This window comes from Chromobacterium sp., assembly GCF_041912965.1.
Taxonomy (GTDB): Bacteria; Pseudomonadota; Gammaproteobacteria; order Burkholderiales; family Chromobacteriaceae; genus Chromobacterium; species Chromobacterium aquaticum.
Window position 1 is genome coordinate 56,610 of the sequence record NZ_JAYSGF010000011.1, and the last position, 56,023, is coordinate 112,632.

Below are 56,023 nucleotides of genomic sequence, written 5' to 3' on the forward strand. Positions count from 1 at the left end.
GCTTCAGATAACTTTCCGGCTTGCCGAACAGACGCAGATCCGCGCCCGGCACTTGCAAGGCCTGGTCCACGCCATCGAAAACGATGCCGGCCTCGTCCAGACCGCCATAAATCACCGCAGACGCGCCGGCGCTGTGCATGCCAGCCTCCACCGGCAGGCCCAGGATGGCGCGTGCGTGCAGCTCGAATTCGGACCAGCGCTGGGTGGCCAGCGTCACCAGGCCGGTATCGTGCGGCCGCGGGCTGACTTCGGAGAACCAGACCTGATCGCCCTTGATGAACAGCTCTACGCCGAACAGGCCGCGGCCGCCCAGCGCGTCGGTCACCGATTTGGCCACTTCACGCGCGCGCAGCAAGGCCAGTTCGCTCATCGGCTGCGGCTGCCAGCTTTCGACATAATCGCCGCTGCGCTGCAAATGACCTACCGGCGCGCAGAAATGCGTGGCGATGCCGCCGACGCCATCCGACGCGCGCACCGTCAACTGCGTAATCTCGTAATCGAAGTCGATAAAGCCCTCGACGATCACCCGCCCCATGTCCACCCGGCCGCTGCTGGCCGCGTACCGCCAGGCCTCGGCCACGTCTTCCGGCCCGCGCAGCAGCGACTGGCCCTTGCCGCTGGACGACATCACCGGCTTCACCAGGCAGGGATAGCCGATGCCGTCGTCGATGGCGGCCTGCAACTCCTGCTGGCTGGACGCGAACGCATAGGGCGAGGTGGGCAGGCCCAACTCCTCCGCCGCCAGCCTGCGTATGCCTTCGCGGTTCATCGTCAGATGGGCGGCGCGCGCGGTGGGAATCACCTCGGCCACGCCGTCCGCCTCGATGCGCAGCAATTCGTCGGTGGCGATGGCCTCGATCTCCGGCACGATCAGATGCGGGCGCACCTGCTCCACCAGCCGGCGCAAGGCCGCGGCGTCCGACATATCGATTACATGGCTGGCGTGAGCGACCTGCATCGCCGGCGCGCCGGCGTAGCGGTCCACCGCTATGGTTTCCACCCCCAGCCGCTGCAAGGCGATCACCACCTCCTTGCCCAGCTCTCCACTGCCCAACAACATCACCCTGACGGCACTGCGACTTTGCGGCGTTCCGATGCGCATGACGATCTTCCTTGGAAATGAATGGCCAGGCCCGCCATCGGCGGGCCTTTGGGAATCCGAATCGGCGCGATTTTACCATGCGCCGGGCATCGGCTCGCTTCAGTTGAACCTATCGCTCAAGCGCGGCAGAACGCGAAATCCAGCGCTGGCGTTTCGCCGCTGATGATGTCCGCCAGCGCGCGCCCGGAACCGGCGCCCTCGGTCCAACCCAGGGTGCCGTGACCAGTGTTCAGATATAGACGCCGCAGCCTGCTGGGACCGATCAGCGGCACATTGCCCGGCGTGGCCGGGCGCAGGCCGCTCCAGAAGCGCACGCGCTCCCAGTCGCAGGCATCGCCGAACAAGGCGCGGCCGCGCTGCAGCAACAAGTCGCAACGCCGCGGCTCCAGATGGGTGGAATAGCCGGACAGCTCGGCGGTGCCGGCAATGCGCAGCTCATCGCCCAGCCGCGACACCACCACCTTGTGAGCTTCGTCGGTAATGCTGACTCGCGGTGCTGCGGCGGCGTCGACAATGGGCAACGTGGCGGAATAGCCCTTGGCCGGGTATACCGGCAAGCGCAAGCCGGCCCGCGCCGCCAGCAGAGGAGAATAAGACCCCAGCGCCAACACATAGGCATCGGCGTCGATGCGCTCGTAAGCGCCGTCGGCGCCAGTGATGGACACCCCGCTCACCGCGCCGTCCACACACTCCAGCGCATTGATCCGGGTCTGGAAACGAAACTCCACGCCGCGCAGCGCGCAGGCCTGGGCCAGCGCGACGGTGAACAGATGAACATTGCCGGACTCATCGTCCGGGCTCCAGCAAGCGCCGCGCAACTGCGGCAGGATGCGCGCCAAGGCCGGCTCCCGTTCCAGCGCCTGGGCCGGCGTCAGCAAGCTTTTCTCCACGCCCAGCTTTTGCAGCTGCGCGCAGCCGGCGCGGGCCTGGGTCAGCTCGGCTTCGGAAAACAGCAAGGTCAGGATGCCCTGTTGCAACTGCTGATAATCGATGCCCAACTCCCGGCGCAGCATGCGCAGCGTATCTCGGCTGTGCAGGCCCAGCGCCACCATCTGGCGCATATTGCGCGCGCTGCGTCCCGGCAGGCATTCACGCAGGAAATCCAGGCCCCAGCGCCATTGCTGCGCGTCCAGCCGCGGCCGGAACAGCAACGGCGCGTCATCGCGCAACAGCCAGCGCAATACCCGCCACGGCGCGCGCGGATTGGCCCAAGGCTCGGACTGGCTGACCGAGATCTGGCCGCCGTTGGCGAAGCTGGTTTCTCTCGCCGCGCCGCTGGCGCGGTCCACCACCACCACTTGGTGGCCCTTCTCCGCCAAGAACCAGGCGGTGGACACGCCGATGACGCCGGCGCCCAATACCACTACTCGCATCGATTCTCCACAAACGCCAATGGGCAAGACTCGCTTGCCCATTGGCCGTGCCAGCCGCGATCTGCCGTTACGGCTTCTTCGCGTGCTCGTAAACCGTCTTGCCGCGCAGATGGAAATAATCCGACGCGAAATAGAAATTCTCGGAATGGCCGACGAAGAGCAGGCCATCCGGCTTCAACAACGGCGCAAAGCGCTTGAGCACGCCGAACTGGGTGTCGCGGTCGAAATAAATCATCACATTGCGGCAGAAGATGGCATCGAACTGGCGCTTGACCGACCAATTGCTCTCCACCAGGTTCAGCCGCTGGAAGGTAATCATATTGCGCAGTTGGGACTTGGCCTGAAAACTGCCGTCCGGCTGCTTGTCGAAATACTTGGCGGCGTAGCCCGGCGGCAGGCGCGCCACCTTGTCCGCGGCGTAAATGCCCTTGCGTCCGGTTTCCAGCACGCTAGTGTCCAGATCCGTGGCCAGCACGCTGATGCGCGCGCCCGGCACCGCCTCCAGCGCGGTGATCGCCAGCGAATACGGCTCCTCGCCGGTGGAGGAGGCCGCGCACCAGATCGCCAGTTCGCCGGAAGCGGCGGCCTTTTTCTTCAAGTGTTCCGCCAGCAAGGGGAAGTGATGTTCTTCGCGGAAGAAGAAGGTCAGATTGGTGGTCAGCGCGTTGACGAATTGTTCGAACTCGCGCTTGCCGCTGATGGACTCCAGGAAATCGACATAGGCGGCGAAGCCGGGCAGCTTCAACTCGCGAATGCGGCGCACCAGGCGACCGTAAACCATGTCTTTCTTCGACGGGTTCAACGAAATGCCCGCTTCCTTGTAGATCAGCTTGCGAATGCGCTCGAAGTCGGCATCGCTAAACGCGAATTCACGGGTGAATTCGATCTTAGGCAAGACGACGGGTGGCAGCTTATTCATTTTGTTGTCCCCATAAAAAAGGCCCGGGCAATAGCCCGAGCCTGTATTCTACCGCGTCCGGATCACACCGAGAACGACGAACCACAACCGCAGGTGGTGGTGGCGTTCGGATTGCGGATCACGAACTGGGAGCCCTCCAGGCTTTCCTGGTAATCGATCTCGGCGCCAACCAGATATTGGTAGCTCATCGGATCCACCAGAAAGGTCACGCCTTGTCTCTCTATAGCGGTATCGTCTTCATTTGCGATTTCGTCAAATGTGAAACCGTATTGAAAACCGGAGCAGCCGCCGCCGGTAACGAAAACGCGTAGTTTCAGATCGGGGTTGCCTTCCTCGGCAATCAGCTCCTGCACCTTGGCACAAGCGCTTGCGCTGAAGTTGATCGGGGACGGCATTTCAGTTGCTGCTGTAGTCATGTCAAACCTCGCAATTCAGTTCCGGAACCTCGAAGACCCGCTGCGCGGACCGGCTTTGTGCCCTATGCGGCACGGCGCCCGAAGCTCCTTCTAAAGCCGGCAGAGCGGCATTCACCCACTATTTTAGTCGGATATTGGGGCCGATGGCGAGTCTTCAAGCGAACTAGTTCTTTCCGCGCATGCGCCAATGTCTCAAGGCAGCAAGGGAACGATGTCGAGACCGGCCCGTTCCGGCTGAGCGAACATCAGGTTCATGTTCTGCACCGCCTGGCCGGCGGCGCCCTTGACCAGATTGTCTATCACCGACAACACCACCACGGTATCGCCGCCTTGCGGCCGATGGACCGCGATGCGACACACATTGGCGCCGCGCACCGAGCGCGTCTCCGGATGGCTGCCCGCCGGCAGCACATCGACGAAATGCTCACCCTCGTAGCGCTGCTCGAATAGCGCCTGCACGTCTACCTCGGTCTTCAGCCGCGCATACAGCGTGGCATGGATGCCGCGTATCATCGGCGTCAGATGCGGCACGAAGGTCAAGCCCACCGGCTGCCCGGCCGCGCGGCCCAGGCCCTGGCGGATTTCCGGCAGATGGCGATGGCCGGCCACGCCGTAAGCCTTGAAGGAATCGCCGGCCTCGGCCAGCAGCGCGCCCACTTCCGCCTTGCGTCCAGCGCCGGACACGCCGGACTTGCAGTCAGCGATCAGATTGGACAAATCCACCGCGCCGGCTTCGATCAAGGGCAGGAAGCCCAATTGCACCGCAGTGGGATAGCAGCCCGGATTCGCCACCAGCCGCGCGCCGCGAATGACCTCGCGGTTGACCTCGGGCAGGCCGTATACCGCCTGCGCCACCAGATCCGGCGAGCCATGCTCCATGCCATACCATTTCGCCCATTCGGCGACGTCCTGGATCCGGTAATCGGCGGCCAGATCCACCACCCGCACGCCGGCGGCCAGCAGTTCGCGCGCCTCGTTCATCGCGATGCCGTTGGGTGTGGCGAAAAATACCACATCGCAATCCTGCAAGCGTGCTTCATCGGGCGTGGAGAAGGCCAGGTCGATGCGGCCTCGCAAGCTGGGGAACAGGTCGGCCACCTTCATGCCGGCCTCCTTGCGCGAGGTGACCGCGGTCACGCGCGCCGACGGATGGCCCGCCAGCAAGCGCAGCAGTTCGACACCCGTGTAGCCGGTGCCCCCGACGATTCCCACCTTGATCATGCCCATTCCTTTGTATAAAAGCGCGTCGCAAAAACGACAGTGTAGGCACTGCGATGCTGCCTTGCAATATCGATGGAATGGAAGCCAAGAAACGACAGGCAAGAAAAAACCGCCTGGCAAACGCAGGCGGTTTTCTTGGAAACAGAATTCGGCGAATTAACGCTTGGAGAACTGCTTGGCGCGGCGAGCTTTGCGCAGGCCGACTTTTTTACGCTCAACTTCACGAGCGTCGCGGGTCACATAACCAGCAGCGGACAGAGCCGGCTTCAACGCGGTGTCGAAGTCGATCAGCGCGCGGGTGATGCCGTGACGGATCGCGCCGGCTTGGCCGGTTTCGCCGCCGCCGACAACGTTCACCTTGATGTCGAAGGACTCGAGGTTTTCGGTCAGCGCCAGCGGCTGGCGGATTACCATGCGACCGGTTTCACGAGCGAAATATTCATCAACCGGCTTGCCGTTGACGATGATCTGGCCCGAGCCCTTTTGCATGAACACGCGAGCTACGGAGCTCTTGCGACGGCCGGTGCCGTAGTAGTATTTACCGTTCATTTCTACGCCTTAAAATCAGATTTCCAGCACTTTCGGCTGTTGAGCAGTGTGCGGATGCTCGGAACCGGAGTACACCTTGAGTTTCTTGATCATGGCGTAGCCCAGCGGACCCTTCGGCAGCATGCCTTTTACGGCTTTTTCCAGAACGCGCTCAGGGAACTTGTCCTGCAGTTCGGTGAAGCTGCGCTCATAGATACCACCCGGGTAGCCGGAGTGACGGTAGTACTTCTTGTCTTGTGCCTTGGCACCGGTAACGCGCAGCTTCTCGACGTTGACCACGACGATGAAATCGCCGGTATCTACGTGCGGGGTGTATTCCGGCTTGTGCTTGCCGCGCAGGCGACGGGCGATCTCAGCAGCGAGGCGGCCCAAAACCTTGTCGTTGGCATCGACCACAAACCAGTCGCGTTTAACCTCATGCGGCTTGGCAGAAAAGGTCTTCATGGAACTCTTCCATCGTAATTCTTGAAAGTTACGGATTCTATTACAGCGCTTATCCGGCTGTCAAACCCTTGTGCGACAACAGAAATCCGACACTCCGACGATGGAGGCGCAAGCAGGAGGAAAATGCCGTTGAAATAAGGAAATAATGCCGATAGGCAAAAAAAAAGCGCAACATCTAGCTTTGTTGCGCCAAGTTCCACCTAAAGAAGGAGGATGGAGGAGACAACACCAAAACGCACACTTTGCATGCCACGTCCTGATGCAGGTTTCATTATCGGCACACTTTTGCTGCATTGCAAGATTTTTGTGCATCGCACCATAAACCGTCACCGTTTTTGCCACACCAGAAAGTAAACCCTTGTACAACAATGGATAAACACCAAATTGCAACGCAGCAAGCACTAGCGAGAAAGCTGGTTTATCCTGGGGCGGACAGCAAAACGGGGCGCCGCGCGCCCCGTCACATTGTCAGACAATGGCCTGACAAAACCTCAACGCTTACAACTTGACCGCCGCCGCCAGCGCCACTTCCATCATGTCGCGGAACGTGGTCTGCCGCTCTTCCGCGCTGGTCGCCTCGCCGGTGGGGATGATGTCGGACACAGTCAGGATGCCCACCGCGCGCGCGCCGTACTGCGCGGCCACGCTGTAGATGCCGGCCAGTTCCATCTCGATCACCTTGACCTGCATCTTGTCCAGCACTTCCAGCATATTGGGCTGCACGCCGTAGAACAGGTCGGCGGAGAACACATTGCCCACCGTCACCGGCTTGCCCTGCTCTTCCGCGGTGTCCACCACTGTGCGCAGCAGGCCGTAATCGGCAATCGCGGCATAGTCGTGATCATTGAAGCGCATGCGGTTGACCTTGCTGTCGGTGGACGCGCCCATGGCGACGAACAACTCGCGCAGCTTGATGTCCGGCGTCACCGCGCCGCAGGAGCCGATGCGGATGATGTTCTTGACGCCGTAATCCTTGATCAGCTCGGTGGTGTAGATGCTGGCGGACGGAATGCCCATGCCGTGCGCCATCACCGACAGGCGCTTGCCCTGGTAGGTGCCGGTGTAGCCGAACACATTGCGCACCGTGGTCACCAGCTTGGCGTCTTCCAGGAAGGTTTCCGCGATCATCTTGGCGCGCAGCGGATCGCCGGGCATCAATACGGTTTCGGCGAAGTCGCCCGCTTGGGCATTGATATGCGGAGTTGCCATAATGTATTCCTCTAGATTCAAAAAACCCCGGTGCCAGGGCGCCGGGGCGTATGTCATTCAGCCGCGCCTCACAGGAAGGACTGGCCGTAATCCATCGCGTTCAGGCCCAGGTGGGCCGCCACGGTCTGACCGATATCAGCGAAGGTTGCCCGCTCGCCGATAGGCCCCGCCGGCACGCGCTTACCGTAGCACAGCACCGGGATATGTTCGCGAGTATGGTCCGTGCCTTCCCAGGTGGGATCACAACCATGGTCGGCGGACAGGATCAGGATATCGTCGTCGCCCAACGCCGCCATCACTTCCGGCAGCCGCGCGTCGAACTCCTCCAGCGCGCGGGCGTAGCCGGCGGTGTCGCGACGGTGGCCATAGCTGGAGTCGAAATCGACGAAGTTGGCCATGATGATGGCCGGACGTTCGCCATGGTCGCGCATCGCGCCCAGGGTGGCGTCCCACAGCTGGTCGAAGCCGGTGGCCTTGTGCTTGTGGGTGATGCCGACATGGGCGTAGATGTCGGCGATCTTGCCGATGGACACCACGTCGCCGCCGGCCTTGGCCAGCTTCTCCAGCACCGTCGTCGCCGGCGGCTCCACCGCCAGGTCCTTGCGGTTGCCGGTGCGCACGAACTGGCCCCTGCCCTCGCCGACGAAGGGCCGCGCGATCACGCGGCCGATATTGTACGGCTCCAGCAGTTCGCGGGTGATCTTGCACAGTTGGTACAAGCGTTCCAGCCCGAACGTCTCTTCATGACAGGCGATCTGGAACACCGAATCCGCCGAGGTGTAGAAGATGGGCTTGCCGCTCTTCATATGCTCCTCGCCCAGCCGGTCCAGGATTTCCGTGCCGGAGGCGTGGCAGTTGCCCAGATAGCCGGGCAGTTCCGCCTTGGCGACGATGGCATCCAGCAGCTCCTGCGGGAAGCTGTTGTCGTGGTCGCTGAAATAGCCCCAGTCGAACAATACCGGTACGCCGGCGATTTCCCAGTGGCCGGACGGGGTGTCCTTGCCGCTGGACAGTTCGCGCGCGTAACCGTAAGCCGCCACCGGCTCGGCCGGGTCCATGCCCTCCGGAAAATAGCCGGAAGACAGGCGGCAGGCGTGGCCCAGGCCCATGCGGGACAGATTGGGCAGGGTCAGCGCGCCATTGCGGCCGACATTGGCGCGGCCGGCGGCCGCCTCCATGGCGATGTGGCCCAGCGTGTTGCTGCCGGCGTCGCCGAACTGCGGGGCGTCGGCGGCGGCGCCGATGCCCAGCGAGTCCAGAATCAAAATGATGGCTCGTTTCATATTGCCGCTCCGGGATTACTGCTGGCGAATCTTCTGATAGACCAGCGGCAGCGCGGAAGGTGCCGCGTCTGCCAGCTGGATCGCCGCCTTGAGGCGGCGCTCCGCGTCGGCGAAGCTGTTTTCGTCAGCCGCGTGAATATAAGCCAAGGGTACACCGACGTCGATGCGCTGGCCCAGCTCGACGAAGCGGGACAGGCCGACGCGGAAGTCCAGCTCGTCACTGGGCAAGCGGCGTCCGCCGCCCAGCGCGCACACCGCCATGCCGATGCCGCGGGTGTCCATGCCGCCGACGAAGCCGGCGTGTTCCGCCAACACCGGGCGCACGATGGGCGCGGCCGCCATATGGGAATCATAGTTCTCCATGAAGTCGGCGGGGCCGCCCAGCGCGGCCACCATGCGGCCGAAAATCTCGGCGGCGCGGCCGGAATCCAGCGCGGTCTGCAGCTTGTCGCGCGCCTCGGCCTCGTCCTTGGCCAGCTTGCCCACCACCAGCATTTCGGCGCACAGCGCCATGGTGACCTCATGCAAGCGCGGATTGCGCTCGTCGCCCTTCAGGTAGCGCACCGCCTCGCTGGTTTCTATGCTGTTGCCGGCGGTCCAGGCCAGGGGCTGGCTCATCTCGGTGATCAACGCGCTGGTGGCGACGCCGGCTCCGTTGCCCACCTTGACGATGCGCTCGGCCAGCTCCACGGATTTTTCCATCGTCGGCATGAAGGCGCCAGTGCCGGCCTTCACGTCCATCACCAGAGCATCCAGGCCGGCGGCCAGTTTCTTGGACAGGATGGAGGCGGTGATCATCGCCACCGACTCCACCGTTGCGGTCACATCGCGCACCGCGTAAACGCGGCGGTCGGCCGGCGCTAGGTCGGAAGTCTGGCCGATGATGGCCACGCCCACTTCCTTGACCACGCGGCGGAACTCGTCCGGGCTGGGGAAGGGATTGTAGCCGGGGATCGCCGACAGCTTGTCCAGCGTGCCGCCGGTATGGCCCAGGCCACGGCCGGAGATCATAGGCACGAAGCCGCCGCAGGCGGCCACCATCGGCCCCAACATCAGCGACACCACGTCGCCGACGCCGCCGGTGGAATGCTTATCCACCACCGGGCCGGGCAGGTTGAGATCTCCCCAATGCATGCGGCGGCCGGAATCGCGCATCGCCAGCGCCATGTGCACGTTTTCCTCCAGCGCCATGCCGTTGAAGTACACCGCCATGGTCAGCGCGGAGATTTGACTGTCGGCCACGCTGCCGTCGGTGATGCCGGCGACGAACTGCTGGATGTCCTGTTGCGACAGCGCCTGGCCGTCGCGTTTCTTACGAATGATTTCCTGAGGCAAAAACATGGCATTCTCCCTGCCTTGCGCCTGCCGCGGCGAAACCCGCCGCGAGCAATAAATAATGGCCGGGACCCACGCCACGGCCAAGAATTAAGAACCGCTAACAAAACCGCTTAGCGCGCCTGAGGCAAGGCGCACCGACGCAGGCAGTACTCGAGTACGACAAGTCGGTGCAACGCAGCATCAGGGGTTTTGTCAGCGGTGATGAAACAGCGAGCGATCAGTAGCCGCTGATCGGCTTGACCTCGCCCCCTTCAATCTCCGCCTGCAAATTGCCCAGCAGACCGGAAGCGCCGAAACGGAAGCGCTCGGCGCTCACCCAGCCCGCGCCCAGCAGATGCTCGGCCAAGTCCAGGTATTCCGCCGCCTCGGCCGCGGTGCGCACGCCGCCGGCGGCCTTGAAGCCGCAAGCGCCGCCGGTTTCGCGGATGGCGGACAGCATCACGCCGGCCGCTTCCAGCGTGGCGTTCACCGGCACCTTGCCGGTGGAGGTCTTGATGAAATCGGCGCCGGCCTGGATCGAGATCAGGCTGGCCTCGCGGATCAGCGCCTCGTCCTTCAGCTCGCCGCTTTCGATGATGACTTTCAGCGTCTTGCCTTCGCAGGCGTCCTTGCAGGCCGCCACCAGTTGCGCGCCCACTTCGCGCTTGCCCGCCATCAGCGCGCGATACGGGAACACCACGTCGACTTCGTCCGCGCCGTAAGCGATCGCGGCGCGGGTTTCCGCCACCGCGATGGCGATGTCCTCGTCGCCGGCCGGGAAGTTGGTGACGGTGGCCACTTTAACCTCCGGGCAGCCGGCCTCGCGCAGGGTTTTCTTGGCGATGGGCACGAAACGCGGATACACGCAGACCGCGGCCACGGTGCCGGCGCCGCTCTTGGCCTTGCGGCACAGCGCGGCGACCTTGTCGTTAGTGTCGTCGTCGTTCAGCGTGGTGAGATCCATCAGGGACAGGGCGCGGCGGGCCGCGGCGATCAGTTCGGACATGAGCTAACAAACCTTTCAAAATTGAACGGCCAGCCGCGCTTCGCCAGCCGTTCCAAAGCCTCAGCGCCGCCGACGGGCGGCGGTGCAAAAAAACCATTATGAAAATTTCTTTAAGTCAAAGCAATGCACAGCCACAGTGAACTTGTGCCAACGCAAACTCGGCCGCGCCTTAGAACGTGTTTACGATCTCGCGAGCTAAGGCGAGACAAGGCGGAAACGAGCGAAAAAGCGGAATGTACAGGTGGTACATGAGCATTTTGAGCTCGGTTTCAACGCCGTATCGCCGACGCGCAGCAGATCGTAAACAGGTTCTTAGAACGTGTTTACGATCTCGCGAGCCAAGGCGAGACAAGGCGAAAACGAGCGAAAAAGCGGAATGTACAAGTGGTACATGAGCATTTTGAGCTTGGTTTCAACGCCCATTTCTATCCATCCCGCCGACGCGCAGCAGATCGTAAACAGGTTCTTACAAACGCCGCGCCTCCTGCACCCCACTCAACTCCATCATCCGCGACAGCACCCGGCTGATGTCCTGCACCTGGCGCACCTCCACGGTGAAACGCATGCGGGCGCGGGTGTCTCGCGACAGGGTGTTGACGCCGATCAGGTTCAGCTTCTCGCGCGACAGCACATCGGACAGATCGCGCAGCAGGCCGGGCCGGTCCATGGCGATGATCTCGATATCGATGGGGAACACGCTGCTGCGCTGATCGCCCCACTCGGCGGCGATCAAGCGCTCCGGCGCTTCCACCGACAATTTTTTCAAGGTCAGGCAGTTGGTGCGGTGAATGGAAATGCCGCGCCCCTTGGTGACGAAGCCCATCACCCCGTCCGGCGGCGCCGGCTTGCAGCACTTGGCCAGCACCGTCATCAGATTGTCCACGCCCTCGATCAACACGCCGCCCGCATCGTGGCCGCCCTTGCTGGCCTTGACCAGGCTTTCCGGCGCCACGTCCGCCGGCGGCGGCGGCGCGAAGCTGACGATGGCGTTGGACACCACCCGCGTGGTCAGCTCGCCGTGGCCCAGCGCGCCGTACACTTCCTCCAGCTTGTCGTAGCCCAGCTTCTCCGCCAGCGCGCCCAGATTGGGCTGCATATGGCTGTGGCGCGCCAGCTCGCGCTCGAACAACATCTTGCCGGTCTCGCGCACGGTGTCGGCGTTGAGCAGGCGGATGTGCTGGCGGATCTTGGAAATGGCGCGATGGCTCTTCACCCAGCCGTCGTGCAGCCAGTTCACCGACGGCCCGCCTTCCTTGGCGGTGATGATCTCCACCCGCTGGCCGTTCTGCAGCGGCGTGGACAAGGGCACGATCTGCCCTTCCACCTTGGCCCCGCGGCAGCGATGGCCCAGATTGGTGTGCACCGAATAGGCGAAATCAATGGGGGTGGCGCCAAACGGCAAGGCCATCACCCGGCCCTGCGGCGTCAGCACATAGATGGTGTCGGCGAACAACTCGGTCTTGAACGCCTCGGCCAGGCCCTCGCGGTCCGACATCTCCTCGCGCCAGTCTAGCAATTGGCGCAACCAGGAGATTTTCTCCTCGTAGGCGGCGTCGCCCTTGCCGCCCTCCTTGTAGCGCCAATGCGCGGCCACGCCGAACTCGGCGTGCTCGTGCATCTCGAAGGTGCGGATCTGCACCTCCACAGCCTTGTCCTCCGGCCCAATCACCGCGGTGTGCAGGCTGCGGTAATTATTGGCCTTGGGGTGAGAGATGTAGTCGTCGAACTCGCCGGGAATCGGCTGCCAGGTGCCGTGGATGATGCCCAGCGCCGTATAGCAATCCGGCAGCCGCTCCACCAGGATGCGCACCGCGCGGATGTCGTAGAGTTCGCAGAAATCCAGCTTTTTCTTCTTCATCTTTTTCCAGATGGAGAAGATATGCTTGGGCCGGCCGGCCACTTCCGCCTTGACGCCGGCGCTCTTCAGCTCCGCGCGCAGGGTGTCCAGCAAACGGTCGATATAGTCGATGCGCTCCAGCCGGCGTTCGTCCAGCAGCTTGGCGATACGCTTATAGCTGTCCGGCTCGGTATGACGGAAGCCCAGGTCCTCCAGCTCCCACTTGATCTGCCACACTCCCAGGCGGTTGGCCAGCGGCGCGAACAGGTCCAGCGTCTCGGTGGCGATGCGGCGGCGCACCGTCTCATCCTCTACCTCGGCCAGGTAATGCATGGTCTGAGTGCGCCAGGCCAGCTTGATCAGCACCACGCGGATATCGGCCACCATGGCCAGCAGCATCTTGCGCATGGTTTCCGCCTGGCGCGCGCGCTCCTCCGGCGTGGACAACTTGTCGATGCGCGCCAGCTCGGTGATGCGGCGCACGCCGTTGACCCCCTCCACCAATACCGCCACGGTGGGGTTGAAGGTTTCGCTCAGCCAGGGCTGCCAGTCCTCGCGGTAATCCGAAGCGGCGAACATCAAGGTGGCGACGATGGCGTCCGGCAGCAGGTTCAGATCCGCCACGATGGCGGCAGCGGCCACCGCGTGATTGAACAAGTCCTCGCCGGTCTGGGCCATGGTCTTGCCGCAGTAAAGCGTCCGCGCCTCGTCAAAGGCGCGGGTGAGCATCGCCTGCTCTTCCCCGCTCAGCGAAGAAGACAAGCCCTCCAGCCAACGCTGCGGATTGGCCGCGTCGGCCAGGGTATCTGCCATCGAACGAACTACGGAAACCATATCAACCCAGTAACTCAATCAAATCGTGTTTCGACAGCGCCCGGCTACTCGGCCAAGCGCAACAGCAGCCGGCGCACCGGCGCCGGCACCCCGGCGTCCGGGGCGGCGGACAAGGACAGCCACTGCCCGCTGTCCTCCATCACGGCCTCAGCGCGCAGCGCATCCAAGCGCACCGGCACCGGCGTAATGATCAAACGGTAATGCGTGAACACATGCTCCAGCTCCGGCCAGGCCGGCAACACATCGCCATGGCCGTTGCGCGCCAGCCAGTCCTCGATCTGCAGCGAAGTCTCGAACTCCGGCAAGGACAGCAAACCGCCCCAGATGCCGGTCGGCGGCCGCCGCAGCAGCCACACCTGATCGCCATGGGTGGCCAGCAACATCACCGTATGGCGCGTGGGCACGGTCTTCTTTGGCCGCGGCGTCGGCAGCTCGCCGGTGCGCCCTTCGCGCGCCGCCACGCAAGCGTCCACCATCGGGCAGACGGTACAGGCCGGCTTGCCACGGCTGCACACCGTGGCGCCCAGGTCCATCAAACCTTGAGTGTAGGCGCTCATCAGCGCCGCATCCCGCGGCAGCAGCTCTTCGGCCAGCCGCCACATACGCTGTTCCACCGGCTTCTCGCCGGGGAAGCCATCGATGCCGAAGCAGCGGCTCAACACCCGTTTGACGTTGCCGTCCAGAATGGTTTCCCGCTGGCCAAAGGCAAAAGAAGCAATCGCCGCCGCGGTGGAACGCCCCACCCCGGGCAGGCGCTCCAGTTGCAAGCGCTCGGTCGGGAAACTGCCGCCAAACTCGGCCATCACCATCTGCGCCGCCTTGTGCAGATTGCGCGCCCGGCTGTAATAGCCCAGGCCGCTCCACAAGGCCAGCACATCCTCTTGCTGCGCGGCGGCCAAGGCCGCCACGTCCGGAAAGCGGGCGACAAAGCGCGGGTAATATTCCAGCACGCTTTTGACCTGGGTCTGCTGCAACATGATCTCGGACAGCCAGATCCGGTACGGGTCGCTGACCTGCCATGGCAGATCATGGCGTCCATGCGTTTTTTGCCAGGCGGTCAGGCGCGCGGCGAAGGAGCTGTGCAGCATCGTCTATCATCTTGAATCGAACCGGATATGGTAGCGGAAACCCTCGCTGTCACCAAGCAGCCTCCGGACAAATAAGTTAAAATCAAAGAATTGCTTAAAAGTTTGCTTACTCAAGGAAGTTCCATGTCCAGTTTCCGTTCCCGCCAGCGTGCCACTATGCGCCGCGAATTCAATAGCCGCGACAATGAGGCCAGCTCGCCGGCAGGCGGAGACAGCCCGGCCGGCAAAGGTCCCGTGATCCAGAAGAAAGCGCCCTCGGCCGACACCTCGCCGCGCGCGCCCTATTCCGGCCCGCGTCCGGGCAACGCCAAGCCTAATTGGCAAGACCGTGGCGCTGGACAAGGACAAGCTCCGCGCGACGGCGGCAAGCGCGGCCCTTATCAAGGACGCGACCAACAGGCCGGGCGCGACAAGCCGTATGGCAACGACCGTCGGCCGCAAGGCCAGCAGCGCTTTGAGCGCAACGAAGACCAAGACAGCTTCAAGAAAGACCGCTTCAATAAAGAGCGCGGCAACAACTGGCAGCCGCGCAGCTTCGCCCGCGACGGCGAAGAACGCCCGCAAGGCAGCGGCCCCAAGAAGCCCTTCCATCACCGCGAAGACCGCGAACCGCGCGACTACAGCCGCGACCGCGGCCCATCCGGCCGCAAGCCGCTGAACGCCGCCGCTGACGTAGAGCCGGAACGCAAGCCCTATAGCCGCGACCACGGCCCGTCCGGCCGCAAGCCGCTGCACCTGGAGCGGGACGGCGAGCAAGGCGCGCCGCAGGGCAAGCCGCGCTGGCAGCAACGCGACGGCGAACGCCATGTCGATCAGCCGCGCAAGCCGTTCAACCCGTCCGCCGACCGCGAACAGCGCTTCCGCCGCGACGACGCCGAACAGGCGCCGCGCAAGCCGTGGCAGGAGCGCCAGCACAGCGAGCAGCGCGAAGAGGGTCCGCGCAAACTGTTCGGCAAGCCGGCCAATCGCGACAACAACTTCCGTCGCGACGACGCCGAGCAGGCGCCGCGCAAACCGTGGCAGGAACGCCAGCACGGCGACCGCGACCAGCGCTTCCAGCGTGATGACGCCGAACACGCGCCGCGCAAACCCTGGCAGGAACGTCAGCACGGCGACCGCGACAACCGTTTCCGCCGCGACGACGCCGAGCAAGCGCCGCGCAAGCCGTGGCAGGAGCGCGAACACGGCGACCGCGACAACCGTTTCCGCCGCGACGACGCCGGGCAAGCGCCGCGTAAACCGTGGCAGGAACGCCAGCACGGCGACCGCGACAACCGCTTCCAGCGCGACGATGCCGAACAAGCGCCGCGCAAACTGTTCGGCAAATCCGCCGAACACGACAACCGCAGCCGCCGCGACGACGCCGAAGCAGCGCCGCGCCAGGACCGTCAGCAAGGCGAACCGGCCGAGCGTAGCGAAGGCGGCACGCGCAAGCTGTTCAGCAAGCCGTCCTATCGCGACAACGACGTCCGCCGCGACGACGCCGAACGCGCGCCGCGCCAAAGCTGGCAACAGGAAGAACGCCCGCGCCACGAGCGTCGCGAAGGCGAAGCCCGTCAGTTGTTCGGCAAGCCGGGCGCCGGCAGCCTGAAACCGCTGGGCGACCAACACCGCGTGGAAACCCGCGGCGAGCACCGCCACGCCGACGCGCCGCGCCACGCGCCGACCGAACGCCAGGCCCCGAGCCTGACCCAGGTGCGCGACAGCGTGCTGTCCTTGTTCGCCCCCTGCCCGCGCGGCCTGGAAGCCATCCTGGCCGACGAGTTGCGCGGCCTGGGCGCGCGCGACATCGCCACCGCCGACGGCGGCGTGGCCTTCGCCGGCGACCGCGATCTGCTGATGGCGGCCAACCTGCACAGCCGCACCGCCAGCCGCGTGCTGCTGCAACTGGCCCAGGGCGGCTACCGCAATGAACAAGACATCTACCGCCTGGCGATGAATGTGGACTGGCCGCGCTGGTTCGACGTGTCCAACAGCATCAAGCTGAAGACCGACGCCATCCGCTGCCACTTCAAGAGCCTGGACTTCATCTCGCTGAAGGTGAAGGACGCGATCTGCGACCGCTTCCGCCAGGCTCAGCTGGGCCGGCCCAATGTCGACACCCGCCACCCGGACGTGCGCGTTCATGTGTTCCTGACCGAAGACAGCGCCACCATCTACCTGGATACCAGCGGTGAACCGCTGTTCAAGCGCGGCTGGCGCCAGGAAACCGGCGATGCGCCGCTGCGTGAAAACCTGGCCGCCGGCATCCTGATGCTGACCGGCTACAACGGCAGCCAACCGCTGCTGGACCCGATGTGCGGCAGCGGCACCTTCCTGGTGGAAGCCGCCGACATCGCGCTCAACCGCGCGCCGGGCCGCCAACGCAAATTCGCGTTCCAGAAACTGCGCGGCTTCGATTCCGCCAGCTGGGAAGCGCTGCTGCTGGACGCCCAACACGCGGAAAAACCGCTGGCCAAGCTGGCGATCAACGGCTCCGACCGCGACCAGGCCATCATCAACGTCGCCAAGGACAACCTGGAACGCGCCGGCCTCTCCGGCCTGGTGGAACTACAAGCGATGGACGTGCTGGACGCCCGCCCCAACGGCGAAAACGGCATCCTGGTGGCCAACCCGCCCTACGGCGTGCGCATGGACGAACTGGACCAACTGGCCGAATGGTATCCGCTGCTGGGCGACTGGCTGAAAGCCCACTTCGCCGGCTGGCACGCCAACCTGTTCAGCGGCGACCTGCGCCTGGCCAAGCTGATCCATCTGTCGCCCAAGCGCCGCACTCCGCTGTACAACGGCTCGCTGCAATGCCGGCTGTTCGTCATCAATATGGTGGAAGGCAGCGCTCGCAAGGAAAAACCGGGCGAGCAGGCTGAAATCATCGAGCAGGACGATCACGCTGCGGAATAACACCACGCGCGGACAGCAAAACGGCGAGCCATGGCTCGCCGTTTTGCTGATCTGCATCTCTTTCAAAAGCCAAAAATGAGAAACCTACACCACTCCAGGATACCCATCTTAATAAACAACTATCCTACTAGCATCATCAAAAGTTGCACCGCCATCTTTATAGGTTCTAAGCAGCCCCTTGACAGTAACCTTCCGACCATCATCCATCATTTTTTGAAATACAGCCTGCTGCTCATCAGAAATAAACCCCACATAGCGGATTAGATACTCTCTCCCTCCTACCATCAAGCCATAACTTCCCCCTGCGGCATCATGGAAAAAACCTATTTTCCCAGCCAATTCCACATATTTCAGGGTAGTACCTTTAGGTATGACTGTATTTTCATCCCTTTCAAGTACCAATAACGGTTTAACATTCGAAGAGGCTTTTTTTTGGGACAGCCTCGCAATGCGCTGCTGATACTCCCCCTTTAAACAACGCACATTCGAACAAGCATTTCTTGCCTTCAGCCAGTCTTTTTGTTCTTGCTTGATCATGCTTTCATTTATTAAGTCACGCTGAAGGGCCCCTCTATATACTGTACCAAGCTGATCATCAAGTGACGACAGCTCCAAGTCACTACAAATGGCCTCTTCAATAAAGGTTGACGCTTTATCACAATTAAAGCTGGCTGCGTAAGCCGTAGAACTCAGTAGGCCAAACATTAATACTGATATCTTTATTTTCCAAACCACTATTTCTATCCTTTTTAAAAGCAAAACCTACCCACAACAAAAACATTCAATACGCTTAAACCATCGAGACCTCTGGCATGGCGAACACGTAAAAAACATTTTATTACACTAAAACTTTACTCTTCCATTTAGCACTCAGCCTTTATTAGATAGCACTACAACCACTTAGCTACACTCTTCTTCCAACGAGTGCCAACCTTAGTTAAACGATTAATTACCCATCGTTATGAAAGATAAACGGTTAAGCCTCCAAACTGTACTACAAGCCAGCACCAAAACCAATGTCATTTCCCATGAGTTTGACAACCACGGCGACATTGGCTGCTCCCGCTTGACCCCACCCAGCCCATCGGCAACAATCGCCACGTGCCGTTTCACTTAACGGCACTTGGGCTTAGCAGCCAAATTGGAATTAGGGCGGGCGCCGCTGCTTAGGCAGACGCGTCCGGAATGCCATTGTCTTGCCATCCGGCGGGCCGTGGCGGGGAGGCCTAGTGCCTGCCGGTTCCCTTTTTCCCGGTCTGCTAACCTCGTCACGCGCCTGCCTGCCCGTTTAGCAGCGAGCAGGCAGGCGGACCACGAAAAAGGAGCTTTGCCATGTTGACCTTGACCTTGTTCAATGCCCCTCCGCCTCAAGGCGCGCCAGTCCGGCCCCGGATAGAGGAGGCTCAGCAATGAACGCCACGCCCACCGCCGTTGAACTGAACCGCATCGTCCACGGCCTGCAAACGCTGCGCCAGCAACACGAGGCGCTGCACCTGATCGATCCCGCGCTGAAACGGCTGGAATACTGCGGCCAGCACATCCACGAAACCAGCCATGCCGTCGCGCTGGAGCTCAGCCAGATCAGCAGCGCGCTGACCGGCCTGCTGAGTATGCTGGACCAGTCCGGCCTGGACAGCCTGGAGTGCGAGCAGGTGTATTGCCTGTTGGAACCCTTCGCCCGCCGCTTGCGACAATCGTCCGAGCAGTTGCAGCGGCTGGTTTAATCCCTTAATCCACGCAAGCCCCGCCGGCCGGGGCTTGCCGCGTGCCGCCAGGCAAATAAAACCGTCGCAATCCGGATTCACCCATTCGGCATCCGCATGAGATAATCGCGCCCGGACGCGCGCTTAACCATTACAGAGCCTTGCACTCAGGGCCTGCGCGCCATCGTCACCCCCCAACGCCGCAAGCACACACCATGCAAACCTCTTTTCTGTCCGCCACCGTCCTGCTGATCCTGATCACCGATCCGCTGGGCAATATTCCGCTGTTCATCGCCGCGCTCAAGCAGGTCAAGCCGGAGCGCCGCCGCCGCGTGGTCTACCGCGAATGCCTGATCGCCTTCCTGGTGCTGTCCGCCTTCATGTTCTTTGGCCGCAACTTCCTGGACCTGATGCATCTGACCGATGATTCGATGCGGGTGGCCGGCGGCGTGATTCTGTTCCTGATCGCCATCAAGATGATCTTCCCCGGCGAGGGCAGCGTGTTCGGCGGCGACAAGATGCATGGCGAACCCTTCATCGTGCCGATCGCCGTGCCGCTGATCGCCGGCCCGTCGGCGATGGCCACCGTGCTGCTGATGTCCACCCGCGAACCGGAGCGGATGCTGGAATGGCTGGGCGCCTTGACCATCTGCATGCTGGTGACGCTGCTGGTGTTCCTGTTTTCCGGCAAGCTGCAAAAGCTGCTGGGCGAACAGGCGATCACCGCGCTGGAGCGGCTGATGGGCCTGGTGCTGACCGCGATCTCGATCGAGATGCTGCTGGGCGGCGTGGCGTCCTATATCAAGCAATTCCACTAAGAACCTGTTTACGATCTGCCGCGCGTCTACGATGCCGCGCACTAGGCTCGATACCCTCCCAGCCGCGCCGCCCGGCTTCGTCCGCGGCGCGCCACCCCAATGCCAAATACATGAATTTGTTCGCATTGGGGTTATCCCGCATAGGGATATCGGCAATTCGTCACCGCCCCGCCTCTTGCTAGCATCCGCAGTCATGGGCCGTTAAGAGTCCGCTTTTGATTGCATAACAACTCCGGCCCGCCCCGAGCCGGAGTCAGACAACGCTACAGGGATCACGATGCAGACCAAAACCCCTCTCTACCAGCGCCTCTATTTCCAGGTGCTGCTGGCCATTTTCCTCGGCGTGATGCTAGGCGCCTTCGTTCCCGATCTGGGCGCGAAGATGAAGCCGCTGGGCGACGCCTTCATCAAGCTGATCAAGATGATGATCGCGCCCATCATCTTCGCCACCGTGGTGGTGGGCATCGCCAAGATGGGCGATATGAAGGAAGTGGGCCGCGTGGGCGTGAAAGCGCTGTTCTACTTTGAAGCCGTCACCACGCTGGCGCTGGTGATCGGCCTGGTGGTGGTGAATGTGCTCAAGCCCGGCGCCGGCCTCAATGTGGACCCGAGCACGCTGGACGCGCACTCGGTGGCCAAGTACGCCGCCAACGCCAAGGAAATGAGCAGCATTGATTTCCTGATGCACATCATTCCGGATACGGTGGTGGGCGCGTTCGCCAACGGCGAAATCCTGCAGGTGCTGACTTTCTCGGTGCTGCTGGGCCTGGCGCTGACCAAGATGGGCGACAACGGCAAGACCATCGTCCACATCCTGGACGAGTTCTCCCACGCCTTGTTCGGCGTGATCAATATGCTGATGAAGCTGGCTCCCATCGGCGCCTTCGGCGCGATGGCCTTCACCATCGGCAAATACGGCGTCGGCTCGCTCAAGCAGTTGGGCTTCCTGATGCTCTGTGTCTACCTGACCTGCTTCGCCTTCGTGTTCGTGGTGCTGGGCACCATCGCCAAGCTCAACGGCTTCAGCCTGTGGCGCTTCCTGGTCTACATCAAGGAGGAATTGCTGCTGGTGCTGGGCACGTCTTCGTCCGAATCCGCGCTGCCGGGCATCATGAAGAAGCTGGAAAACCTGGGCTGCTCCAAGCCGGTGGTGGGCATGGTGATTCCCACCGGCTACTCCTTCAATCTGGACGGCACTTCCATCTACCTGACCATGGCCGCCATCTTCATCGCCCAGGCCACCAATGTGGACCTGACGCTGGCGGAGGAGCTGGGCCTGCTGGGCGTGCTGCTGCTCACCTCCAAGGGCGCGGCGGCGGTGACTGGCGGCGGCTTCATCACCCTGGCCGCCACGCTGGCGACGCTGGGCGGCAAGCTGCCGGTATCCGGCCTGGCGCTGCTGATCGGCATCGACCGCTTCATGTCCGAGGCCCGCGCCATCACCAATCTGATCGGCAACGGCGTGGCCACCATCGTGGTGGCGCGCTGGGAGAAGGCGCTGGACGAAGAACGCATGCGCCGCGTGCTGGCCGGCGAGCCGGTGCTGCCGGAGGAAGCCGCCGCCGCGCCGCTGCAGCCGCAGCTGGCCGCCGCGACAGACGGCGCCCGCTCCTAAGCTTTTGTTTTCCCAGCCGTTATAGCCTGCGCTCGCGCAGGCTTTTTTTATGCCCGCGGCGCAGTGCCGCCTTGCTTTTGCCGCCGCGTGGTCCACGATAGAAACTGGGGTATAGGGAGACAGAGAATGAGCGACTTCATGTTGCAATACGGCGATGAGCTGCTGCCGGTGGAAGGGGATTTCCCTCAGGTGGGCGCTTATCTGCCCAGTTTCATGCTGGTGGGCGATGGCAAGCAGGACGTGGCGCTGGAAAGCCTGGGCGGCGTGCCCAAGCTGATCCTGACCTTGCTGTCCTTGGATGAATACGAACATGGCGGCCAGTATCTATTGCAGGAGACGCGGCGTTTTCTGGAGCGCTGGCCGCAGATCGGCCTGGTGGTGATCACCGTGGATTCGCCATCCTCGCTGGCGCGCGCGCGCCGCGAACACGGCCTGCCCCATGTCACCCTGCTGTCCACGCTGCGCGGCCGCGATTTCCACAAGCACTACGGGGTGCTGATCCGCGAGTATCCGCTCAGCGGCTATACCGCGCCTTCCTTGCTGCTGGCCGATGGCGGCAACGTCATTCATTACGCCGAGCGGCTGCGCAATACTCAGGACCTGTTCGACTTCGACCAGATCAACCATATGCTGCGCGAGGCCGAGGAGCAGGCGCTGGAGGCGCAGCAGGAGCTGGAGCATGAGGAGCAGTTGAAGGACGAAGGGCCGTCACAGTAAGCCTCCAGTAAGGACACGGGCCCGGCCTGCTTACGCAGCGCCGGGCCCGTTCGCGTTGCAGGAAGACAACGGTTTACGGCAGCACTTCCACCAGCTTGGCGTCCACCTTGGTCGAAGTCAGTTCCTTGTCCACTTCGCCGACGATGCGCAGCTTGCTGTTCTGGTCGAACTTATTGGCCGGCAGGCGCTTCTGGCTGATCTTTACCGTCATGGTGCCAGTGGCGTCGCGGAATTCGTAACGCTTGTGGTCGATCTGGCGCACGATCTTGCCTTCCAGCGTCACCGGGGTATCGTCGGCGGCTTTTTGCGCGGCGGCCACGGTGGTGACGGCGGCCGGCACGCCGGGGCCGGCGAATTCGGCCTGAGCGGCGAAAGGCAGGGACAGCGCGGCGGCGGTGAGCAGAACGGTGATGGTTTTCATGTGGTGCTTCCTTAAGCGTTGGTTGACGGTGCCATTAAAACAGTGTCGGCTTAACCCAAGCTTAAGCGTTGGCCTTCTCTCCCAATAAGCGGCTCGAATGAGCCAGATCCACCGCATAGCCTTGTTGGGCGTGGCTCAGTTGCTGGCGGTAATGCGCTTGCTCGCTGGCGATGCGCTTGTCCACGCCCTTGAGCGCCACTTGCAGCTCGGTATTCAATCTCAGCTGTTTATGGCCAAAACTCGCCGGCAGCGGTTTGATCTCGGCGGCGATGGCATCGCGCAAGGCGCCGAGATTGGCATAGCTGCCGCGCTCCACCGCCTGGTTGGAACACGCGGTCAATACCTTGGCCAGCGCGCTGGCTTCCTTGGCCTGCGGCGCGTTCAGATAACGCGGGATCAAGACATCCAGTGTGTGATGGGAAACCGGGAGGAAGGGGAGTCGCATGGGTGCATCCTGATAAAGGTGATGAATCAGATCATTGATGCCGCCCAGCATATGCATCCGTTCCCGCGCCGGCTTGCAAGAAACGCCGGACAAAACAAAACCGCCCGGCAAGCGGGCGGTTTGAAAGCGGCGAGACCGCGAGCTTAGCTGTTCAGTTCGCGCGCCAGGTACAACCAGGTTTCCACCACGGTGTCCGGGTTCAGGGACACGGTTTCAATGCCCTCTTCCACCAGCCACTTGGCGAAGTCCGGATGGTCCGACGGGCCTTGGCCGCAGATGCCGATGTACTTGCCTTGCTTGCGGCAAGCCTGGATCGCCATGTGCAGCATGACCTTGACCGCTTCGTTGCGCTCGTCGAAGGTGGTGGCGATCGGGCCGCCGGAGTCGCGGTCCACGCCCAGCGTCAGCTGGGTCATGTCGTTGGAGCCGATGGAGAAGCCGTCGAAATGCTGCAGGAACTTGTCGGCCAACACGGCGTTGGTCGGCAGTTCGCACATCATGATCAGGCGCAGGCCGTTTTCGCCGCGCTTGAGGCCGTTGGCGGCCAGGATCTCCACCACTTGCTCGGCTTCGGACAGGGTGCGCACGAAGGGAATCATCACTTCCACATTGGTCAGACCCATCACGTCGCGCACTTTCTTGATGGCGCGGCATTCCAGTTCAAAGCAATCGCGGAAGGATTCGGCCACGTAGCGGGCGGCGCCGCGGAAACCGATCATCGGGTTTTCTTCGTGCGGCTCGTACAGCTGACCGCCGATCAGGTTGGCGTATTCGTTCGACTTGAAGTCGGACATGCGCACGATGACCTTTTTCGGATAGAAGGCGGCGGCCAGGGTGGACACGCCTTCGGCGATCTTGTCGACGTAGAAGTCCACCGGGCTGGCGTAACCGGCGATGCGGTTGCTGATGGTGGCTTTCAGATCCGCCGGCAGCTTGTCGAACTCCAGCAGCGCTTTCGGGTGGATGCCGATCTGACGGTTGATCACGAATTCCATGCGCGCCAGGCCCACGCCTTCGTTCGGCAGCTGCGCGAAGTCGAAAGCCAGTTCCGGGTTGCCGACGTTCATCATGATCTTGACCGGGGCCTTGGGCATCTTGTCCAGTTCCAGATCAATCACTTCCACGTCCAGCAGGCCGTCATAGATATTGCCGGTGTCGCCTTCGGCGCAGGATACGGTCACCTGCATGCCTTCGGACAATACCTGGGTGGCGTCGCCGCAACCCACCACGGCCGGGATGCCCAGCTCGCGCGCGATGATGGCCGCGTGGCAGGTACGGCCGCCACGGTTGGTGACGATGGCGGCGGCGCGCTTCATCACCGGTTCCCAATCCGGGTCGGTCATGTCGGTGACCAGCACGTCGCCCGGCTTGACGCGGTCCATCTCGGACGCGTCCTTGATGGTGCGCACCACGCCCTGGCCGATCTTCTGACCGATGGCGCGGCCTTCGCACAGCACTTGCGATTTGCTGTTCAGGCGATAGCGGCGCAGGGTGTCCTTGCGGTCTTCCTGCGACTTCACCGTTTCCGGACGCGCCTGCAGGATGTAGAGCTTGCCGTCGTGGCCGTCGCGGCCCCATTCGATGTCCATCGGGCGGCCATAGTGCTTCTCGATGATCAGCGCGTATTCGGCCAGTTCGGCCACTTCGGCGTCGCTGATGGAGAACTGCTGGCGCTCCGCCGGGGACACGTCCACGGTCTTGACCGAGCGGCCGGCTTGCGAGGCGTCGGTGAACTCCATCTTGATCAGCTTGGAGCCCATGGTCTTGCGCAGCACCGCCGGACGGCCGGCTTTCAGCGTCGGCTTGTGCACGTAGAATTCGTCGGGGTTCACCGCGCCTTGCACCACGGTTTCGCCCAGGCCGTAGGACGCGGTGATGAACACCACGTCGTCAAAGCCGGATTCGGTGTCGATGGTGAACATCACGCCGGCCGCGCCGCAGTCGGAACGCACCATGCGCTGCACGCCGGCGGACAAAGCCACTACGTCGTGCTCAAAGCCTTTGTGCACGCGGTAGGAAATGGCGCGGTCGTTGTAGAGGGAGGCGAAAACGTGTTTCATCGCATCCTTGACATTGTCAAGGCCGCGGATATTCAGGAAGGTTTCTTGCTGGCCTGCGAACGAGGCGTCGGGGAGGTCTTCTGCGGTGGCGGAGGAACGGACTGCAACGGAGATATCGGCGCCTCCGGCATCGGCCACCATCTGATCCCAGGCCTCTTTGATATCGGCATCAAGCTTGGCGGGGAACGGGGTGTCGATGATCCATTGACGGATTTCCTTGCCTATCCTGGCCAGTTCGCTGACATCGTCGATGTCCAGCTTGGCCAGCGCGGCGCTAATCTTGTCGGCCAGGCCATTGTGCTGCAGAAAATCCCGGTAAGCCTGCGCTGTGGTGGCGAAGCCGCCCGGGACGCGAACCCCGGAGCCAGCCAGTTGGCTGATCATTTCACCAAGGGAGGCGTTCTTGCCGCCTACCTGCTCCACATCGGTCATGCGCAGTTTCTCGAACCAGATGACGTAGTTCTCAGCCATCACTTCACTTCCTGTGTTGGATTGGGACGATAGGGCCGCATTCTAGCCGAATTACGTGCCGAATGCGTAGCGTCTTTTGCAGCGCAACACGGGTTTTCGGCTCAACGAGGACAAGCATTGCAACAGAATCAATAAGTTGACGGACATTCCTGATGAAAATGATTGTCAAAACCGTGTAATTCCCTCACTACATTGCGCGAGATCAGGCATCGTTGGCTGTCGCCGCGGCCATTCAAAGTATAGAATTCCCACAACTCCGGGCGCGCCGCCACTGCGCGGCAGACGCGGTTCCGGCCTCGTTCACTCGCAATACAGGTGCTTGCATGCCACACCACCTCCGTTCCGCCTTCTTCGTTTCCGACCGAACCGGCATCACCGCCGAATCGCTGGGCCACACGTTGCTGACCCAGTTCGACACCGTGGAATTCAAGCGCGAAACCATTCCCTTCGTCGATACCGTGGAAAAAGCGCAGGCCTTGGCGGAAGTCATCCGCCAGGTGTCGGAAACCGATCACCTGAAACCGCTGGTGTTCACCAGCATCATCAACCCGGAGGTGCGCAGCGCGCTGCAGGTTGAGAACGCGGTGATGATAGATTTCTTCGACACCTTCATCGGCCAGCTGGAACAGGAGATAGGTCAGCGCGCGTCGCTGAGCGTGGGCAAGGCTCACGGCATGGTCAACGAGGAAAAGTACGATCATCGCATCGAGGCGGTGAACTTCTCGCTGAACCACGACGACGGCGTCAAGCTGAAGGACCTGCACGAGGCGGACGTGATCCTGGTCGGCGTGTCCCGCTCCGGCAAGACGCCAACCTGCCTGTATCTGGCGCTGCAATACGGCATCCGCGCCGCCAACTATCCGCTGACGCCGGAAGACCTGGGCAGCCCGACGCTGCCCAAGATGCTGCTGCCGTTCAAGGACAAGATGTTCGGCCTGACCATTGACCCCGCCCGCCTCCATCACATCCGTTCCGAGCGCCGACCGGATTCCAAATACGCCAGCATGGACAACTGCCGCCGCGAGGTGAACGAGGCCGAGTCCATGTTCCGCCACCATGGCGTGTCCTTCATCAGCACCACCCATAAGTCGATCGAGGAAATCGCGTCCACCATCATGCACAAGGCCGCGCTGGGCCGCCGTTTCTAGCACGGCCCACACGCCACGGACCCGGCCGGCTTCGCCCGGCCGTTTTCATGCCCGATGCCTGGTGCAATCAGCGCCAATATCCAGATAGCACTTTGTTTCTTATCATTTTTTTACAATTCCCTCCGGAACATATAGCAAGCAGCCGCTCTCGAACAAGCATCTTGAATCCCTGGACCGGGACATCCGATGCAGATCGTCTCCATCGCCGCGCTCGCCAAACCCACCGTTTCCCCGCTGAAGGAAGTGGGCGCGGTGGCGCCCAAGAGCGACAGCCGCGCCGCCGCCAGCGATCCGCGCAAGGAAATGGCCGAGTTCGCCGCGCCGCCGCCATCCTCCGCGGGCGAGCGCCCCGGCGCCCATGGCGAGGCTTTCGCCCGATTGCTGCGCCAGGCTCAGGCCGCGGCGCGCCAGGACGCCGCAATGCCTTATGCGCAGGAAACCATGCCCCCCGCCGGCAGCCTGCTGCACGTGGCGGTGTGAACGCGGCACTTGACGCTGCTTTGCCCGCCGTGCTCTGATAAAGCCCATGAACTACGCAACCGCATCCGCAACCTTCTTTTGGTGGTGGCGCCTGAACTAAGGCGGCACCGGCGTTTGCATACCCAAAACCCGGAAGCTGCCGATACGGCGGCATAGGGTTTCCAGCAGCACTCCTCCCCGGATCGGCAGTTTCCAACAAGCTCAAGCTTACTGGAGACCACTGTTATGAATCTGGACAGCATCACAGCCAAAGACATCATCCTCACCGGCGACCGCACCACCGGGCAATTGCATCTGGGCCACTATGTCGGTTCGCTGCGCAACCGCGTGATCCTGCAAGACCGTTGCCGCCAGTTCCTGCTGCTCGCCGATGCTCAGGCGCTGACCGACAATATGGGCAACTATCTGAAGGTGCGCGACAATGTGCTGCAAGTGGCGCTGGACTATCTGGCGGTGGGCATAGACCCGGAGAAAAGCACCATCTTCATCCAGAGCCTGGTGCCGGAACTGACCGAGCTGTCTTCCTACTACCTCAATCTGGTCACCGTGGCGCGGCTGGAACGCAACCCCACCATCAAGGACGAGATCAAGCAGCGCGGCTACGAGCGCGACATCCCCGCCGGTTTCCTCACCTATCCCGCCGCCCAGGCCGCCGACATCACCGCCTTCAAGGCCAGCATCGTGCCGGTGGGCGAAGACCAGATTCCGATGATCGAGCAGACCAATGAGATCGTGCGCCGCTTCAACGGCAGCGTGGATCAGGCGGTGCTGGTGGAAGCGCGGGCGGTGGTGCCGGAGCAAGGCTCGCGCCTGCCTGGCATCGATGGCAAGGCCAAGATGTCCAAATCGCTGGGCAATACCATCACCTTGTCGGCCACGCCGGACGATATCCGCCAGGCGGTGAAGATGATGTACACCGACCCCAATCACCTGCGCGTGGCCGATCCCGGCCAGGTGGAAGGCAATGTGGTGTTCACCTATCTGGACGTGTTCCACTCCGACCCGGCGCAGGTGGCGGAATGGAAGGAGCATTACCGCCGCGGCGGCCTGGGCGACACCGTGATCAAGAAACAACTGGAAGAATGCCTGCAGACCTTGCTGGAACCGATCCGCGCCCGCCGCGAGCAGTACTCGCGCGACCCGGCCGCGGTGATGGCGATGCTGAAGACCGGCACCCAGCGCGCGCGCGAAGTGGCGGCCGCCACGCTGGCCGAGGTGAAGGCGGCGATGGGCTTGAACTACTACTAAAAGAAGGCCTCGGAATGGAACAACTCTACCAATGCCAAAACCTGGATGAGGTGCGCGGCCAGATCGACCGCATCGACCGCGCGCTGGTGGCGCTGATCGCCGAGCGCGGCCTTTATGTGCGCCAGGCGGCGGGATTCAAGCACAGCCGGGACGAGGTGGAAGGCGGCAAGCGCGTCGATCAGGTGATGCGCCGCGTGGAACGCCTGGCCGGCGAGCTGGGCGCGGATTCGGCGCTGACCGCGGCGGTCTACCGCACGATGATCGAGTACTTCGTCGCCGATGAAATGGCGGCCTTCCGCGCCAAAGCGGCCGGCGATTGAGGCGAAGGTCGGCTTTCCCTACAATCGCTTTCATCCGCTAACCGCCGGCCGCCTCTCGCGGCCGGCTCTTTTCCCGCCGCCGGAGAACCTGAATGAACAAGATTGCCCTGTTGCTGCTCGCCTGCCTGTCCGCGCCCGCGATGGCCGAGGAAGTGGGCGAGGTGTCCACCACCTTCAAGCTGCTCAGCCCCAACGACAAGGTGGTGGTGGAAGCCTTCGACGACCCGGCGGTGCAAGGCGTGGCCTGCTATATCTCGCGCGCCAAGACCGGCGGCTACAAGGGCGCGCTGGGCCTGGCCAAGGACCCGTCGCGCTTCTCGGTGGCCTGCCGCCAAGTGGGCGCAATCAAGTTCTCGCGGCCCTTGCCCAAGCAGGAGCAGGTGTTCAAGGAAGGCGCGTCCTTCATCTTCAAGCATGTGCGGGTGGTGCGCATCGTCGACGCCAAACGCAATACGCTGACCTATCTCAGCTACTCGGACAAGCTGATCGACGGCAGCCCAGACAATGCGCTGACCGCGGTGGCGGTGCTGGACCAAAAGATCCCGCTGCAACCCTGAAATAAAAGCGATTGATTATTAACGCTTTCTTTGCATGACGGGCATCAGCTAAACGGCAGCTCGATGCGCAGCCCGTCATGCCCCACCTCGATGCCGGGCGGGCACTCGGCGCTGAGCGCGCCGAACTCCAGACGGTGGGTCATATGGATCAGCACCGTGCGTTCGGCGCCGATGCGCTTGGCCCAGGCGAAGGATTGCTGCACGCCCAGGTGGGACGGATAGGGATCGTGGTTCAGGCAGTCCAGGAATAAGAGCTTCAGCCCTTGCAGCAAGGGCAGGCTGCTGTCCGGGATATCGGACACATCGGTCAGCCAGGCCATGTCGCCGACGCGCCAGCCCAGGCAAGGCCAGGAGCCGTGTTGCAAGGGCACCGGCGTCAGCGTGACGCCGCCGCAGTCCACCGGCCCGTCCACCTGCTGCGGCAGCAGCACCGGCTTGTCCCACATCTTGGACGGCGGCAGCAAGGCGTAGTCGAAGCGGGTCTTAATATTGTCCAGGGTGAAGGCATTGCCGTAGAGCGTGATCGGGCCTTTCTTCACATAGCAGAAGGCGCGCAGATCGTCGATGCCGTTCAGGTGATCCGCGTGCGGATGGGTGTACAGCACCGCGTCCACCTGGCGTATGCCTTCGCGCAGCGCCTGCTGCCTCAGGTCCGGCCCGGTGTCGATCAGCAGGCCCTGGCCTCCCACCTTGATATAGGCGCTGGCCCGGGTGCGGCGATTGCGCGGGTCCGGCGACAGACAGGTGGCGCAGTCGCAGCCTATCGCCGGCGTGCCGGAACTGGAGCCGCAGCCCAGAATGGTGACTTCAAGCGAACCCAATGCGTGATTTCCTGTGTAAACGCCGTCGAGTCAACGGCAGAGGGGAGGACGCACCGCCGCCTCCCGCACCCAGCCGCCGTCGCAGCGGACGCTGCCGTCGGCATCCTGCTGACAGCTGCCGCGTGGCTGCTTGGCGCAATACGCGTTGCCGTCGCGGGATAGCACGCAGGCACCAGGACCGGTGTAGGTAGCGCCGCCGGCGCGCACCACGCCGCCGCCCGCATAGGGCGAGCACAGCGCATTGCCGAACTCGTCGATCGCGCACTCGCCCTTGCCGCACACCGCCTGTCCCCGTTGCAATAGCGCAATGCCGCCATCCTCGGAACAATAGCTGCGGCCATTCAGGTTGATGCAGTTGGCCCAGGCCTGGGCCGACAGCAACACGGTCAGCAAGGCCAGCAAGATTCGCTTCATGCGCTTTCCCTGATTCAGCGGCTGGCCTTGGCGAACAGCCGGAAAAAATTATCACTGGTGGCGCGCGCCACTTCGGCCAGCTCGATGCCGCGCAGCTCGGCGATGTGCTCGGCCACGTGGCGCACATAGGCCGGCTCGTTGACCTTGCCGCGGAACGGCACCGGCGCCAGATACGGCGAATCGGTCTCGATCAGCATCCGCTCCAGCGGCACCCGCTGCGCCACGTCCTTGACCTGGGCCGCGTTCTTGAAGGTGACCACGCCGGAGAAGGAGATGTAGAAGCCCAGTTCCAGCGCGGCTTGCGCCACCTCCCAGCTCTCGGTGAAACAATGCATCACGCCGCCGCAGATTTCGGCGTTTTCTTCGCGCATGATGCGGATGGTGTCCTCGGCGGACTCGCGGGTATGGATCACTAGCGGCAGGCCGACGCGCTTGGCGGCGCGGATATGGGTGCGGAAGCGTTGATGCTGCCACTCCAGATCGCCCTTGCACCAATGGTAGTCCAGCCCGGTTTCGCCGATGCCGACCACGCGCGGATGCGCGGCCAGCGCCACCAGCTCGTCCTCGCTGTACTCCTCGGCCTCCGGGTCGTCCGGGTGCACGCCCACGGTGGCGTATAGATTGCCGTGGCTCTCCGCGAGTTCCAGCACTTGCGGATATTTGGGACGGCTGACGCCGATCACCAGCGCGTGGCTGACCTGCTTGGCCTGCATATTGGCCAGCACTTCCGGCATGCGCGCGGCGAGATCGGGGAAATTGATATGGCAGTGGGAATCGATAAACATTTTTGCGTCAATCAGGCTGCGGCGCGCACGCGCGCCGCGAAAACAATCACATGGTATGGGTGGGCCGGCTGGAGTTGAGCACGCCGCTGAGCAGCGCTTCAATCTTGTCCTTGGCCTGCTTGCCGGCGTCGCCGGCGACGAACTCCACGCCTATGCCCTGCACCCGGCTGTTGTTGGCGCCGGCCGGCGTCAGCCACACCACCTTGGCCTGCACCGCGATGCGCTGCGGGTCGTCCATCAGCGTCAGCAGCAGGAACACCTCCTCGCCCAGCTTCATTTCCTTGTTGGTGGGAATGAAAATGCCGCCGTGGCGCACAAAGGGCATATAGGCGGCGAACAGCGCGCTGCGCTCCTTGATGTGCAGGGACAGCACCCCGGGTCGGTTGGGATTGAGGTCCGGGCGGGAGGCGGAGTTGTCCATAGCGTGGCTTAACCTCTGTGTCAGGCGGCTTTGCCGCTGGCGAATATCTTCAGATAGTCCATCAGCACCGCTTCCAATTGCAAGCGGGTATTCAAGGTATGCTGCCCGAACGGAGCCAACTGGCTCAGCGTTTGCTGGCATTCCATCAATTGCGCGATATCGGCGCGCGCGGCCAGCTGCTGCAAGGCGCGCTCCTGATCTGGATAATAGCGGACAAGACCAGCCAGTCTCAAACCCGCCAGATCATGCAGCCACTTCATCAGCCAGTTCAAGGGCAGCAGCAAGGGCAGTTTCTGCTTGTCCACCGCCTCGGCCAGCTGCAGCACATTGGCGAAACTGGGCTGGGCCAGGCCCTGCACGAACTGGCCGCGCAGCTTGGCCAGCGCCGGGTCGTGATCGAACATGGGCGCGCCGCCGTTGTGCGCCAGTTCCAGTTCGGCGTCGGCCACGCCCTGCTCGCGCAGCCAGGCCAGCGCCTGCGCCTGATCCGGCCGGGTCAGCGGAAACTGGCGGCAACGGCTGCGTATGGTGGGCAGCAAGCGTTGCGGCGCGTGCGCCACCAGCAGGAACAACACCTCGGCCGGCGGCTCCTCCAGGATTTTCAACAAAGCGTTGGCGGCGGCGGGGTTCAGGCTTTCCGCCGGCTCCACCAGCACCACGCGCCGGCCGGCGCGATGCGCGCTCAGATGGGCGAATTCGATCACTTCGCGCACCGCCTCGATCTTGATTACCGGCAGCTTGCGGCTGACTTTCTTGCCCTCGGCGCCGTCCTTGCCTTCTTCTTCCTCATCGCCCAGCGGCGACAAGCGGCGGAAGTCCGGGTGGGTGCCGTGCCGATACCAGCGGCAGGCCTCGCACTCGCCGCAGGGCTGGTGGCCGGCGCGCGGCCGCTCGCACAGCAGCGACTGGGCCAGGTGCTCGGCGAACTCCAGCTTGCCGATGCCGGCGGCGCCGGTGAACAGCCAGGCATTGGGCAGGCGCTCGCGCTCGGCGTTCAGCAGTTCCCAGTCTCCGTGTTGCCAGGGCAGCAGCATCAGTTAGCCTCCAGCAGGCGTTGCAGGCAGGCAGCGATGTCGACCTGGATCTCGGCGATGGAACGGCTGGCGTCCAGCACCGCGAAACGCGGCTGGCCGGCGGCGCGCCGCAGATAGGCTTCGCGCACGCGCACGTGGAAATCGGCCTTCTCCTGTTCGAAGCGATCCAGCTGCCGGGTTTTGGACATGCGTTCGGCCGCCACTTCCAAGGGCAGATCGAACAGCAAGGTCAGATCCGGCTGCAAGCCATGCTGCACCCATTGCTCCAGCTCGGCGATGCGCGCCGCCGGCACGCCGCGGCCGCCGCCCTGAAACGCGAAGGTGGAATCGGTGAAGCGATCCGACACCAGCCACTGGCCGGCGGCGAGCGCCGGTTCGATCACGCTGTGCAGCAATTGCTGGCGCGAGGCGAACACCAGCAGGGTTTCGGCGTCCAGCGACACCTCGGTGTCCACCGCCAACAGCAGTTCGCGGATTTTCTCGCCCAGCGGGGTGCCGCCCGGCTCGCGGGTAAAGACGGCGTCGACGCCGTGTTGCGCCAGCCAGTCGCGGATGAAGGCCAGGTGGGTGCTTTTGCCGGCGCCGTCTATGCCTTCCAGATTGATGAAACGGCCGCGTTGCTGCTCTAGCGCCATTACTGTCCTTTCTTCAAGATATATTTCCGCACCGCCTGATTGTGCTCGTCCAGCGTCGCCGAGAAATGCGAGGTGCCGTCGCCGCGGGCGACGAAATACAAGGCATTGGTCGCGGCCGGATTGGCCGCCGCGTCCAGCGCCGCCTTGCCCGGCAAGGCGATGGGCGTCGGCGTCAGGCCGGCGCGGGTATAGGTATTGTAGGGCGTGTCGCGGCGCAGGTCGGCCTTGCCTATCTTGCCCTGGTACAAGCTGCCCATGCCGTAGATCACCGAGGGATCGGTCTGCAAGCGCATGCCCTGCTTCAGGCGGTTGACGAACACTCCCGCCACCATTGGACGGTCGGCGTCCTGTCCGGTTTCCTTCTCGATCAGGCTGGCCATGATCAGCAACTCATAAGGCGTGCGGTAAGGCAGCTCCGGCTTGCGCGCCGCCCAGGCCGCTTCCAGCCGCTGCTGCATCGCGCCGAAGGCCTGGCGGTACAGCTCCACGTCCTCGGTGTCGGGCGAGAACAAATAGGTGCTGGGGAAGAACAGGCCCTCGGGCTTGGCGTCGCCAAAGCCCAGCCGCTGCATGATCTCCTCATCGCTCCAGCCCTTGGCGCTGTGCTTGATGTCGGGATTGCGGTCTATCGCCTGGCGGAATTGGCGGAAGGTCCAGCCCTCTATCACCGTCAGGCTGGCCTCGTCCGGATGGCCGTCGGCCAGCCGGTTCAGAATCTCCAGCATCGAGGTCTGGCCGTCGAAACGATACAGGCCGGCCTTGATCTTGCGGTCCACGCCCTGCATGCGCGCCAGCGCCACCATCACCTGGCGGCTGCGGATCACGCCTTCCTGCTCCAGCCCTCGCGCCACCTGGCTCAGGGTGCGATTGGGTCCAACGGTCAGCTTGTAGCCGGCCTCCGGCAGGCCAACCGGAAGCAGAACCACCCAGGCCAGCCAGGCACAGCCCAGCGCCAGGCACAGCAACAACAGGCGAAACAGTGTTTTCATCATTTAATGGCGGGAAGAGTAAAACAACGCAGCGGGACGAGCGCGCATGATACCAGACAAGCCCTCCTGATCGACATGTCAGGCCGGGCCTTTGCAATCAAGCAAAGTTTGCGCCAGATCAACTGGCCACCTTTCCATTTTGCATAGTTTTGCTCGCGTTCTATATCTGATTAAATGGACTGCTTAAATGATGCGAGTCTTTTCATGAAGCCATTCTTCAATCTGGGATGCGCATTAGTGGCCTGGACGGCGCTGGCCAGATTGGCGGCAGTCCGACAGACCGACAGAAATTTATGGCGCTTGCCCATGGAGGCGTTCCGGCCAGGCCGGCATGCCCAACAACTGACCTATCAGCAGTCGCCCACCGCGCTGAGCGACTATCACGCGCTGATCGTCGAACCCCTGCTGCTGCTGAACCGCCAGCAGGACGGCGGCTGGCAGTTGCTGCAAATCGCCGAGCAGGAGTCCGCCAACCAGATCGTGCGGCAACAAGTTGCCGCCCTGCTGCAGCCGTGGCCGATCGCGCTGACCGATGTCGCCACCCCCGGCGTGCTGCGGCTGCGCATCGCGGTGGCGGCGCGCCAATCGCGAATCGCCCAGGGTGGCCAGCCGCTGAGCAGCAGCCATGTGGCTTTGCAACTGCCCTGCATGGCCTCCAATATCGAACCCTATCTGCAGCTGGTGTCCTCGGTGTCCCAATTGGAAGACGCGATGGAGCAAGGCGTGGTGGCCGGCGGCGTCACCATGCAGTCGCAAGTGGAGGCCGGCGACGCCGACGATGGCGACGGCTGGCGGCAATTGCTGGTCCAGGATTGGTCGCCGCTGCTGTGCCGGCAACTGGGTCCGGCGACGCGGCGCGGCGCGGCTTCGTCGGCGCAATAAACCGTATGGAGATAGTCCGCTTCGTCACAAAGTCGCAACAATATCGATGGAACACCGCGTGGCGGGCACAGTCCATCACCTTCTGAATCCGCCACCGAGCCCGCATCATGAAACCATTCTTTAAACTTGCCTGCGCGCTGATGGCCTCCGCCTTGCTGGCCAATATCAGCCACGCCGGGGACAAGCCGGAGAATCTGGTCCTGCTGCCCAGCGAGGCCTTCCATCCCAGCCCGGACCATGCCGGCCAGGTGCTGTATCTGCAGCCCGGCGTCGATCTGAAACACTATCACGGCATCCTGATCGAGCCGCTGATCTTTCTGGGGCGCCAAGCGGACGGCCAATGGCGGGCGGCGACGGCCGACGAGCACAACCGTTTCGACGCCTGCTACCACAGCAGCCTGGCCCATGCGCTCTGCCGCGAAGGTCTGCCGGTGGCCGCCGCGCCCGGCCCCGGCATCGCGCGGCTGCGCGTGGCGGTGGGCTATAAGCTGTGGGAATTGGCCGAACCCGATGCCCATCGCTCCATGAAAACCGCGCTCAATCTGGCGCGCTTCGCCGATGACATCGACCCCTACCTGGCCCAAGTGTCCACCATCGGTCAATTGGAAGACTCCGAATCCGGATTGCTGCTGGCCGGCGGCGTCAACCTGCTAGGGAATGACAGGGCGCCCACCGATGCGCAGCCGTCCAGCGCGGAATGGCTGCAGCAACGCGTCGACCTGTGGAGCCGCCATCACGCGCGGCAGATGGCCCAGCACCTGGCGGCCGCTACGCCGTTTGGGGGGTAGGCCGCCGTCCAAGCTGCCGGCATAATGGGCGTTTTGTTCCACTCAGGAAGCCAATCATGCCGCGCAAGATATTGAGCCTGTTGCTGTTGCTGTCTCCGCTGTTCGCCGCCGCCGACACCGTCACCGTGGCGGTGGCCAGCAATTTCCAGCAGACGCTGGACAAGATCGCAGTGGAGTTCAAGGCCGCCAGCGGCCACGACATCAAGGCCAGCGGCGGCGCTTCCGGCAAGCTCACCGCCCAGATCCGCCAGGCCGCGCCGTTCGACGTGTTCCTGTCCGCCGACGACGAGCGCCCGGCCGAGCTGCTGCGCGATAAGATAGGCAAGGCCGACAGCCGCTTCACCTACGCCATCGGCAAGCTGGTGCTGTGGAGCAAGCTGCGCGACGACGCCGGCGAAGCGGTGCTGCGCGGCGGCAACTTCAACAAGCTGGCCATCGCCAACCCCGCGGCCGCGCCCTATGGCCGCGCGGCAATGGAAACCCTGGCCGCGCTGAAACTCGCCGATACCCTCAAGCCCAAATTCGTCACCGGCGACAATATCAGCCAGACCATGCAATTCGCCCAGGTCGGCGGCGCCGACTTCGCCTTCGTCGCTTACGCCCAGTTGCTGGAACAAGGCATTGGCAACCATTACTGGCTGGTGCCGGCCAAGCTGCACCAGCCGATACGCCAGGATGCGCTGCTGGTGCGCGACACGCCGGCGGCCAGGGCCTTCCTCGCCTTCCTCAAGGGAGACAAGGCGCGCACGCTGATCAAGAAAGCGGGCTACGACTTCGCCCAATGAGCACATCCGAATGGGCGGCCATCGCGCTCACGCTGAGGCTGGCCGCCATCAGCACCCTGATCCTGCTCCTGCTGTGCATACCGCTAGGCTGGTGGCTGTCACGCACGCGTTCGCGCTTCAAGCCCATGATAGAGGCCGGCGCCACGCTGCCGCTGGTGTTGCCGCCCACGGTGCTGGGCTTCTATCTATTGGTCGCCTTCGGCCCGCACGGCCCCATCGGCCAGCTGACCGCCTGGCTGGGCTGGCCCGGCCTCGCCTTTACTTTTCAGGGACTGATCATCGCCTCGGTGCTGTACTCCTTGCCCTTCGTGCTGCAACCGCTGATCGTCAGCTTCAACGCGGTGCGGCGCGAGGAAATCGAAACCGCGATGGTGCTGGGCGCCAACCGTTGGCAGCGGCTGTGCCGGGTCATCCTGCCCAGTTGCCGCTCCGGTGTGCTGGCCGCCGCCAGCATGGGCTTTGCCCACACCGTGGGCGAGTTCGGCGTGGTGCTGATGATAGGCGGCAATATCGAGGGCGAAACCCGGGTCATATCCATCGCGCTGTATAACCATGTGGAGCAGGCGGACTATGCCAGCGCCCACCGGCTCGGCCTGTTGCTGGTGCTGTTCGCCTTTTCCACGCTGGCGCTGGTGTATCGCCTCAATGCGCGCCAGCGACGCTATGACGGCTGAGCGGGAAGCCCCGCCCCACCCTGGCTCGGGGGCTGCGTCGCAGTGCTTGTTCTAATTGCTGATATCTGTCGATGCAAACCGTTACATAGCGTCAACAAAATGCTGTTTTCATGCGCCATGACTTGGAGTATCGTTTTCCACGCCCGTCATGGGCCTGCCAACCCTCACAAGGATGAACCATGCGCAAATACCTGATGATCGCCGTTCTGGCCCTGACCTCCGCCAACCTCGCCCTGGCCGACGCCGCCTGCGATGCCAAGGCCGCCGAGAAAAAACTGTCCGGCGCCGCCAAGACCAGCTTCCTGAAGAAATGCGAGAAGGACAGCGCCGCCGCCAATGCCCAGAAGACCTGCGACGCCAAGGCCGCCGACAAGAAACTCGCCGGCGCGGCCAAGAGCAGCTTCGTGAAGAAGTGCGTGAAGGACGCGGCTCCGGCCAAGTAATCCCGCTAGCCGGCGGCCTGGCCGCCGGTACAGCCCGCTTGCCGGCAAATCCCTGATTGATCGCCTACACTGAGAGGTGGCAACAGGGATTCAGCAGGTGAGCCATGGCAAACACTATCCTTGGGAATTACAATCCGCTGTTATCGCTTTTCGGCAATAACAGCCAAAGCTTGAGTGGTTTATTGGGCGCCAGCTCGCCCATCGTGCCGCTGATCAACGGCGCGTCCAGCACCCAGAGCGCCAGCACCGATCCCAATGTGGTGCTGATCTCCGGCCTGGGCCAATTGCTGTCCAGCCTCAATATCTTCCAGACCAGCCTGCAGCAGATTTACTCGCCCTACTCGATCAGCAACTCCATCAGCGCCACCAGCAGCAATCCGTCGGTCGCCAGCGTTTCCGCCGCCGCCGGCGCGCAAAACGGCAACTACAGCGTGTCGGTGTCGCAATTGGCGCAGGCGCAAAGCGCGCTCTCCACCTTTTCGCTACCGGACACCAATAGCAGCGTCGTGGGCAGTGGCAGCCTGACCATCAAGACCGGCAGCTACGCCTACACCTCGCCCACCTCCGCCACCAGCTTCACCTCCAACGGCTCGGCCACGCTGTCCATCAGCAACGGTACCCTGTCCAGCATCGCCGGCGCGATCAATGGCGCCGGCATCGGCGTGGTGGCCAATATCGTGCAAAACGCCGCCGGCAACTACCAATTGCAAGTCAGTTCCGCCGAAACCGGCGCCAGCAACAACTTCCAGATCCTGGTCAGCGACAACGACGGCAACAACACCGATCAGAACGGTTTGTCGCGGCTGGCCTTCGACCAGACCCAGGCAGTGGGCAGCGGCCAGAACCTGAACCAGACCCAGGCGGCGCAAAACGCCAACTTCCTGATCAATGGCGCCTCCGGTTCCAGCGCCAATAATAGCGGCATCACGCTGGGCTCCTCGGTGTCGATGAACCTGCTGTCCACCGGCAGCACCAATGTCGCGGTCAATATCGATCTGAGCGGCCTCAACGATCACGCGCAATCGCTGGCCGACGCCTACAACACGCTGCAAGGCAGCCTGAACGCGCTGCTGATCCGCGGCGGCCTGTTGTCCAACGATCCCATCGCCAAACAGGTGGCGGTCAGCCTGAATCAACAGGCCACCGCCAGCTATAGCAACGGCAACTCCTTGCTAAGCAATCTGAACCAGATCGGCCTCAGCTTCCAGTACCCGCAGCAGTTCGGCCAGATGGGCAGCCTGAGCTTCAACGCCAGCAGCCTGCAAAGCGCCTATAGCGGCGACTCCCAAGGCACGGCCAATCTGCTCTATGCCTCCGCGCGCGCGCTGAACTGGCTGGCCAATAGCTACGCCTCCTATGGCAACGGCACCATTCCGCTGACGCTGACCGCCTTGCAGAAAATGCAGATCAGCCAGCAACTCGGCCAATCCGCCACGCCCACGTCCAACACCATCCCCTCCAATCTGGCATCGCTGACTTCCGGCCAGAGCGGCACCATCCAGTTGAGCGCGCAGCAGATCACCGCGCTGTCGCTGTACGCGATGGTGTATTCGCTGGGCGCGCCCTATGCCATCAACGCCCAGATTCTGAACAACGGCCTGGGCCTGCCCGGCAATAGCAGCGGCAACGGCATTTCCACTTATGCCTGATTGATATCCGCTATTTACTTTCACATCGGCATTGCCTAGCCAGTATTGTCTCGCTAAAATTCATCGGATGATTGGATGAATAAGGAGCGAGCCATGACGGCCTCACCTTACAAACGCTCGCTGGTCGATATCGCGGTGGAGAACATCGCCAAACGGCTGGCCGACGGCGATTGGCCATTGGGTGCGCGCATTCCCACCGAACCGGAGCTGGCCGAACAACTGGGCGTCAGCCGCAACACCGTGCGCGAAGCGGTGCGGGTGCTGCTGTATGCCGGGCTGCTGGAAGTGCGCCAGGGCGATGGCAGTTATGTGCGCGCCACCGTAAACCCCGGCGACGCGATGCGCGCCATCAGCCGCGCCAGCCTGCGCGAACATCTGGAAGTGCGTTGCATGCTGGAGGAAGCCGCCGCGCGGCTGGCCGCCAGCCGCTGCCCGGAAGCGGACCTCGGCGCGATAGCGGACGCATTGGCAGAGCGCGGAGAACGCATGCCGCAGGAGCCGCTGGAAGCCTTCATCGAGCGCGACCTGGCGTTTCATCTCGCCATCGCCAACGCCAGCGGCAACCAGGCCTTGGCCGAGCTCTACGCCTATTTTTCGCGCGCGGTGCGCCAGCATGTGCAGCAGTCCATCCTCGACGAGGCGCTGCCGGACCCCGACCTCGCCGCCCACCAGGCCATTTACGAAGCCATCCGCCAGCGGCGGCCAGATGAAGCCGGGCAAGCCGCCGCCGCCATTACCCGTCCCTTGCTGGAGGCGCTGGACCGCTTGCTGGATCGTCCCAGCACCATTTGAGCCTGATTCGAGCCGGCCCCCAGGCGCGGGGAGCCGGCTCCGACAACAACAAAAGCGCAGAAGGAAAACCCATGTCCACACCCAAATCCATGCCGGATCACCTGCCGGTCGAAGACACGCTGATCGACGCCGAGATCGACGACGCCGGCGTGCAAGGCCAGAACCCCGCGCCAAGCCGGCCTTGGCTGTTGCTGCTGGGCCTGATGCTGGTTGGCATCAATCTGCGCCCGGCGCTGTCCAGCCTGTCCCCGGTGCTGGGCGATGTCGCCGCCAGCCGCGGGCTCAGCGGCATGATGGCCGGCTTGCTCACCACGCTGCCGGTCGCTTGCCTGGGCCTGTTCGGCCCGCTGGCGCCGCGGCTGGCCCGCCGCTGGGGCAGCGAAAAGACCATCGCGCTAATCCTGGTGACACTGGCGCTGGGCATCCTGCTGCGCACCCAGTTCGGCCAATTCGGCCTGTTCGCCGGTTCGGCGCTTGCCGGCGCCAGCATAGGCATCATCGGCGTGCTGCTGCCCGGCATCGTCAAGCGCGACTTTCCGCGTCAGGTCAGCCTGATGACCGGGGTCTACACCATGGCGCTATGCCTGGGCGCGGCGCTGGCCGCCGGCCTGACCGTGCCGGCGATGCACTGGATGGGCGACAGCTGGCAGGGCGCGCTGGCGATCTGGGCGACGCCGGCGCTGCTGGCCTTGCTGGCCTGGTGGCCGCAGACGCGGAAACAACAAGCGGCCCACCACGGCCAATGGCTGGTGCGCGGCCTGCTGCGCGACCCGCTGGCCTGGCAGGTGACGCTGTTCATGGGCTTGCAGTCGTCCATGGCTTACATCGTGTTCGGCTGGCTGCCGTCCATCCTGATAGACCGCGGCGAAACGCCGCTGCACGCCGGCCTACTGCTGTCCATTTCCATCATGGTGCAAGTGGCCTCCTCGCTGCTGGTGCCGGCATTGGGTCAGCATTGCCGCGACCAGCGCCCGCCTATCGCCGCCACCGTGGCGCTGGTGCTCAGCGGCCTGTTGGGCATGTTGTTCGCTCCCACCGACAGCCTGCTGCTCTGGGCGGTGCTGCTGGGCCTGGGCCAGGGTGGCCTGTTCAGCATGGCGCTGAGCCTGCTGGCGCTGCGCTCGCCGGATCCCCATGTCGCCGCCCACCTGTCCGGCATGGCCCAGGGCGTCGGCTATGCGCTGGCCTCGCTCGGCCCGCTCAGCGTGGGCCTGATCCGCGACCAGACCCACAGCCTGTGGCCGCTGGGCCTGCTGTTCCTGCTGATTTCCACCGCCACCTGCGCGATGGGCATGCTGGCCGGACGCAAGCGCCTGGTGCAGGTGGAATCCCGCCCGCTATAAACCAACTGGCGACAAAAAACCCCGGGGCGCGCCCCGGGGTTTCTTTGTGCTTGACGGCCAGGCTCAGCCCTTGGGCCGGCCGATGATGCCGTAGCGCTGCCACAGATCCGGCAGGCTGGCCTGCCCCAGCGGAATCATCGCCTTGCCCAAGGCCAAGCGCGCCGGCAGCGAGGCCATCTCGCCATTCCATCCCGGCGCGCCCTCATCCAGCACCGCGGCCAGATCGCGGTCGTCCACCGCCGCCAGTTCGCCGCCGATCTCGATCAGCAGCATGCCTTCCGGCGTCAACCAGGCGGCGCGCGCCGGCACGTCGTCGTCGTAGGGCAGCGTGCTCCAGCCCGATGGCGTGCGCCGCGCCACCAGCGGCGCCGCGTCCAGCGTCACATAGACTTTCTGCGGCCCATTCTGCACATAACAGCGCCCCAGTCCGTCGCGGCTGTAGTTGCGGCCGAAAAACTCCACCATCGCCTCGTGTTGCAGACGTTCGTCCTTGATCCACCACTGGCCGCGCGCATCCAGCCGCAGCCAGCCGAACACCGCCGGCACATTCGGCCACTTGGCCATTGCCGCCTGTACTATCGCATCCATCATGCGTCTCCTTGCGGGTTTGCTCCCGCTTGATTCTCAGCTTTGACCACTAAATCAGATCGCTCTCAACACCGCCATCGGCGAGGTGCGGGTGACCCTCCCCACCAAGGGCCAGCCGGCCACCACCACCACCAGTGCGCCGCACAGCACCCCGGCCGGCAACAACCATGGATTGAACACCAAGGGCAGATTGAATAATTTGACCGATGCCAAAGCGCCTATGCCCATCGCGCCCAAGGCCGCCAGCAGGCCGGAAAAAGCGCCCAGCCAGGCCAGCTCCGCCAGCACCACGCTGCGCACCTGCCGCCGCGACGCGCCCAGCGCCCGCATCAGGCCGACATCGAACAGCCGCTCGTCGCGCGTGGCGGCCAGCGACGCCCACAACACCAGCACGCCGGCGGCCAGCGCCAGGCCGAACATCGCCTCGATGCCGCGCGCCAGCTTGTCCATCATCGCCCGCACCTCGCTCAGGATGGCGCCGACGTCGATCACGGTCAGATTGGGAAACTCGCCCACCAGCCGGTTGACGAAGTCCTCGTCCGCCGGGTCCAGCCGGAAACTGGTGATCCAGCTGGCCGGCTGCTGGCTGAATTGGCCCGGCGTGCCGATCACGAAGAAGTTGACGCGGAAACTGTCCCACGGCACTTCGCGCAAGCTGGTCACCTTGGCGCGATAAGTGGTGCCAGCCAGATCGAAGGCCAGCGTGTCGCCCAGCTTGATGCCCAGCGTATCCGCCAGCCCGCGCTCCACGGAGAACTGCGGCTTGATCCGCTTCTGTTGCGGCCACCATTGGCCGGCCACCAGTTTATTGCCCGGCGGCAGCTCGTCGCGCCAGGACAGGTTGAACTCGCGTTCGGCCAAGCGTCGCGCGCGCTCGTCCTCGTAGGCCGATGGCTGCACCGGTTGTTCATTGATGGCGATCAGCCGCGCCCGCACCATCGGCGCCAGCTCCGGCATCGCCCTCCCTTCCGAGGCGAACGCATTGCGCACGCCGTCCAGCTGATTGCGCTGGATATTGATGACGAACTTGTTCGGCGCATCCGCCGGCACGCTGCGCTGCCAGGCGCCGATCAGATCGTCACGCACAATGGTCAGCGTCAGCAGCGCCATCAGGCCCACCGACAGGGACACGATCTGGATCACCGCCAGCCAGTGTCGGCGCGCGATATTGGCGATGCCGAAACGCCAGCCCACTCGGCGGCCACGCGGCAGCCTCCGCATCAGGTAGACCACGCCCAGCGCCAATGCGCCGACGGCGGCGAAAAAGCCCAGCATGCCGGCCAGCAGCCAGCCCGCCACCGCCAGGTCGCCCACTTGCCAGGCGGCCAGGCCCAGCAAGGCCACCAGCGCCAGCAAGGGCGCCAGCACGCTCTGGCGCGTGGGTTCCAATTCATCGCGCAGCACCGCCGCCGGCGGCACATCGCGTATGCCCATCAGGGGCGGCAAGGCCAGGCCGGCCAGCAGCACCAGCGAGGCCAGCGGCCCGACCAGCCAGGTCAGCCAGCCCGGGTCGGGCAGGATTTCGCCGACATAGCCGCTGGCCAGCCGCATCAGCGCCAGTTGCACGCCGAAACCGCCGGCGGTGCCCACCGCGCCGGCCAGCAGGCCCAGCAGCAGGAACAGGCTGACAAACAAGCCCCACACCTCACCCGCGGTCAGCCCCAGGCAGCGTAGCACCGCCACTTGCTGCCAGTGACGCGCCAGATAACGGCGCACCACCAGCGCCACCGCCGACGCCGCCAGCGCCACCGTCAGCATCGCGGTCAGGCCGAGGAAACGCCGGGCGCGCTCCAGCGCGGTGCGTACTTCCGGCCTGGCTTCCTCCACGTTTTCCAGCCGCGCGTCCTTGGGCTTGGCCTTGTCCAGCCATTGGCGGAAGTCGGCGACGCCGCGGTCGTCCCCAGCGAACATCAGGCGCCAGCGCGCGCGGCTGCCTTCCTGGATCAAGCCGGTGGCGGCCAGGTCGGCGCGGTTGAACATCAGCCGCGGCACGAAGTTGTACAAGTCCATCGCCCCGTCCGGCTCGCGGATGATTTCGCCAGCCAGGCGCAATTGCGCGCCGCCTACGCCCAGGGTGTCGCCCAGCTTCAGCTTCAAGCGCCGCATCAGGCGGGCGTCGGCCCAGGCGCTGCCCGCGGCCGGTCGCAGGCGGCCGGTTTCGACGCGGCCATCGGCCAGGCGCACGCTGACTTCGCCGCGCAGCGGATAGCTGTCGCTGACCGCCTTATACGTGGCCAGCGTCGCCTGCCCGCCGGCGAACACCATGGAGGGAAAACTGATATTGTCGGCCAGCCGCAAGCCGCGCTTTTCCGCCTCGCGGCGGATGGACTCCGGCGCCGGAGCGTTGCCGTTGAGCACCAGATCGGCGGCCAGCAGCTGCGTGGCCTGGGTGGTCAGCGCGCGCTCCACCCGGTCGGAGAAGAAGGCCACGCTACTCATCGCCATCACCGCCACCACCAGCGCCAAGGCCAGGATGGTGAGTTCGCCGGACACCAGTTCGCGGCGGATGAAGCGCAGCACCAGGGTCAAACGGCCGCTCAAGGTCATGAGCGCGCTCCGTTGAGCTTGCCTTCCACCAGCCGGTAGATCGCATCGCAGCGGCTGGCCAGCTCGGTGTCATGGGTGACCAGCACCAGGGCGGTGCCCTGCTCGGCGTTGAGCTGGAACAGCAGGTCTATGATCTGGCGGCCGCTGTGCGGGTCCAGATTGCCGGTGGGCTCGTCGGCGAACAGCAGGCCAGGATGAATGACGAAGGCGCGCGCCAGCGCCACCCGCTGCTGTTCGCCGCCGGACAGATGCCGCGGGTAATGGCCCAGCCGGTGGCTGAGGCCGACGCGGTCCAGCATCTGGCGCGCCGCCTCGCGCGCGTCGGCGCGGCCGGCCAGCTCCAGCGGCAGCATCACGTTCTCCAGCGCGCTCAATTGCGGCATCAACTGGAAATTCTGGAACACGAACCCCACCTTGTCTCTGCGCAGCAAGGCTCGCGCGTCCTCGCTCAGGCCCGCCAGCGCCTGGCCGAACAAGGCCACTTCGCCGCCGGATGGGTGATCCAGGCCCGCCAGCAAGGACAACAAGGTAGACTTGCCGGAACCGGACGCGCCGACAATGGCCACGCTCTCGCCTGGATACAGGGTCAGCGTGGCGCTGCGCAGAATGTTCAGCGGCTCACCGTGAAAATGCACTTGCTTGGCCAGTTCGCTGGCCGCCAAAACCGCCTGGGTTTCAATTGGATTCATTTATGCGCTCGATACTAAGCAAAGTTCTACTTTCCGCCAGCCTGGGCTTGCTGCTGCAGCCGGCTTCCGCCGCCACGGTGCTGGTGTTCGGCGACAGCCTGTCCGCCGGCTACGGCCTGTCTCCGGGCCAGGGCTGGGTCAGCCTGCTCGCCAAGGAGATGGGGACGAAACACCGTATCATCAATGCCAGCATCTCCGGCGAAACCACCGCCGGCGGGCTGGCCCGGCTGCCGGACGCGCTGGCGCGCCATCGCCCCGACATCGTGGTGCTGGAGCTGGGCGCCAACGACGGCCTGCGCGGCCTGCCGCTGGCGCAGATGCGCGGCAATCTGTCCAAGATGATCGCCTTGGCCAAACAAAGCAAGGCCAGGGTGCTGCTGGTGGGCATGGCCCTGCCCCCGAACTATGGCCCGCAATACGGCGCCGAGTTCCGCAACGCCTACGCCGAGCTGGCCAAGCGCGAGCGCCTGCCCTTCGTGCCGCTGCTGGTGGCCGGCTTCGAGGCCGATCTGTCGAAGTTCCAGCCGGACGGCTTGCATCCCATCGCCGCCGCCCAGCCTCAGATGATGCGCACGGTCAAGGCCAAGCTGCCGCTCAACTGAGCCCCAGGCCTTGTCTCGCGCTTGCTCGCCGGCCTTTGAGCTGACCTCAGGGCCACAGGATATTTGTTACATTGACATTTCGTATTGCGATGCAGCAAGATAAGCCAACAGCATAATCATATCCTGAATCGCCATGAGCCGTCCGCCACGCCCACCCTGGCCACAACGCCTGATAGCGCCCTACCGCGGCTTGCCCACCACGGTCTACATCCAGGTGCTGTGCAGCTTGATCAATAATATCGGCGGCATCACCAAGCTGTTCCTGCCGCTCTATCTGCGCGAAAGCTATCAGCTGGGCTATGGCACCATCGGCCTGCTGATGGCCGCCTACGGCGCCGGCGCGCTATTGGGCTCGCTCAAGGGCGGCGCGCTGTCCGACCGTTTCGATGGCCGCAAGCTGGCCACCCTGTTCCTGTTCACGTCCGGCGTCTGTCTATTGCTGCTGGCCTTGGCCATTCCCTTATGGCTGTTTGTGCCGGTGCTGCTGGTGTCCGGCCTCGGCGACGGCGCCTTCCGCCCGGTCAATCAGCGGCTGGCGCTGGAGCCTTGCCAGCCGCAGCAACGCGCGGTGGCGCAGGGCATGCTGCGGGTGGCCTTCAATCTGGGCGTCGCCATCGCCGGCCTGATCAGCGGCGCGCTGGCCGCCATCGGTTATGGCTGGGTCTACGCGGCCAACGCCGCCGCCACCTTGAGCGCGGCCGCCTGGCTGGCCTGGGCCTACCGTCGCTACGACGCGGCGTCCATCCACCAGGCGACGCCAGAAGCCGCCGAAACCAGCGCAGCGGATCTGGTCGGTCCCTGGCGCGATCTTCCCTTTCTGCGCATATTGCTGGCCCTGATGCTGATGACCGCGGTATTCGACCAGATCTATGTGACGCTGGGTTTATTCCTGCGCGAGCATTATCAACTGGGCCCGCAATGGATGGGTTATCTGTTCACCCTGAACGGGCTGATGGTGGTGGCGCTGCAGATCCCGATCAGCCGCCGCATCCTGGACTGGGGCCTGCTGGCCAGCACCCAGGCCGGCGTGCTGCTGACCGGCTTGTCCTTTCTGTGGCTGACCGCCGGCGTCGGCCCGGTCTGGGCGCTATTGATGATGTTCACGCTGACCTTGGGCGAGCTGCTGATTTCTCCCTGTTACACCATGCTGGTGATGCACCGCTCCGAAGGTCGGCTGCGCGGCCGTTACCTGGGCCTGTACAACGCGATCTGGCAAGGCCGCACCCTGTTCGCGCCGGCGCTGGGCACCTGGCTGTACGGTCATTTCGGCGGCATCTCGCTCTGGTGGCTGTGCGCGGCCGTCGTCTGCGTGTCCGCGCTGCTCCAGCACGCGGCGTTGCGTGAAATCCTGGGACCGGCCCGCGCGACAGCCACAGCCTGACGGGCTCAAGCCTGCCGGTCTTCGCGCCAGACGCGCACCCGGTTGCGCCCCTGCTGCTTGGCCGAATACAGGGCGGCGTCCGCCCGCAGCAAGGCCTGCTGGCTGCCGCCCTCCTCCGGCCGACCAGCCACGCCTATCGACACCGTCTGCGCCAGCCCCGCCGGCAAGCCATCCAAACCAGCCTCCGCCAACACCAGCCGCACCCGCTCCATCGTCTCCGCCAGCCGCTCCGGCGCCAGGCCCGGCGCCAGCACCACGAACTCTTCGCCACCGTAGCGCGCCAAGATCATTTCCGGCTGCAGACAGGCGGCGATATGTTGCGCCGACTGCTGCAACACCTGGTCGCCCACCAGGTGGCCGAAGCGATCGTTGATGGACTTGAAATCATCCAGATCCAGCATTGCCAGGCTCCACACCGCTTCCGCGTCCTGATCCAGCGCCGCCATGCGGCTGCGCAAGGCCCGCTGATTGAGACAGCCGGTCAGCACATCGGATTCGGCCAGCGCGTGCAATTGCTCCACCGCCTGGCGCAGCATATTCCGCCGCTGCTCCAGCAACTCCCGTTTCCCCTCGCTTTCCGCGTGCACGCTCTGCAGCCGGCGCAGCACCACCGCATTCTGTTCGCGCAGGCGCACGGTGTCGCGCAGCAGCGGATTGAAACTGGATAGAAACTCCCATTGCACCAGGATGAAGATCACCGCGCCGGCCAGCAAGGCGCTGTACAGCACGCCGCCCTCGCTATAGAAGCGGTACAGCGGATAGGCCCAATAGCCGATGAAGAAAGTCAGATGCAAATCACGACAGGGAGCCATCAAGAGACAGACCGCGGCGAAACCGCCGGCCAGCCACAGCACCACGACGATGCGATAAGCGCCCTCCTGCTCCGGAAACATGAACCACATCATCATGCTCCACACCATGGCGCTGCACAGCATCAAGCGCCGCAATCCCAGGTAATGCGCGAACACCTGCTCCTGGCGCCGCGCCTGCAGGCGAAAGCGATGCGCCAGCCGCGCGAACAGCAACTCCATCAGCAGGAACAAGCCCGACCAGAACAGGATGCGCCAGCCGGGCGCATGGCGGTACATCAGCAGACCAAACAAGGGAATGGCGACAAAGGACTGCAAGATGGAAATATTGAGCATGGACACAAATTGGCGCACCAATTCCGCCTCCAGCTGCGGTTGCGGGCTTTCCCAGGGAAAGGGGCGCGCGCCTAGCCAGCGCCTCATGCCTCGCCCTCCCGCGCCAGGCAAACCCGGTCTCGTCCCATTTCCTTGGCCTGGTACAACGCCTTGTCCGCCTGTTGCAGCAGAGCCTGCGGTCCGGCTCCCGGCCGCCAGGCGGCCACGCCGCAGGACAAGGTCACCGGCAGATCGCCGCTCCAGCGTCGCCAGTCCCAGCCGCTGATCTTGCCGCGCAGCGCTTCCATGCGCCGGCTCAGTTCCGCGCCGTTGCAGGCCGGCGCTAGCAGCAGAAACTCTTCGCCGCCGTAGCGGCCGAACAATTCGCCGTCCGCCAATTCCTCTTGCACCAATACGCACAGCTGCTGCAGCACATCGTCGCCGCGCGCATGGCCGTGGCTGTCGTTGATGCGCTTGAAATGGTCCAGATCGATGATGGCGATGGCGAAGGGCGCGCCTTGCGTTTCCGAACGCGCCAGCAGCCGCTCCATTTCCCGCATCAGCGCGCGCATGTTCAAGGCGCCGGTCAGCGGGTCGCGCGAGGCCAGTTCGCTGATGCGCTCCACCGCCTGGTCCAGCTCCACGTTCTTCTGTTCCAGCATCGCGTTGTAGCTCTCCAGCTGGCGCTGCTCCAGCATCAGTTCGCGCAACAGGCCGGTGTTCTGCGCGCGCTGGCTCATGGACTCATGGGCGAAGCGGTGCAACCTGGCGGTGAACTGCACCAGCACCAGCAGGTAGATCGCGCCGGAAACGCCCACCCAGCGGAATACCGCTTCCGGCGACAGAAACAGGCGCAGCAGGATCAAACCCCAGATCGGCAGCACGAAGCCAAAGAACAATTCGCGCCGCGCGGACAGCATCGCGCCCTGGACCGCGCTGACCGCAATCCCCCACAACACCACGATCAGGCTGTAAGTCAAATCCCCGCTCGGCATCAGCACCCAAGCGGCCAGACCCCAGCCCACGCCGACGCAGGTGATCTGCGCGGCGAAACGGCGGTGCAGCGCGGCGATCTGCCAGTCGTCGTGGTCGGGGCAGCGGCTGGCGCGCCAGGTAGTGCCCCACAGGGCCAGCAACAACAGCCAGAACGCCACCAGCCACAGCAGCGACGGCAGCCACGGCGTCCTGCCCCACTCCAGCGCCGCCAGCAGCGCCGAGCCCAGCAGCGCATGCGGCACCACCACGTGGGTCGAGCGCATGACATGCAGCATGGTGAGGCTGTCCAACTGGCTGATCGGCGGAGGCATGGCTGGCGTCTGACGAATTCCGGATGGCTTATTTTTCCGTTATAGCGGGCAAAGCGCCAGTCCGGCGCGTCCGGGCATGAAAAAGCCCCGCGGGCCAAGGCGCGCGGGGCGTGTATGCCGGATCGAGTTCGATCCGAATACCGATTACAGATCCTTGGCGTTTTCCGCCAGGTAGGAAGCCACGCCTTCGGCGCTCGGCTTCATGCCCTTCTTGCCCTTGTTCCAACCGGCCGGGCACACTTCGCCGTGCTCTTCGGTGAACTGCAGCGCGTCAACCATGCGCAGCATTTCGTCCACATTGCGGCCCAGCGGCAGGTTGTTCACCACTTGGTGCTGCACCACGCCGGAGCGGTCGATCAGGAAGGAGCCGCGGAAAGCAACGCCGCCTTCGGCTTCAACGTCGAAGGCCTTGCACAGTTCGTGCTGGATATCGCCCACCAGGGTGTAGCCAACTTGGCCGATACCGCCTTTTTCCACCGGGGTGTTGCGCCATGCGGCATGGGAGAACTGGCTGTCGATGGACACGCCGATCACTTCCACGTTCTTGGCTTTGAAGTCGGCCAGGCGGTGATCGAAGGCGATCAGCTCGGACGGGCACACGAAGGTGAAGTCCAGCGGGTAGAAGAACACTACCGCGTACTTGCCGGCGGTAGCTTGCTTGAAGGAGTAGTTGTCAACGATCTGACCATCGCCCAGCACGGCGGAAAAGGTTTTCGCGCCATCGAAGAAGGGGGCTTGCTTGCCAACGAGTACGGCCATTGCGGATCTCCTTAAAGGTCTTGGTGTGACTGCGCTTCCCTGATCGGGCATCGGGAAACGCGGCGGAATGCGAGGCTTTATAAATCAGCCCGGCCGGGATCGGCAAATTGTAAATCCATATCGTTGCGATAAAGTTTTGCAATGCCGCTGCGGCGGGCGCGCCTTGAGAATAGCTAAGGCTGCTATTAGATCGGGGCGAATGCCCAAGGTTCAAGCCGAGCCGTCCAGCCGCGCCAAATAAAAACGGCCGCTGCATGGGCAGCGGCCGTCGGCATCGCATTAAGCCGACATCAAGCGGACGGCTCGGCCTTCTGGCGCAGACGCAGGTTCAGTTCGCGCAGCTGCTTGTCGTCCACCGCATTGGGCGCGTTGGTCAGCAGGCACTGGGCGCGCTGGGTTTTCGGGAAGGCGATCACGTCGCGGATGGACTCCGCGCCGCACATCAGCGTCACCAGACGATCCAGGCCGAAAGCCAGGCCGCCGTGCGGAGGCGCGCCGAACTTCAGGTTGTCCAGCAGGAAGCCGAACTTGTTCTGCTGCTCTTCCGGGCTGATCTTCAGCGCGCCGAACACTTTTTCCTGGATCTCGGCGCGGTGGATACGGATGGAGCCGCCGCCGATTTCCCAGCCGTTCAGCACCATATCGTAGGCGCGCGCCAGGCAGGCGCCCGGATTGGTGGCCATCAGGTCCTCGTGGCCCTGCTTGGGGCTGGTGAACGGATGGTGGCAGGCGGTCCAGCGGTCGTCGTCCTCGTCGTGCTCGAACATCGGGAAGTCCACCACCCACAGCGGGCGCCATTCCTTGACGAAGTAGCCGTTGGCCAAGCCGTGTTCGTGACCGATCTTGATGCGCAGCGCGCCGATGGCCTCGTTCACCACCTTGGCCTTGTCCGCGCCGAAGAAGATGATGTCGCCGTTTTGCGCGCCGGTGCGCTCGATGATGGCTTTCAGGCCATCCGCGGACAGGAACTTGACGATGGGAGACTGCAGGCCTTCTTCGGTCGGCTTGCTGGCGTCGTTGACCTTGATGTAGGCCAGACCCTTGGCGCCGTAGATGCTGACGAACTGGGTGTAGTCGTCGATTTCCTTGCGGCTGAGGCCGGAACCGCCCGGCACGCGCAACGCCACCACGCGGCCGTTGGCCATGTCGGCCGCGCCGCGGAACACCTTGAACTCTTCCGACTTCATCACATCGGTCAGTTCGGTGAATTTCAGGTCCACGCGCATGTCCGGCTTGTCCGAACCGTAGTAGAACATCGCGTCGGCGTAAGTCATGCGCGGGAACTGCGGCAGCTCCACGCCCAGCACGTCGCGGAAGATCTCCTTGGTCATGCCCTCGGTAATATCCATGATCTGGTCCTCGTTCAGGAACGAGGTCTCGATATCGATCTGGGTGAATTCAGGCTGACGGTCGGCGCGCAGGTCTTCGTCGCGGAAGCACTTGGTGATCTGGTAGTAGCGGTCGAAGCCGGCCACCATCAGCAATTGCTTGAACAGCTGCGGCGATTGCGGCAGCGCGAAGAATTCGCCCGGGTGCACGCGGGACGGCACCAGGTAATCGCGCGCGCCTTCCGGCGTGGAGCGGGTCAGCATCGGGGTTTCAATGTCGATGAAGCCCTGCTTGTCCAGATGGTTGCGCACGCCCATCGCCACCTTGTAGCGCAGACGCAGGTTTTTCTGCATCGCCGGGCGGCGCAGATCGATCACGCGGTTGGTCAGACGCACGTTCTCGGACAGGTTCTCGTCGTCGATCTGGAACGGCGGCGTGGCGGCGGCGTTGAGGATTTCGATTTCCTTGGCCAGGATTTCGATCTCGCCGGAAATCATCTTGCTGTTGGCGGTGCCGGCCGGACGCTCGCGCACGATGCCGGTGATGGACAGCACGTATTCGCCGCGGCTGCTGTCGGCCAGTTGGAACGCTTCCGGGGTGTCCGGATCGATCACCACCTGCACCAGGCCTTCGCGGTCGCGCAGGTCGATGAAGATCACGCCGCCATGGTCGCGGCGGCGGTGAGCCCAGCCCTTCACGGTCACGGTCTGACCCAGGTATTTTTTGTCAATAAGTCCGCAATAGTCGGTTCGCATTTGGGTAAACCCTTTTATTCAAATTCGCTGAGGTATCCCCGCCAGGGGGAAAAGAAGGCTTTATGGGCTAGACAGGGTGGCGGCCTAGCCCTGTCGATTATGTTCGTCGTTCAGGCGCGGACGCTGAGCGGCCGGCGGCGGGTTAGGCGCCACCATGCCCATGGAAATCGCGTATTTCAACGCTTCGTCCACGCTCATGTTCAATTCGCGGGTGTCCTTCTTGGCCACCATCACGAAATAACCCGAAGTCGGGTTAGGGATGGTGGGCACGTAAACGCCGATGAACTCGTCGTCGGACAAGGATGCGGACACGACATCAGGCAGCGGGCCGGTCTGAAACGCCACCGTCCACATGCCGGAATGGGGAAACTGCACCAGCAGCGCCTTCTTGAAGGCCTGGCCGGAGTCGGACAGCAGCGTGTCGCTGACTTGCTTGACGCTGTTGTAGATGCTCTTCACCACCGGGATGCGCGACAGCAGCGCGTCCCACATGTCCAGCACACGCTGGCCCAGCACATTGGCGGCCAACATGCCGGTGCCCAACAGAATCAGCACCGACAGCACCACGCCCAGGCCGGGCAAGTGGAAGCCAAGCAAGGCCTCGGGCTGCCATTCCTGCGGCAGCAGGTTCAGCGTCTGGTCCAGCGAGGTGACGATCAGGTTCAGCACCCACAAGGTCACGGCCAAGGGCAGCCACACCAGCAAGCCAGTGACCAGGTAGCCCTTCAGCGTCATTTTTATTTGCGGCGTCATCGGGGTTTACGCGCACCCACAGCCAGTGCCGCAGCTATGACCGCCGCCGCTGTCAGAAGACGCGGAGGACGAGCCGCTGGACGCGCCGCCCTTGAAGTCGGTGGCGTACCAGCCGGAACCCTTCAGCTGGAAGCCGGCGGCCGACAGCTGCTTGCGGTATTCGGCGCTGCCACAGGCCGGGCATTGCGCGATCGGCTCGTCGCTGAGTTTTTGCAGGTGCTCTTTGGCGACGCCGCAGGCGCCGCAACGGTATTCGTAGATTGGCATAGCTTTGCTTCCCCACCAGTAATCATGATGGCATAATAGACCGAACTCATGCTGCACTGCACTATCCGAGCGTGAACTTCCGCTCGACATGCCTAGTCGGACAGACGCGGATGAACGGCTCCAACGCCGAGTCATCCATCCGCCGAATCGTCGATTATATCCGACTGAATCGTCAATACAAAAATCCCTTTGCTTCATTAGCCCGCAATACTGCCCTGCAACCCTACAAATCCCGGAGGTCACATGGTTTACCAAGAGGGTCAGATGGAAAGCATTCGCAACATTCTTGCCGGCAAGAAAGGCCTGATCGTAGGCATCGCCAACGAGAACAGCATCGCCTACGGTTGCGCCAGCGTGCTGCGCGACCTGGGCGCCGAGTTCGCCGTCACCTACCTGAACCAGAAAGCGGAAAAATACGTGCGCCCGCTGGCCGACCAGCTGGGTTCGCCGCTGGTGCTGCCGCTGGACGTGGAGCAGCCCGGTCAGATGGAGGCGGTGTTCGATGCGATCCGCCAGCAATGGGGCAAACTGGATTTCGTCATTCACTCCATCGCCTTCTGCCCGATGGACGATCTGCACGGCCGCGTCACCGACTGTTCGCTGGAGGGCTTCCAGCAAGCGATGCGCGTGTCCTGCTACTCCTTCATCGAAATGGCTCGCCTGGCCGAGCCCTTGATGAGCCAGGGCGGCAGCCTGATCACCATGAGCTATTACGGCGCCGACAAAGTGGTGGAGAACTACAACATCATGGGTCCGGTCAAGGCGGCGCTGGAAAGCGTGTCGCGCTATCTGGCCAGCGAACTGGGCTCCAAGAACATCCGCGTGCACGCGGTCTCCCCCGGCCCGCTGCGCACTCGCGCCGCCTCCGGCATCGCCCACTTCGACCAGTTGATCGAGGACGCCATCGCCCGCGCGCCGCAAAACCGCCTGGTGGAAATCGAGGACGTGGGCACCACCTGCGCCTTCCTGATCTCCGACGCCGCCCGCGGCCTGACCGGTCAGACCATCTATGTCGATGGCGGCCACCACATCAAGGCCTGAGGGAGCACGCCATGACACGCGACGAACACGCTTTCGCCGACATCCTGCAACAGGCCATCGACCTGGGCCCGCTGCCGATGGCGGTGGCCCATCCCTGCAGCCGCGAAGCGCTGCTGGGCGCGGTGGAAGCCGCCGACCACGGCATCGCCACCCCCATCCTGGTGGCCCCCGCCGCCAGGCTGGCCAAGCTGGCCGACGAACTGGAAGTGGACCTGAGCCGCTTCGAGCTGGTCGACGTGCCACACAGCCACGCCGCCGCCGAACAGGCGGTGAGCCTGGTGCGCGACGGCTACGCCGACATCCTGATGAAGGGCAGCCTGCACACCGATGAGTTCATGGGCGAGGCGCTGGCGCGCGGCACCGGCATCCGCACCGACCGCCGCATCAGCCACGTCTGGATCATGAAGGTGGAAACCTATCCGCGCTACCTGTTCATCACCGACGCCGCGATCAATATCGAGCCCGATCTGCTGACCAAGCGCGACATCTGCCAGAACGCCATCGACCTGACCCAGGCGCTGGGCATTTCCCAGCCCAAGGTGGCCATCCTGGCCGCGGTGGAAACCATCAATCCGGCGATGCGCTCCACGCTGGACGCCGCCGCGCTGTGCAAGATGGCGGATCGCGGCCAGATCACCGGCGCCATCCTCGACGGCCCGCTGGCCTTCGACAACGCCATCTCGCGTGAAGCCGCCGACAGCAAGGGCATCGTCTCGCCGGTGGCCGGCGATCCCGACATCCTGCTGGTGCCGGACCTGGAAGCCGGCAATATGCTGGGCAAGCAGCTGACCTATCTGGCCGCAGCGGCTTCCGCCGGCATCGTGATGGGCGCGCGCGCGCCCATCGTGCTGACCAGCCGCGCCGACGACGCCACCGGCCGCCTGGCCTCCGCCGCGGTGGCCAATCTGCTGGCGCACAAGCGCC

The 56,023-nt window shown here is 63.7% G+C and carries 55 protein-coding genes (2 of these 55 only partly in view); 22 read left to right on the top strand and 33 right to left on the bottom strand.

The features are described 5' to 3' along the window. The 13 genes from purT to mutY form a co-directional block, all read right to left on the bottom strand. Positions 1-1,102: the 5' portion of a formate-dependent phosphoribosylglycinamide formyltransferase gene (purT, locus tag ACE3QM_RS08080; RefSeq protein WP_231460870.1), read on the bottom strand. Its footprint begins 107 nt before the window's first position; only the first 1,102 of its 1,209 coding nucleotides appear in the window; the start codon lies at positions 1,100-1,102; its stop codon lies beyond the left edge, outside the window. A gap of 116 nt (positions 1,103-1,218) precedes the next feature. Next, entirely contained in the window at positions 1,219-2,475 is a 1,257-nt protein-coding gene (locus ACE3QM_RS08085) for a D-amino acid dehydrogenase (RefSeq protein WP_374421346.1), read from the bottom strand. Positions 2,476-2,542: 67 nt separating this feature from the next. Next, positions 2,543-3,394, bottom strand: a complete 852-nt coding sequence (locus ACE3QM_RS08090; RefSeq protein WP_231460872.1) for a CheR family methyltransferase — start codon at positions 3,392-3,394, stop codon at positions 2,543-2,545. A 62-nt stretch (positions 3,395-3,456) separates the two neighbouring features. Next, positions 3,457-3,789, bottom strand: coding sequence for an iron-sulfur cluster insertion protein ErpA (gene erpA / locus ACE3QM_RS08095; protein WP_197081424.1), 333 nt, complete (start codon positions 3,787-3,789; stop codon positions 3,457-3,459). A 213-nt stretch (positions 3,790-4,002) separates the two neighbouring features. Continuing rightward, positions 4,003-5,031 (bottom strand): N-acetyl-gamma-glutamyl-phosphate reductase, encoded by a 1,029-nt coding sequence (gene argC / locus ACE3QM_RS08100; protein ID WP_374421347.1) that lies wholly within the window; start codon positions 5,029-5,031, stop codon positions 4,003-4,005. A gap of 156 nt (positions 5,032-5,187) precedes the next feature. Next, entirely contained in the window at positions 5,188-5,580 is a 393-nt protein-coding gene (rpsI, locus tag ACE3QM_RS08105) for a 30S ribosomal protein S9 (protein WP_019102900.1), read from the bottom strand. Between the two features lie 15 nt (positions 5,581-5,595). Further along, positions 5,596-6,024 carry a 50S ribosomal protein L13 gene (rplM, locus tag ACE3QM_RS08110; protein WP_019102901.1) on the bottom strand — a complete coding sequence of 143 codons (429 nt, stop codon included), beginning with the start codon at positions 6,022-6,024 and terminating at the stop codon, positions 5,596-5,598. Positions 6,025-6,522: 498 nt separating this feature from the next. Next, the gene (deoD, locus tag ACE3QM_RS08115) at positions 6,523-7,233 is read right to left on the bottom strand and encodes a purine-nucleoside phosphorylase (RefSeq protein WP_231460874.1); all 711 of its coding nucleotides are present in this window, start codon (positions 7,231-7,233) and stop codon (positions 6,523-6,525) included. Positions 7,234-7,301: 68 nt separating this feature from the next. Then, positions 7,302-8,516: a phosphopentomutase gene (locus ACE3QM_RS08120; protein ID WP_374421348.1), complete on the bottom strand. Its 1,215-nt coding sequence runs from the start codon at positions 8,514-8,516 to the stop codon at positions 7,302-7,304. Positions 8,517-8,531: 15 nt separating this feature from the next. Next, positions 8,532-9,857 (bottom strand): thymidine phosphorylase, encoded by a 1,326-nt coding sequence (deoA, locus tag ACE3QM_RS08125; RefSeq protein ID WP_374421349.1) that lies wholly within the window; start codon positions 9,855-9,857, stop codon positions 8,532-8,534. Positions 9,858-10,071: 214 nt separating this feature from the next. Beyond that, entirely contained in the window at positions 10,072-10,839 is a 768-nt protein-coding gene (deoC, locus tag ACE3QM_RS08130) for a deoxyribose-phosphate aldolase (RefSeq protein WP_374421350.1), read from the bottom strand. A gap of 466 nt (positions 10,840-11,305) precedes the next feature. After that, the gene (locus ACE3QM_RS08135; protein ID WP_231460878.1) at positions 11,306-13,510 is read right to left on the bottom strand and encodes a bifunctional (p)ppGpp synthetase/guanosine-3',5'-bis(diphosphate) 3'-pyrophosphohydrolase; all 2,205 of its coding nucleotides are present in this window, start codon (positions 13,508-13,510) and stop codon (positions 11,306-11,308) included. Positions 13,511-13,554: 44 nt separating this feature from the next. Then, on the bottom strand, positions 13,555-14,595 hold the full coding sequence (mutY, locus tag ACE3QM_RS08140) for an A/G-specific adenine glycosylase (protein ID WP_374421383.1): 1,041 nt from the start codon (positions 14,593-14,595) through the stop codon (positions 13,555-13,557). A gap of 126 nt (positions 14,596-14,721) precedes the next feature. Here mutY and ACE3QM_RS08145 point away from each other — a divergent pair, with 126 nt between their 5' ends. Beyond that, positions 14,722-17,499 carry a THUMP domain-containing protein gene (locus ACE3QM_RS08145; RefSeq protein ID WP_374421351.1) on the top strand — a complete coding sequence of 926 codons (2,778 nt, stop codon included), beginning with the start codon at positions 14,722-14,724 and terminating at the stop codon, positions 17,497-17,499. Positions 17,500-17,607: 108 nt separating this feature from the next. Here ACE3QM_RS08145 and ACE3QM_RS08150 read toward each other — a convergent pair whose 3' ends face one another. Further along, on the bottom strand, positions 17,608-18,234 hold the full coding sequence (locus ACE3QM_RS08150) for a lysozyme inhibitor LprI family protein (RefSeq protein ID WP_374421352.1): 627 nt from the start codon (positions 18,232-18,234) through the stop codon (positions 17,608-17,610). A gap of 674 nt (positions 18,235-18,908) precedes the next feature. Here ACE3QM_RS08150 and ACE3QM_RS08155 point away from each other — a divergent pair. The 4 genes from ACE3QM_RS08155 to ACE3QM_RS08170 all read left to right on the top strand — a co-directional run bounded on the left by ACE3QM_RS08155 (position 18,909) and on the right by ACE3QM_RS08170 (position 22,352). Continuing rightward, positions 18,909-19,223 (top strand): hypothetical protein, encoded by a 315-nt coding sequence (locus ACE3QM_RS08155; RefSeq protein ID WP_374421354.1) that lies wholly within the window; start codon positions 18,909-18,911, stop codon positions 19,221-19,223. A 194-nt stretch (positions 19,224-19,417) separates the two neighbouring features. After that, positions 19,418-20,020, top strand: coding sequence for a MarC family protein (locus tag ACE3QM_RS08160; protein WP_019100349.1), 603 nt, complete (start codon positions 19,418-19,420; stop codon positions 20,018-20,020). Between the two features lie 277 nt (positions 20,021-20,297). After that, positions 20,298-21,635, top strand: coding sequence for a dicarboxylate/amino acid:cation symporter (locus tag ACE3QM_RS08165; RefSeq protein ID WP_231460882.1), 1,338 nt, complete (start codon positions 20,298-20,300; stop codon positions 21,633-21,635). 126 nt (positions 21,636-21,761) lie between these two features. Then, positions 21,762-22,352, top strand: a complete 591-nt coding sequence (locus ACE3QM_RS08170; protein WP_197081422.1) for a thiol peroxidase — start codon at positions 21,762-21,764, stop codon at positions 22,350-22,352. Between the two features lie 73 nt (positions 22,353-22,425). On the opposite strand, the gene ACE3QM_RS08175 is transcribed toward ACE3QM_RS08170, so the two are convergent. The 3 genes from ACE3QM_RS08175 to ppsA form a co-directional block, all read right to left on the bottom strand. Beyond that, positions 22,426-22,773 carry a NirD/YgiW/YdeI family stress tolerance protein gene (locus ACE3QM_RS08175; RefSeq protein WP_231460883.1) on the bottom strand — a complete coding sequence of 116 codons (348 nt, stop codon included), beginning with the start codon at positions 22,771-22,773 and terminating at the stop codon, positions 22,426-22,428. Positions 22,774-22,834: 61 nt separating this feature from the next. Further along, entirely contained in the window at positions 22,835-23,218 is a 384-nt protein-coding gene (locus ACE3QM_RS08180) for a hypothetical protein (RefSeq protein ID WP_374421355.1), read from the bottom strand. 143 nt (positions 23,219-23,361) lie between these two features. Further along, on the bottom strand, positions 23,362-25,749 hold the full coding sequence (gene ppsA, locus ACE3QM_RS08185; RefSeq protein ID WP_374421356.1) for a phosphoenolpyruvate synthase: 2,388 nt from the start codon (positions 25,747-25,749) through the stop codon (positions 23,362-23,364). A gap of 323 nt (positions 25,750-26,072) precedes the next feature. Here ppsA and ACE3QM_RS08190 point away from each other — a divergent pair, with 323 nt between their 5' ends. From ACE3QM_RS08190 to ACE3QM_RS08210, 5 genes are all read left to right on the top strand, one after another. Next, on the top strand, positions 26,073-26,897 hold the full coding sequence (locus ACE3QM_RS08190; protein WP_048409285.1) for a pyruvate, water dikinase regulatory protein: 825 nt from the start codon (positions 26,073-26,075) through the stop codon (positions 26,895-26,897). A gap of 186 nt (positions 26,898-27,083) precedes the next feature. Beyond that, positions 27,084-27,377, top strand: a complete 294-nt coding sequence (locus ACE3QM_RS08195; protein WP_048409284.1) for a hypothetical protein — start codon at positions 27,084-27,086, stop codon at positions 27,375-27,377. A 225-nt stretch (positions 27,378-27,602) separates the two neighbouring features. Beyond that, a complete protein-coding gene (gene trpS / locus ACE3QM_RS08200; RefSeq protein ID WP_231460884.1) occupies positions 27,603-28,625 on the top strand; it encodes a tryptophan--tRNA ligase in 1,023 nt (340 codons plus the stop codon). A 14-nt stretch (positions 28,626-28,639) separates the two neighbouring features. Beyond that, the gene (locus ACE3QM_RS08205) at positions 28,640-28,945 is read left to right on the top strand and encodes a chorismate mutase (RefSeq protein ID WP_374421357.1); all 306 of its coding nucleotides are present in this window, start codon (positions 28,640-28,642) and stop codon (positions 28,943-28,945) included. 92 nt (positions 28,946-29,037) lie between these two features. Continuing rightward, positions 29,038-29,502 (top strand): CreA family protein, encoded by a 465-nt coding sequence (locus ACE3QM_RS08210; RefSeq protein WP_231460886.1) that lies wholly within the window; start codon positions 29,038-29,040, stop codon positions 29,500-29,502. A 44-nt stretch (positions 29,503-29,546) separates the two neighbouring features. Here ACE3QM_RS08210 and ACE3QM_RS08215 read toward each other — a convergent pair whose 3' ends face one another. From ACE3QM_RS08215 to mltG, 7 genes are read right to left on the bottom strand one after another with little or no spacing between them, the layout of a single operon-like run. Continuing rightward, positions 29,547-30,323, bottom strand: coding sequence for an MBL fold metallo-hydrolase (locus ACE3QM_RS08215; RefSeq protein WP_048409280.1), 777 nt, complete (start codon positions 30,321-30,323; stop codon positions 29,547-29,549). 30 nt (positions 30,324-30,353) lie between these two features. Continuing rightward, complete coding sequence (locus ACE3QM_RS08220) at positions 30,354-30,737, bottom strand: hypothetical protein (RefSeq protein WP_048409279.1); 384 nt, start codon at positions 30,735-30,737, stop codon at positions 30,354-30,356. 14 nt (positions 30,738-30,751) lie between these two features. Beyond that, on the bottom strand, positions 30,752-31,522 hold the full coding sequence (locus ACE3QM_RS08225) for a TatD family hydrolase (protein WP_374421358.1): 771 nt from the start codon (positions 31,520-31,522) through the stop codon (positions 30,752-30,754). 46 nt (positions 31,523-31,568) lie between these two features. Then, a complete protein-coding gene (locus tag ACE3QM_RS08230; protein ID WP_048409277.1) occupies positions 31,569-31,943 on the bottom strand; it encodes a PilZ domain-containing protein in 375 nt (124 codons plus the stop codon). A gap of 20 nt (positions 31,944-31,963) precedes the next feature. Continuing rightward, a complete protein-coding gene (locus ACE3QM_RS08235; protein WP_374421359.1) occupies positions 31,964-32,977 on the bottom strand; it encodes a DNA polymerase III subunit delta' in 1,014 nt (337 codons plus the stop codon). Beyond that, on the bottom strand, positions 32,977-33,612 hold the full coding sequence (gene tmk / locus ACE3QM_RS08240) for a dTMP kinase (protein WP_374421360.1): 636 nt from the start codon (positions 33,610-33,612) through the stop codon (positions 32,977-32,979). The genes ACE3QM_RS08235 and tmk overlap by 1 nt, the downstream gene beginning before the upstream one ends. Further along, positions 33,612-34,604 carry an endolytic transglycosylase MltG gene (gene mltG / locus ACE3QM_RS08245; RefSeq protein ID WP_231460891.1) on the bottom strand — a complete coding sequence of 331 codons (993 nt, stop codon included), beginning with the start codon at positions 34,602-34,604 and terminating at the stop codon, positions 33,612-33,614. The genes tmk and mltG overlap by 1 nt, the downstream gene beginning before the upstream one ends. A gap of 303 nt (positions 34,605-34,907) precedes the next feature. Between mltG and ACE3QM_RS08250 the strand changes: the two genes are divergently transcribed. The 8 genes from ACE3QM_RS08250 (at position 34,908) to ACE3QM_RS08285 (ending at position 41,957) form a co-directional block, all read left to right on the top strand. Further along, positions 34,908-35,483, top strand: coding sequence for a DUF3313 family protein (locus ACE3QM_RS08250; RefSeq protein ID WP_048409273.1), 576 nt, complete (start codon positions 34,908-34,910; stop codon positions 35,481-35,483). Positions 35,484-35,590: 107 nt separating this feature from the next. Continuing rightward, positions 35,591-36,271, top strand: coding sequence for a DUF3313 family protein (locus tag ACE3QM_RS08255; RefSeq protein ID WP_082150956.1), 681 nt, complete (start codon positions 35,591-35,593; stop codon positions 36,269-36,271). 56 nt (positions 36,272-36,327) lie between these two features. Beyond that, positions 36,328-37,056, top strand: a complete 729-nt coding sequence (modA, locus tag ACE3QM_RS08260) for a molybdate ABC transporter substrate-binding protein (RefSeq protein ID WP_374421361.1) — start codon at positions 36,328-36,330, stop codon at positions 37,054-37,056. Then, on the top strand, positions 37,053-37,730 hold the full coding sequence (modB, locus tag ACE3QM_RS08265) for a molybdate ABC transporter permease subunit (protein ID WP_374421362.1): 678 nt from the start codon (positions 37,053-37,055) through the stop codon (positions 37,728-37,730). The genes modA and modB overlap by 4 nt, the downstream gene beginning before the upstream one ends. A 179-nt stretch (positions 37,731-37,909) precedes the next feature. Continuing rightward, positions 37,910-38,173 carry a hypothetical protein gene (locus ACE3QM_RS08270; protein WP_048409269.1) on the top strand — a complete coding sequence of 88 codons (264 nt, stop codon included), beginning with the start codon at positions 37,910-37,912 and terminating at the stop codon, positions 38,171-38,173. Positions 38,174-38,343: 170 nt separating this feature from the next. Then, positions 38,344-39,822, top strand: coding sequence for a flagellar filament capping protein FliD (gene fliD / locus ACE3QM_RS08275; protein ID WP_374421363.1), 1,479 nt, complete (start codon positions 38,344-38,346; stop codon positions 39,820-39,822). Positions 39,823-39,915: 93 nt separating this feature from the next. Beyond that, positions 39,916-40,614 (top strand): FadR/GntR family transcriptional regulator, encoded by a 699-nt coding sequence (locus ACE3QM_RS08280; protein ID WP_374421364.1) that lies wholly within the window; start codon positions 39,916-39,918, stop codon positions 40,612-40,614. Positions 40,615-40,685: 71 nt separating this feature from the next. Next, on the top strand, positions 40,686-41,957 hold the full coding sequence (locus ACE3QM_RS08285; protein ID WP_374421365.1) for a CynX/NimT family MFS transporter: 1,272 nt from the start codon (positions 40,686-40,688) through the stop codon (positions 41,955-41,957). Positions 41,958-42,020: 63 nt separating this feature from the next. On the opposite strand, the gene ACE3QM_RS08290 is transcribed toward ACE3QM_RS08285, so the two are convergent. The 3 genes from ACE3QM_RS08290 to ACE3QM_RS08300 are packed head-to-tail and all read right to left on the bottom strand — an operon-like array spanning position 42,021 to position 45,781. Beyond that, a complete protein-coding gene (locus ACE3QM_RS08290) occupies positions 42,021-42,545 on the bottom strand; it encodes a DUF2946 family protein (protein ID WP_231460897.1) in 525 nt (174 codons plus the stop codon). 54 nt (positions 42,546-42,599) lie between these two features. Then, positions 42,600-45,092 (bottom strand): ABC transporter permease, encoded by a 2,493-nt coding sequence (locus ACE3QM_RS08295; RefSeq protein WP_374421366.1) that lies wholly within the window; start codon positions 45,090-45,092, stop codon positions 42,600-42,602. After that, positions 45,089-45,781 carry an ABC transporter ATP-binding protein gene (locus ACE3QM_RS08300; protein WP_048409264.1) on the bottom strand — a complete coding sequence of 231 codons (693 nt, stop codon included), beginning with the start codon at positions 45,779-45,781 and terminating at the stop codon, positions 45,089-45,091. The genes ACE3QM_RS08295 and ACE3QM_RS08300 overlap by 4 nt, the downstream gene beginning before the upstream one ends. 2 nt (positions 45,782-45,783) lie before the next feature. On the opposite strand from ACE3QM_RS08300, the gene ACE3QM_RS08305 reads away from it, so the two are divergent. Beyond that, the gene (locus ACE3QM_RS08305) at positions 45,784-46,383 is read left to right on the top strand and encodes an arylesterase (protein WP_374421367.1); all 600 of its coding nucleotides are present in this window, start codon (positions 45,784-45,786) and stop codon (positions 46,381-46,383) included. Between the two features lie 133 nt (positions 46,384-46,516). Then, positions 46,517-47,764, top strand: a complete 1,248-nt coding sequence (locus ACE3QM_RS08310; RefSeq protein WP_231460900.1) for an MFS transporter — start codon at positions 46,517-46,519, stop codon at positions 47,762-47,764. A gap of 5 nt (positions 47,765-47,769) precedes the next feature. Here the strand turns inward: ACE3QM_RS08310 and ACE3QM_RS08315 are convergent, their stop codons facing one another. The 6 genes from ACE3QM_RS08315 to ACE3QM_RS08340 form a co-directional block, all read right to left on the bottom strand. After that, a complete protein-coding gene (locus ACE3QM_RS08315; RefSeq protein WP_374421368.1) occupies positions 47,770-48,996 on the bottom strand; it encodes a GGDEF domain-containing protein in 1,227 nt (408 codons plus the stop codon). Beyond that, positions 48,993-50,195 (bottom strand): GGDEF domain-containing protein, encoded by a 1,203-nt coding sequence (locus ACE3QM_RS08320; RefSeq protein WP_231460902.1) that lies wholly within the window; start codon positions 50,193-50,195, stop codon positions 48,993-48,995. The genes ACE3QM_RS08315 and ACE3QM_RS08320 overlap by 4 nt, the downstream gene beginning before the upstream one ends. Positions 50,196-50,339: 144 nt before the next feature. Beyond that, positions 50,340-50,954, bottom strand: a complete 615-nt coding sequence (locus tag ACE3QM_RS08325; RefSeq protein ID WP_048409261.1) for a peroxiredoxin — start codon at positions 50,952-50,954, stop codon at positions 50,340-50,342. Between the two features lie 290 nt (positions 50,955-51,244). After that, positions 51,245-53,038 carry an aspartate--tRNA ligase gene (gene aspS, locus ACE3QM_RS08330; protein ID WP_048409260.1) on the bottom strand — a complete coding sequence of 598 codons (1,794 nt, stop codon included), beginning with the start codon at positions 53,036-53,038 and terminating at the stop codon, positions 51,245-51,247. 84 nt (positions 53,039-53,122) lie between these two features. Further along, entirely contained in the window at positions 53,123-53,791 is a 669-nt protein-coding gene (locus ACE3QM_RS08335) for a DUF502 domain-containing protein (RefSeq protein WP_048409259.1), read from the bottom strand. A 6-nt stretch (positions 53,792-53,797) separates the two neighbouring features. Continuing rightward, positions 53,798-54,058, bottom strand: a complete 261-nt coding sequence (locus ACE3QM_RS08340; protein WP_048409258.1) for an FmdB family zinc ribbon protein — start codon at positions 54,056-54,058, stop codon at positions 53,798-53,800. Between the two features lie 243 nt (positions 54,059-54,301). Between ACE3QM_RS08340 and fabI the strand changes: the two genes are divergently transcribed. Further along, a complete protein-coding gene (gene fabI, locus ACE3QM_RS08345; protein WP_374421369.1) occupies positions 54,302-55,099 on the top strand; it encodes an enoyl-ACP reductase FabI in 798 nt (265 codons plus the stop codon). A gap of 11 nt (positions 55,100-55,110) precedes the next feature. Then, positions 55,111-56,023: the 5' portion of a phosphate acetyltransferase gene (locus ACE3QM_RS08350; protein ID WP_374421370.1), read on the top strand. Its footprint extends 23 nt past the window's final position; the window shows 913 of its 936 coding nt (coding positions 1-913); its start codon is at positions 55,111-55,113; the stop codon falls past the right edge of the window.

Bases quoted from the DNA above. Each gene is read 5' to 3' on its own strand.
- ACE3QM_RS08085 (WP_374421346.1), bottom strand. From the start codon at position 2,475: ATGCGAGTAGTGGTATTGGGCGCCGGCGTCATCGGCGTGTCCACCGCC.
- ACE3QM_RS08090 (WP_231460872.1), bottom strand. From the start codon at position 3,394: ATGAATAAGCTGCCACCCGTCGTCTTGCCTAAGATCGAATTCACCCGT.
- erpA (WP_197081424.1), bottom strand. From the start codon at position 3,789: ATGCCGTCCCCGATCAACTTCAGCGCAAGCGCTTGTGCCAAGGTGCAG.
- argC (WP_374421347.1), bottom strand. From the start codon at position 5,031: ATGATCAAGGTGGGAATCGTCGGGGGCACCGGCTACACGGGTGTCGAA.
- rpsI (WP_019102900.1), bottom strand. From the start codon at position 5,580: ATGAACGGTAAATACTACTACGGCACCGGCCGTCGCAAGAGCTCCGTA.
- rplM (WP_019102901.1), bottom strand. From the start codon at position 6,024: ATGAAGACCTTTTCTGCCAAGCCGCATGAGGTTAAACGCGACTGGTTT.
- deoD (WP_231460874.1), bottom strand. From the start codon at position 7,233: ATGGCAACTCCGCATATCAATGCCCAAGCGGGCGACTTCGCCGAAACC.
- ACE3QM_RS08120 (WP_374421348.1), bottom strand. From the start codon at position 8,516: ATGAAACGAGCCATCATTTTGATTCTGGACTCGCTGGGCATCGGCGCC.
- deoA (WP_374421349.1), bottom strand. From the start codon at position 9,857: ATGTTTTTGCCTCAGGAAATCATTCGTAAGAAACGCGACGGCCAGGCG.
- deoC (WP_374421350.1), bottom strand. From the start codon at position 10,839: ATGTCCGAACTGATCGCCGCGGCCCGCCGCGCCCTGTCCCTGATGGAT.
- ACE3QM_RS08135 (WP_231460878.1), bottom strand. From the start codon at position 13,510: ATGGTTTCCGTAGTTCGTTCGATGGCAGATACCCTGGCCGACGCGGCC.
- ACE3QM_RS08145 (WP_374421351.1), top strand. From the start codon at position 14,722: ATGTCCAGTTTCCGTTCCCGCCAGCGTGCCACTATGCGCCGCGAATTC.
- ACE3QM_RS08155 (WP_374421354.1), top strand. From the start codon at position 18,909: ATGAACGCCACGCCCACCGCCGTTGAACTGAACCGCATCGTCCACGGC.
- ACE3QM_RS08160 (WP_019100349.1), top strand. From the start codon at position 19,418: ATGCAAACCTCTTTTCTGTCCGCCACCGTCCTGCTGATCCTGATCACC.
- ACE3QM_RS08165 (WP_231460882.1), top strand. From the start codon at position 20,298: ATGCAGACCAAAACCCCTCTCTACCAGCGCCTCTATTTCCAGGTGCTG.
- ACE3QM_RS08170 (WP_197081422.1), top strand. From the start codon at position 21,762: ATGAGCGACTTCATGTTGCAATACGGCGATGAGCTGCTGCCGGTGGAA.
- ACE3QM_RS08175 (WP_231460883.1), bottom strand. From the start codon at position 22,773: ATGAAAACCATCACCGTTCTGCTCACCGCCGCCGCGCTGTCCCTGCCT.
- ACE3QM_RS08180 (WP_374421355.1), bottom strand. From the start codon at position 23,218: ATGCGACTCCCCTTCCTCCCGGTTTCCCATCACACACTGGATGTCTTG.
- ppsA (WP_374421356.1), bottom strand. From the start codon at position 25,749: ATGGCTGAGAACTACGTCATCTGGTTCGAGAAACTGCGCATGACCGAT.
- ACE3QM_RS08190 (WP_048409285.1), top strand. From the start codon at position 26,073: ATGCCACACCACCTCCGTTCCGCCTTCTTCGTTTCCGACCGAACCGGC.
- ACE3QM_RS08195 (WP_048409284.1), top strand. From the start codon at position 27,084: ATGCAGATCGTCTCCATCGCCGCGCTCGCCAAACCCACCGTTTCCCCG.
- trpS (WP_231460884.1), top strand. From the start codon at position 27,603: ATGAATCTGGACAGCATCACAGCCAAAGACATCATCCTCACCGGCGAC.
- ACE3QM_RS08205 (WP_374421357.1), top strand. From the start codon at position 28,640: ATGGAACAACTCTACCAATGCCAAAACCTGGATGAGGTGCGCGGCCAG.
- ACE3QM_RS08210 (WP_231460886.1), top strand. From the start codon at position 29,038: ATGAACAAGATTGCCCTGTTGCTGCTCGCCTGCCTGTCCGCGCCCGCG.
- ACE3QM_RS08220 (WP_048409279.1), bottom strand. From the start codon at position 30,737: ATGAAGCGAATCTTGCTGGCCTTGCTGACCGTGTTGCTGTCGGCCCAG.
- ACE3QM_RS08225 (WP_374421358.1), bottom strand. From the start codon at position 31,522: ATGTTTATCGATTCCCACTGCCATATCAATTTCCCCGATCTCGCCGCG.
- ACE3QM_RS08230 (WP_048409277.1), bottom strand. From the start codon at position 31,943: ATGGACAACTCCGCCTCCCGCCCGGACCTCAATCCCAACCGACCCGGG.
- ACE3QM_RS08235 (WP_374421359.1), bottom strand. From the start codon at position 32,977: ATGCTGCTGCCCTGGCAACACGGAGACTGGGAACTGCTGAACGCCGAG.
- tmk (WP_374421360.1), bottom strand. From the start codon at position 33,612: ATGGCGCTAGAGCAGCAACGCGGCCGTTTCATCAATCTGGAAGGCATA.
- mltG (WP_231460891.1), bottom strand. From the start codon at position 34,604: ATGATGAAAACACTGTTTCGCCTGTTGTTGCTGTGCCTGGCGCTGGGC.
- ACE3QM_RS08250 (WP_048409273.1), top strand. From the start codon at position 34,908: ATGGAGGCGTTCCGGCCAGGCCGGCATGCCCAACAACTGACCTATCAG.
- ACE3QM_RS08255 (WP_082150956.1), top strand. From the start codon at position 35,591: ATGAAACCATTCTTTAAACTTGCCTGCGCGCTGATGGCCTCCGCCTTG.
- modA (WP_374421361.1), top strand. From the start codon at position 36,328: ATGCCGCGCAAGATATTGAGCCTGTTGCTGTTGCTGTCTCCGCTGTTC.
- modB (WP_374421362.1), top strand. From the start codon at position 37,053: ATGAGCACATCCGAATGGGCGGCCATCGCGCTCACGCTGAGGCTGGCC.
- ACE3QM_RS08270 (WP_048409269.1), top strand. From the start codon at position 37,910: ATGCGCAAATACCTGATGATCGCCGTTCTGGCCCTGACCTCCGCCAAC.
- ACE3QM_RS08280 (WP_374421364.1), top strand. From the start codon at position 39,916: ATGACGGCCTCACCTTACAAACGCTCGCTGGTCGATATCGCGGTGGAG.
- ACE3QM_RS08285 (WP_374421365.1), top strand. From the start codon at position 40,686: ATGTCCACACCCAAATCCATGCCGGATCACCTGCCGGTCGAAGACACG.
- ACE3QM_RS08290 (WP_231460897.1), bottom strand. From the start codon at position 42,545: ATGGATGCGATAGTACAGGCGGCAATGGCCAAGTGGCCGAATGTGCCG.
- ACE3QM_RS08295 (WP_374421366.1), bottom strand. From the start codon at position 45,092: ATGACCTTGAGCGGCCGTTTGACCCTGGTGCTGCGCTTCATCCGCCGC.
- ACE3QM_RS08300 (WP_048409264.1), bottom strand. From the start codon at position 45,781: ATGAATCCAATTGAAACCCAGGCGGTTTTGGCGGCCAGCGAACTGGCC.
- ACE3QM_RS08305 (WP_374421367.1), top strand. From the start codon at position 45,784: ATGCGCTCGATACTAAGCAAAGTTCTACTTTCCGCCAGCCTGGGCTTG.
- ACE3QM_RS08310 (WP_231460900.1), top strand. From the start codon at position 46,517: ATGAGCCGTCCGCCACGCCCACCCTGGCCACAACGCCTGATAGCGCCC.
- ACE3QM_RS08315 (WP_374421368.1), bottom strand. From the start codon at position 48,996: ATGAGGCGCTGGCTAGGCGCGCGCCCCTTTCCCTGGGAAAGCCCGCAA.
- ACE3QM_RS08320 (WP_231460902.1), bottom strand. From the start codon at position 50,195: ATGCCTCCGCCGATCAGCCAGTTGGACAGCCTCACCATGCTGCATGTC.
- ACE3QM_RS08325 (WP_048409261.1), bottom strand. From the start codon at position 50,954: ATGGCCGTACTCGTTGGCAAGCAAGCCCCCTTCTTCGATGGCGCGAAA.
- aspS (WP_048409260.1), bottom strand. From the start codon at position 53,038: ATGCGAACCGACTATTGCGGACTTATTGACAAAAAATACCTGGGTCAG.
- ACE3QM_RS08335 (WP_048409259.1), bottom strand. From the start codon at position 53,791: ATGACGCCGCAAATAAAAATGACGCTGAAGGGCTACCTGGTCACTGGC.
- ACE3QM_RS08340 (WP_048409258.1), bottom strand. From the start codon at position 54,058: ATGCCAATCTACGAATACCGTTGCGGCGCCTGCGGCGTCGCCAAAGAG.
- fabI (WP_374421369.1), top strand. From the start codon at position 54,302: ATGGTTTACCAAGAGGGTCAGATGGAAAGCATTCGCAACATTCTTGCC.